Raw genomic sequence first — 57,671 nt, forward strand, 5'->3', positions numbered from 1 at the left:
CTCTTCAATATCGCAATATCAATGTTCACTTGCGCAACTATGCAAGCAAAGAAACCAAAGAGCCGCGCGCTGCTCGGGCAACTCAGCGACATGGATCTGCGGCTGCTGCGGGTCTTCAAGGGCGTCGTGCAGTGCGGCGGGATGGCGGCGGCCGAACTCGAGCTGAATATCGGCATCTCGACGATCAGCCGGCACGTGAAGGACCTGGAAACGCGCCTCGGCCTCGTACTGTGCCGGCGCGGCCGCGCCGGCTTCACGCTGACCGCCGAGGGGCAGACCGTCTACGAGGAAACGCTGCGACTGCTCGCGTCGATGGAAGCATTTAGAAGCAGAATAGACGGCATTCACGACAAGATGGGCGGAGAATTGCACGTCGCCGTATTCGACAAGACGGCCACCAACCCGAACGCGCGGCTCGGCGACGCGATCCGCCAGTTCACGGACGAAGCGCCCGACGTCGCGCTGAACCTGCATGTTGCGTCGATCAACGAGGTCGAGCGCGGGATCATCGACGGCAGCTATCAGGTCGGGATCATCCCCGCGCACCGCAGCTCGGGCAGCCTCGTGTATTCGGAACTGTTCGACGAGCGGATGCTGCTGTACTGCGGCCGCCAGCACCCGCTCTTTGACGCACCGCACGGCAAGCTCACGTGGACGACGATCCGCAACCACGCGTTCGCCGGGCTCGGCTTCCATTCGCCGAACATGGAGCTGAGCCATCGCGCGAAGCTCACGCGCAGCGCGACGGCATCGGACCAGGAATCGATCGCGACGCTGATCCTGTCCGGCCGCTATCTCGGCTTCCTGCCCGACCATTACGCGGAGAGCTTCGAAAACAAGGGGCTGATGCAGCCGATCGCGCCGCACCGCTTCAACTACCGGTGCCGGTTCGTGAGCCTGCTGCGCCGCTCGCCGCGGCCGTCGCGGGCCGCGCTGCTGTTCCAGTCGTGCCTCGAAGCCGCGCATGCGGCGGCGCGGCCGGGCGCCGACGTGTAGCCGCGGACGTGCAGCCGCGTTCAGGCTTCGCTGGCGCCGCCGTCCGACGAGGGGCTGCGGCCCGATCCGGCTCTGCGATAATGCGCACTTCCCGTTTCCGCTCCGCCTCCCGCCATGACGCAGCCGTCCGCCCCGCTCCCCAACGACCTGCCGCCGATTTCCTGCCTGCCCGGCGATGCGCTGCCGTGGCTATCGATGAGCGCCGACCTGCCGGGGCTCGCGATCAAGTATTTGCATATCAATGCGGCGGAAGACACGCTGACCGCGCTGCTGAAAATGCCGGCCGGCGGCACGCTGCCGCGCCATCGCCACGAAGGCGAGGTCTTCGTCCATACGCTGCAGGGTGCGTGGCGCTACCGCGAGTACGAATGGATCGCGCAGGCCGGCTCGACGGTGCTCGAACCGGCCGGGTCGGTGCATACGCCGGAAACGCTCGGCGCGCCCGGCGACGACGTGATCACGCTCAACGTGATGCGCGGCGATCTGGTTCTGCTCGACGACGACGGCCGCGAGACCGCGCGCGAGAATTGCCGCGTCGCGCTGCTGCGCCAGCGCAAGCATGCGCGCACCGCGCCGCACGATGCGGCGCCGTTCGTCACGCGGTAAGACCGGCGACATCGTCGCGTCAGGATCCGCACGGTGCCGGCACTCGCCAACGCGCGCATGGCTGCCGGCGCACTGCGCCAGCCAGCCTGGCCGCCCCCGGGCGGCGTTACCGGAAACGCCGGAAGAATCGCCGAATATCGTCGGCCAGCAGTTCCGGCTCTTCCATCGCGGCAAAATGGCCGCCGCTCGGCATGTCGGTCCACTGCACGACATCGAACACCCGTTCGAGCCAGCTGCGCGGCGGACGACTGATTTCCTTCGGAAAGCGTGCAAACGCGACGGGCGCCGCCACACGTTGCCCAGCTGCGAAGCGCATCGGCTGCAGCCGGTTTTCCCAATACATCTGCATTGACGAGCCGATGCAGCCGGCAAACCAGTAGAGCGAGATTCCGGTCAGCAGCGTGTCGTGCGAAAACCGTTTTGCGACGTCACCATCGCAATCGCTCCACGCGCGGAATTTCTCGGCGATCCACGCGGCCAGCCCGGCCGGCGAATCGTTGAGCGCGACGGCCAGCGTCTGCGGCTTCGTCATGTGCAGATGCGCGTATCCGCCCTCCAGCGCAGCCCACTCTCCACGCTGCGTCACAAAGGCCCGTTCGTCCTCGGTCAGCGGCGAAGCCGCGTCGACCGGAGGCTCGTAGCTGCCGGGCAGGTAGTTCAGATGGATACCGTCCACCGCATCGGGATGCCGCGCGCCGAGCGCAATCGACACGCCTGCGCCCAGATCGCCGCCTTGCGCGCCGAAGCGGCGATATCCGAGCCCGGACATCAACGTCGCCCAGCAGTCGGCGACCTGAAATGCCGACATGCCGGGTGCCGCGGGCGCTGGTGAGAACGCGAAGCCGGGAAGCGACGGCGCGACAACGTCGAACGCGTCGTGCGGATCGCCGCCGAAAGCGGCCGGATCGCACAGGCGATCGATCAGCGCGTCGAATTCGAATACGGAGCCCGGCCAGCCGTGCGTGATGACGAGCGGATACGGCTTCGGCCCCGCCCCACGCCGATGAATGAAATGCACGCGTTGCCCGCCTGCGTCCGCGACGAACTGCGGCTGCCGGTTCAGCGCCCGCTCCGCCGCACGCCAGTCGAAGCGCTCGCCCCAGTACGCAACCAGTTCGCGCAGCCACGCGCCATCCACACCCTGCTGCCACGGCGCGGCGGGTGTCAGCACCGGCGCGCGCATGTCGCGCAGGCGCCGACGCAGGTCATCAAGCGCGTGATCGGGAATCGCAACGTTGAACGGGGCGGCGTGCATGGTGTCTCCTGGCGAGGAATGCCGGAGATTCTGCGCGATTTTTCAGACCCGCGCTGGCGGCGCCCGCCCGCGAGCGTCAGCCCGTTTCGCGCGCGTCCGCCCGCGCGTCGCGCCGCACGGCCTGGGGCGGCACGCCGAAGCCGCGCACGAACGCATCGCGCAGGTGGCGCCGGTCGCGGAAACCGTTCTCCTTCGCGATCACATCGAGCGAATGCCGGCTCTGCTCGATCATCAGCCGCGCGGCCTCGAGCCGCAGCCGCTCGATCGCCTTCGCCGGCGACTGCCCGGTTTCGAGCGTGAACACCCGGCTGAACTGGCGCGGGCTCAGGTGGACGGCGTCGGCCAGTTCCTCGACGGTCAGCGCGCGCCCGAGGTTCTGCCGCGCATAGTTCAGCGCATTCTGGATCCGGTCCGATTTCGGCGCGAGGTCCAGCATTTCCGAATGCTGCGACTGCCCGCCCGCGCGACGCTGGTGCATCACGAGCTTGCGCGCGACCGAGCGCGCGACGTCCGGGCCGAGATCCTTCTCCACCATCGCGAGCGCCAGGTCGAGGCCGGCCGTCATCCCGGCGGACGTCCAGATCGGGCCGTCGACGATATAGATCCGGTCCTCCTCGACACGAATGTCCGGAAACTGCTTCTGCATGTCGCGTCCGTACGCCCAATGCGTCGTCGCGCGGCGCTGCGCGAGCAGCCCGGCCTCGGCGAGCACGAACGCGCCCGTGCAAATGCCGGCGATCCGGCGCGCGCGCGCGTTCGCGCGCCGCAGGAACGCGACGACGCCGGCCGGCGCCGGCGACGCGAGCGGATCGTTGACGCCCGCGACGATCCACGTATCGACGTCGATCCGCCCGCGCAGCGCGCGCGTCGCGACCGGCAATCCGAGCGATGAACGCACGTCGCCGCCGTCGACGGAATAGTTGTCCATCACGTAGAAAGGCTCGCCCACGCCCATGTTCGCGTACTCGAACACCGACTGCGCGGCGAGCGCCATGATCTGGAAGCCGTCGCTGATCAGAAAGCCGATGCGGTGCATGCGTATCTCCAGTGCCGGGACATGATCCTCACGACCCACCCGATGTCCTAAATCATACCCATCTAGGTCATTTGTGTCGCGGCGATTCGAGGCCAGAATGCCTTCACGCACTCACCCTTTCCTCGACATGGAGCGACATCATGACTGAAGCACATCGCGGTACCGCCGTCATTACCGGCGCATCGTCCGGCATCGGCGCGATCTATGCGGACCGCCTCGCGCGCCGCGGCTACGACCTGATCCTGGTCGCACGCAACCGCGACCGGCTGGCCACGCTTGCCGAGCGCATCACGAACGACACGCAGCGCAGCGTCGAGATCGTCGGCGCGAACCTCGACGACCGCGCGGCGCTCGCCACCGTCGAGGCGAAGCTGAAGCAGGACGCGAGCATCACACTGCTCGTCAACAACGCGGGCGTCGGCACGCACACGTCGCTGCTCGACAGCGACGTCGACGCGATGACGCGGACGATCGACCTGAACGTGACCGCGCTCACGCGCCTGACCTATGCCGCCGTACCCGGCTTCGTGGCGCGCGGGCGCGGCGCCGTGATCAACATCTCGTCGATCGTCGCGCTGTCACCGGAAACGCTCAACGGCGTCTACGGCGGCAGCAAGGCATTCGTGCTCGCGTTCAGCCAGTCGCTGCACCACGAACTCGCGGACCACGGCGTGCAGGTGCAGGCCGTGCTGCCCGGCGCGACGGCCACCGACTTCTGGCAGACCGGCGGCCTGCCGCTCGAACACCTGCCGAAGGAGATCGTGATGTCGGCCTCGGACCTGGTCGACGCAGCGCTGGTCGGCTTCGATCGCGGCGAGCTCGTGACGATTCCGTCGCTGCACGCGGCCGACGAATGGGATGCGTACGAGGCCGCGCGCCGCACGATGGCGCCGCACCTGTCGACGGATTCGCCGGCGCCGCGCTACGCGGTTGCGCGCTAGTCGGGCAGTATCCGCGTCGCGCCCGTGCTGTCCGGGCGCGACGCTCCCGAATCGACGCGCGTCGACGGCGCTTGCGCCACCGCAGCCGTCGACGCCGGGACGCATTCCGGACCCTGCGTTGCGTTCCCGCCAAAGCCGGTTGCGCCCCGCTTGCCACGCATTTCCCGCGACGATAAGCTGCGCGATTGCAACTCCCGAAGCAGCGCCAGGCGGCATTCGTCCGATCATCGGCGCAATCGACCGTCGCGGAATTCAACCATGCGGTTCCGAATGTTCACCTCCGGGGCCGGCGACACACCCGCCTCCTCTCGCGTTCCCGCCGACGATCGCCCGGCGCTCGCGCCGTTGCCCGAACTCGAGACCGTGTGCCGTCTCGCCCGCGCGCACGTCGGCACGGCTGGCGCGTTCGTCACTTACGCCGAAGCCGGCACACAGCATGTGGTCGCGTCCGACGGGACGCTGCCCGCCACGCTTTCTTCCGTGCACTTCCCGCAGCGTGTCGAGCGCACCTCGGCGCCCGACCGGCGATTCATCACGCCCGATGCGGGTGGCCTGCCGCTCGACGCACCGCATATCGTCGCGGCCTGCGAACTGATTGCGGCCGACGGCACCACGCGTGGCGCACTGTGTATCGTCGACGACGCGGGCCTGATGCTCGACGCCGCGCAACGCGCTTTCCTGCATGACCTTGCCACGCTCGCGGAACACGCGATCGCCCGCGCGAACGCGCAGGCCGCGCTGCACGAACGGCTCGGCATCGTCGCGGAACGCAGCGCGCTGACCACGCTCGCGCTGACCGAAAGCGGCACCGGCGTGTGGGATCGCAACGTGGAAACCGGCGAGATCCATTATTCGGCGGCCTGGAAGGCGCTGCTCGGCTACGCGCCCCACGAACTGACGAGCCGGATCGAGGATGCGTACGAACGGCTGCACCCGGACGATGTCGCCGACGTGAAGGCCGCGATGATCGCGCATTTCGAAAACCGCACCGACAGCTATGCGGTCGAGCACCGCATTCGCTGCAAGAACGGCACGTACAAATGGATCTGCAGCCGCGGCAAGGTCATCTCCCGCGACAGCAACGGGCGGGCGTTGCGCATGGTCGGCACGACCACGGACATCACCGCGCTGCGCGAACTCGCCGGCCGGCTGAGCGACTCCGTCACGCTCGTGACGAACCTGACCGATCAGGTTCCCGGTCTCGTGTTCCAGCTGCGGCAGACCGCCGACGGCCGCCGGTTCTTTTCGTACGCGAGCGCGGGTGTGCGCGACATCTACGAACTGACGCCCGAGCAGATTGCCCACGACGCGGATGCGGTCGAGACCCGGATTCATCCGGCCGATCTGGTCGCCTACCGCCAGTCGCTGCTGACGTCGGCCGAGCGACTGGCACCGTGGCGGCTCGAATACCGCGTGCTGCTGCCGGACCAGGGGATGCGCTGGCGCGAAGGCGACGCACGGCCGCAACGCATGCCGGACGGCGGCACGGTCTGGCACGGCTTCATCACGGATGCGACCGAGCGCAAGCACATCGAGACCGAGCTGCACCGGATGGCGACGACCGATCACCTGACCGAACTGTCGAACCGCCACGCGTTCATGCGGCTAGGCGAAGCCGCGTTGCGCCGCGTGCGCGCGACCGGCCAGGACGCCGCGGTGCTGATGCTCGACCTCGACCACTTCAAGGCGCTGAACGACCGCTGGGGACATCCGTTCGGCGATCGCGCGCTCCGGCATTTCGCGCGGCTGCTGCTCACGGAAATCGGGCCGGACGGCATCGTCGGGCGCATCGGCGGCGAAGAATTCGCGATCGTGCTGCCGCACGCCGGAATCGATGCGGCGTGCGCGCTCGCGCGGCGCGTGCAGCAGCGCGCGGCCGATTCCCGGCTCGTGCACGAGGATCAGGCGCTTGCGCTGACCGTCAGCATCGGCATCGACGCGATGCGGACGTCCGACTTGGGCGCGTACCAGGCGCTATCGCGTGCGGACAAGGCGCTGTATGTCGCGAAGGAACGCGGCCGCAACCGGATCGAGGTGTATCGACCCTAGCCGCGCACCGCGCCGGTGCACACCCGTCAACGCGACGCGAGCGCCGCGTCACGCGAGGTCGCGCGCACGCCCAGCAGCATCGCGACCGCGCATGCGGCCAGCAATCCCGCGATCATCAGCATCGCCGAGTCCATGCTGCCGGTGCGGGTGCGAATCATCCCGACGATCCACGGCGTGATCATCCCGCTCGATACGCCGATGCTGCTGATCAGCGCGATCCCGCCCGCCGCGCCGGCGCCGGAGAAATACGCGGACGGCACGGCCCAGAACACCGGATGCGCGGCGAAGATCAGCATCGCCGCGATCGACAGCAGCGCCATCATCGCGACGATGCTCGGCAGGTGCAGCGTCAGCAACGCGAGCGTCAGCGCGCCGCCGAATGCGCACGCGGCGAAGTGCCAACGACGCTCGCGCCTGCGGTCCGAGCGCCGCGCGATCACGAGCAGGCCGGCCGCGCCGATCGCGTTCGGCACGATCGACAGCAGGCTGATCTGCACGACGTCGTGAATGCCGAATTCGCGAATCATCAGCGGCATCCAGAACAGCAGCATCAGCAGCGCGGTCGTCAGCGAAAAATAGATGAACGCGAACAGGTAGGTGCGCGGCTCGGCCAGCACCTGCCGCAGCGATGCGGCCGCGTGCGCGGGTGCGGCCGCGCGATCGGCGGCCAGGTCGGCCTCGAGCCGTTGCCGGTCGTCGTCGGACAGCCAGCGCGCCTGTTCGGGGCGGTCGCACAGCCAGAACCACGCGATCACGCCGAGCAGGATCGCGGGCGCGCCCTCGATCGCGAACATCCACTGCCAGCCGTGCAGCCCGAGCACGCCGGACATCCCGCGCATCAGCCAGCCCGACAGCAGCCCGCCGACCATCCCGGCCACCGCGACGCCCGCATAGAAGATCGACAGCACCGACGCGCGCCGGCGCGCGGGATACCAGTACGTCAGGTAGAACACGACACCGGGGAAGAAGCCGGCCTCGAAAAGCCCGAGCAGGAAGCGCAGCACGTAGAAGTGCTTCGCGCTGTCGACGGTGATCATCGCGACCGACACCGCGCCCCACAGGAACATGATCCGCGCGAACGTGCGGCGCGCGCCGAAGCGGCGCAGCAGCGCGTTGCTCGGCACCTCGAACAGCACGTAGCCGACGAAGAACAGCACCGCGCCGAGGCTGTACATCGCGTCGGTCAGGCCGAGATCCTGCCGCATCTGCAACTGCGCGAAGCCGATGTTGCTGCGGTCGAGGATCGACACGATGTAGCAGATGAACAGGAACGGCACGATCCGCACGCCGATGCGGCGGTACAGCGCGTCGTTGTCCGACGGGCGCGACGCGGATGCGACGGGATGCGCGGCGTCCGCTTGAAGATGGGCTGACATCGATCGTCTCCTCGATGGATGCGAATACGGGGCCTGCAGGACACGCAACGCCGGACGCCACCGGCCCGCATGCAGCGCCCCGCCGTGGTTCAGGCCCGCCGCGCGGGTTCGCCCTTCACGCCGAGCATCAGCGCCGCGCCGCTCAGCGCGAGCAGCGCCGCCAGCAGGTACACGGCGAGATCCATGCTGCCGGTGCGCGTGCGGATCAGCCCGATCACCCACGGGCTGACGATGCCGCTCGTGATCCCGATGCTGCTGATCAGCGCTATCCCTGCCGCGGCCGCATTTCCCGACAGATAGCGGGTCGGCACGGCCCAGAAGATCGGCAGCGCGGCGAAGATCAGCGTCGCCGCGATCGACAGGCACGCAAGCATCGCCGCGAAGCTGTGCAGGTGCAGCGTCAGCGCCGCGAGTGCGAGCCCGCCGCCGATCGTGCAGCATGCGAAGTGCTTGCGGCGCTCGCCGGTGCGGTCCGAGCGGCGCGCGATGAGGATCAGCCCCACCGCGCCGACCGCGTTCGGCACGACCGTGTAGAGGCTCACGGCCACGACGTCGGTCACGCCGAAGTCGCGGATCATCAGCGGCATCCAGAAATTGAGCGTCAGCGACGCGCAGGTCAGCGAGAAGTAGACGAACGCGAACAGGTAGACGCGCGGGTTCGCGAGCGCGGCCATCAGGCTGCGTGTGTCGTGCGCGCCGTGCGCACGGCTGTCGCCGCACAGCGCGGCGACGCGCGCCTTTTCGTCGGACGTGAGCCACGCGGCGTCCTGCGGCCGGTCGACGAGATAGGCAAACGCGAAGCACGCGAGCACGATCGCCGGCGCACCTTCGATCGCGAACATCCACTGCCAGCCGTACAGCCCGAGCACGCCGCTCATGTCGCGCATGATCCAGCCCGACATCAGGCCGCCGAGCACGCCGGCCACCGCGACGCCCGCGAAGAAGACCGAGATCGCCGCCGCGCGGCGGTTCGCGGGGAACCAGTAGGTCAGGTACAGAACGATGCCGGGAAAGAAACCGGCCTCGAACACGCCGAGCAGGAAGCGCAGCACGTAGAAATGCGACGGCTGCGACACGAACATCATCCCGGTCGACGCGATGCCCCACAGCAGCATGATCCGCGTGAACGTGCGGCGCGCGCCGAAGCGCGCGAGCAGCAAGTTGCTCGGCACCTCGCAGAACACGTAGCCGACGTAGAACACCGCGGCGCCGAGGCCGTACATCGCATCGCTGAAGCCGAGGTCGTGCTTCATCTGCAACTGCGCGAAGCCGATGTTGATACGGTCGAGGAACGACACGACGTAGCAGAGGAACAGGAACGGCACGATCCGCCATGCAATCTTGCGGAACAGCAGCGCGTCGCCGGCGTCCGACGCCGGTGTGGATTCATATGTGGAAGCCGACGCCGCAACACTCGCGTGCGCGATCGTCGCTTCGGCGGGAAGCGATCGGGGCATGTCTCTCTCCAAACGGGCCGCGCGATTCGAGCGCGCAGCAGTCTCCGAGGGCGTACGTGCGCCCTGCATTCTTGTGAGACCGGAAGCCGGCGCCCTGAACCGCGGCCCAATGCCGCCGTCGTTCAGGCGCCTTCAGTAAAACGGCACGACGCCCGCCTGGACACCGCGCCGCGGTGAGCGGCTCAGTCCTGCAGCGCGTCCCACATTTCCTTGTCGCGCTGCGCGGTCCAGATGCGCGGATGCGTGATGCCGCTCGCCTCGTCGAACGCGCGCGACACGTCGAACGGCAAACAGTGCTCGTAGATGAACACGTGGCCGAACTTCGGATCCATCGCTTCGCGCGTGAGCGCCATCGACGCCTTCAGGTCGAGCTTGCGCTCGACGGCTTTGCGGCCCTGCGCGAGCAGCGTCGTCACGAAGTCCTTCGTGTAGTCGAGGCCCTTGTCGACCTCGGCCGGATTCAGCAACGCGGGGCCGCGGCCGGGCACGAGCTTTTCCGCGCCGAGCGCGCGCAGCGCCTCGAGCGTGGCCGGCCATTGTTCGAGCTGCGCGTCGCCGCAATAGCAGGCCGCGTCGTATTCGACCAGGTCGCCGGAGAACAGCACCTTCTGCGACGGCAGCCAGACGATCGTGTCGCCCTTCGTGTGGCCCGAGCCGACGTGCATGATCTTCACTTCGAGCTTGCCGAGGAACAGCGTGATCTCGCGCTCGAACACGAGCGTCGGCCAGGTCAGGCCCGGCACCGTCTCGACGCCCGCGAACAGGCGCGGAAAGCGTTCGATCTCCGACTTCATGTCGGCCTCGCCGCGCTCGACGATCATCTCGTACGTGCCGCGGCTCGCGATCACGTGCTGCGCGCCTTCGTCGAAATACGCGGACGCGCCGAGCACGCGCACCGCGTGGTAATGCGACAGCACGACGTGCTTGATCGGCTTGTCGGTCACGCTGCGGATCTTCGCGATCAGGTCTTGCGCCATCGCCGGCGTCGCGGTCGTGTCGACGATCAGCACGCTGTCGTCGCCGATGATCACGCCCGAGTTCGGATCGCCTTCGGCGGTGTACGCGTACGCGTTCTCGGACAACTGCGTCCAGGTGACTTTCTTCTCTTCCAGATCGGCTTGGGAGGCGAATGCTTTGGCCATGTTGCGTTCCGTGGCTGCGAGCCATGTGTTGAGGGGAGTGAGCGGATCATCTGCCCGCGACGATTATTTGTCAATGACAAAGTCGCTTGCTATTGTTTAATACGGGTAAACCTGTGGGCTGGCGCGTCAAATGGCGTCGGATACCATGCGGGGTTTCGTCAACGGAAGAATCATCGCGTGCAGAACCATGAAGTCAGCGCGGACGACGCGCCGCCCAAGGCGCAGCGCGGGATCCAGAGCGTCGAGGTCGGCGGCCGGCTGCTCGACGCGCTCGCGCGCCGGCGCAAGCCGCTCGGGCTGTCGGAGCTGGCGGCCGCGGCCGACCTGTCGACCGCGCAGGCGCACACCTATCTCGTCAGCCTGACGCGGCTCGCGCTCGTGAAGCGCGATGCGCTCACGGGCAACTACGAGCCAGGGCCGCTGTCGCTGCGGCTCGGGCTGATGTCGATCGAGCGCCAGCCGGCCTATCGCGCGGCGCTGCCGCACGCGGCGCGGCTCGCGGAAGCGGTCGGCCTGAGCGTCGCGCTGTCGGTGCCGGGCGTGCTCGGGCCCACGATCGTGCGCATCGAGCATGGCGGCTATCCGCTGCACGTGAACCTGCACGTCGGATCGGTGATGTCGCTTGACATGACGGCGACCGGCCGGGTGTTCCGCGCGTTCGGCGACCCCGCGCAGCTCGACGCGATGGCGGCCAGCCAGGCCGGCGCCGGCGACACGCTCGCGGGTGCGGAAGGCGTCCAGCCCACGTCCGACGCCGGCGCGTGGCAGGCCGAACTCGACGCGATCCGCGCGCGCGGGATCGAGCGCGGCGTGGACCGGCCGAGCCCCGGCGTCAGCGCGATGTGCGTGCCGGTGCTGGACGCAGACGGACGCCTGCAACTCGCGTTGACGGTGATCGGCTCGACCGGATCGATCGATGTCGGATGGGACGGCCCGATCGCGACGGCGCTGCGCGACGCGGCACGGCAAGCCACTGCGTCGCTCGGCGCGGGACGCGATGCGCCGCCGATCGCGCCGGGCATGCTCCCGGCCACGCAGCGCATGCCGCCCGCGCTCGCTGACGATACGAAAGCGCAACGCGGCATCAACGCGCTCGACAGCACGGGCGAACTGCTGCTGGCACTCGTCTCGGCGGGTCGTGCACTGCCGCTGCGCGACCTCGCGGCGGCGGCCGGCATGCCGGCCGCGAAGGCATTTCCGCATCTGGTGAGCCTGCAGAAGATCGGCCTGCTGAGCCGCGACGACGCCGGCTGCTTCGGCGGCGGGCCGCTCGCCCAGGCGCTCGGCCTGATCGCGATGCAGCGCGTGTCGCCGACGCGCGATGCGGAAGCCGAGATCGTCGCGCTGGCGGCCGCGACCGACATGAGCGTGGCTGCCGCGACGCTCGGGCCGCTCGGGCCGACCGTGATCCGCCTCGAGGAATCCGCCCGGCCGCAGCACGTGAGCCTGCAGGTCGGCACGGTGATGTCGCTCGTGAATACCGCGATAGGGCGGATCTTCGCGGCCGGCATGTCCGACGACGTGCTGGCCGGCCTGCTGACCGACGAGCCGGTGCGCCTCGCCGGCCGCGCGACGCAGATCGACGACGCATTCCGCGCGCGGCTCGCGACGATCCGCGCGGACGAGCTCGATTTCGCGTTCGATGCACCGGTGCCGGGCATCGGGACGATCGCCGCGCCCGTGTTCGATCACACCGGCAGCATCCGGCTCGTGATCGCGATCATCGGTTCGTCGCGCGGCTTCCCGCGCGGGCCAGAAAGCGAACTCGCGCATGCGCTGCTCGCCGCGACGCGCCGCCTGTCGTGGCGCTTCGGATGGATCGGCGGGTAAGCACCGCTCTGCTGCCGCCCCCTTTCTCCCCGCCTGACATCCCTTTCCGTCCGTCAATGCGCGGCCGTGCTCGCCACGGCCTCGTTACGCCTGTCCGCCATGCAGGCTCAGGCGCAATTCATGTTGCGCAGCAGCAACAGAAATTGTCAGTAATTCTCATATAACGAAATCGCATTTCACAACGCGGCGACGCTCCTCTATCATTAGGGTTATCCCTAACTCGCCACCTACATGGGGCTTCGTCATGCAAACGTCTAATGTCTCCGATCGTTCCACCCAATCCTCTGGCTGGCTCGCACGTGTTGGCGAGCTGCTTGCAGAAGCATGGGCACTGCACCTCGAGAATTGCGAAGTCATCGCTGAAGCGCACGCACGCCTGCCGCGCTGAGCGCAGCGTCACGCCGCCGGCCGGCGGGCACGCCATCCGTCCGACCCGCCTGCCGGGACGCGCACCGAAAGGCCGCCGCGCCCGGCATCGGCGTGACGGATGAAGGCCGCAAAAGCTGGCGGAAGATTCATCCGTTTTACCGCCCCGCAGGCATTTCCCGCCTGTTTCCGGCTCCGGGCCGCGCCCTCTGGACGCGACAGCCCGATTACCACTCTGCTTCGGCACAACCGCGAATCTCGTCGTCGCGACGATCCGCGGCCCATCTCGCCTGTCGTCACACTTGAATCGACGGCACGTCTTTCATGCACCGCAGCGCGAACATCGAGCGGCTATGGCGGATGCTCGAAATCCGGTACAGCTTCTCGCGCAGGAAGCGCTCATAGCCGGCCGTGCCGTCCACCGCGACCTTGATCCAGTAGTCGTATTCCCCCGACACGAGGTAGGCCTCGAGCACTTCGGGCAGCGCCGCGAGTTCAGCGCCGAAACGCGCGAGCGCGTCGTCCTCGTGGCGATCGAGCGTGACTTCGAGGATCACGATGTCCGCGTAGCCGAGCATGCGCTGGTTGACCAGCGCGACGTAGCCGTCGATGTAACCGTCGAGCTCGAGCTGCCGCGTGCGGTTCCAGCATGCGGTGGTCGACATGCCGATCTGTTCGGCCAGTTCGGCGTTCGACAGACGCGCATTCTTTTGCAGTGCACCGAGGATCTTGCGGTCCTGGTTGTCGAGGGTTTTCGGCGTGCGTTCGCGGGTAGCCATGATGTAAAGAATTTTCTACTTGAAATCGGCATTCTATCTGAACAGGATTCCGGTTTCGGGCGTGCTTTACTGGAAAACAGGAAGCCTTTTAACCGGCTCGCTTGATACATTTTCTCCATGCCTGTTGTCCGGCACGCTCCCCGCGACAACCCCTTCGCACCGGGACGCACGACCGCAATCACGAGTTGCGGCGCCGGACACGCAGGCATGCAATGTCCCGCCTCCCGCGCGCCTATCCGGCTGCACGGGCCGGCGCCTGATCCTTCGTTTTCCGCACCTCCCGTCATGTCGTTCAGGCTCTATCTGTCGTTCCTCGCTGCGTCCGCCGTCCTCATCTACGCCCCCGGCCCCGTCAACCTCCTCACGATGAACCAGGCATTGCGCACCGGCTGGCGCCGCGCGCTGCCGTGCGTATGGGGCGGCACGCTCGCCGTGCTGCTGCAGCTCGCGCTGACCGCGCTGTGCCTGAATTCGCTGGTCCATCTCGACGAGCACGCGCTGAACGTGCTGCGCTGGGCCGGCGCCGCCTACCTCGTGTGGCTCGGCGGCAAGCAATGGCTAGGCCGCGCGCAGCTCACCGCGCCCGCCGCGTCGACCCAGCCCGGCAGCGCCGCACCCGACGACACCGACAGCGGACGCGCGCTGTTCTGGCGCGGCCTCGCCACCTCCGGCCTGAATCCGAAGACGCTGCTGTTCTTTCCGTCGTTCTTTCCGCAGTTCATCGTTCCGAGCGCAGACTGGAGCCTGAACGCGCAGTTCCTGCTGCTCGCGACGTCCTTCGCGCTGCTGTTCGCCGGTGGCATTGCGTCGATGGCGCTCTTCTCGCACCGGCTGAGCCATGCGCTGCGGCGTCCGGCACGGATGCGCGCGATGAACCGAGTGACCGGCGGTCTGCTGGTCGGCATGGGCGCGATCATGGTCGGCTGGAACTGAGACCGCGCGGCCGCACGCGCAGGTGCTGGGTCACCCGCGCACCCCGCGAAAAAGCAGCCGATCGCCGAATGCTTTAGGGTAGCGCCTGGTTCGTTGGACATGCCCGGCTCGACCGGGTGATTGCATGAAGCACGTCACTACCCGCCTGCGGCGGCTGTTCGCGCCGATCGGCCTGCACTGGTATCTCGCTCTCCTCCTCGCGCTCGATGCACTGATGGTGCTGCGCCCCGTCGTCGCCCATGCGAAGCTCGGCGTGCATCGTGCGTGGCTCACCGACGCGCTGAATCTCGTCGATAACGCCGGCCTCGTCGTGCTGCCGCAGGTCGTCGTCGCGACCGGCCTCGCGACGATGGCCATCGGCATCGTGCTGCGTGCGCGCGTCGCGTGGGTGCTGTCGATCCTGCTGCTGGTCGCGGCCGCCGCGATCAGCATCCTCGGCGGCTACCGCAGCAACGCGGTGTTCGTGTACACGGCCGTGCTGGCCGTCACGCTGATCTACTACTGGCGCCATTTCGACCGCGCGAGCGTCGCCGCGAGCAGCCTGTTCGCGCTGCTCAGCATCGTGTCGCTGTTGATCTACGCGACCTTCGGCGTGCTGTATCTCGGCGACGAATTCACGCCGCCGGTCCACGACCTCGCCACGGCCGTCTACTTCTCGATCGTGTCGATGTCGACGGTCGGCTACGGCGACATCGTGCCGCACGCGCCCACCGCGCGCCTCTTCACCGCATCGGTGATCGTGCTCGGCATCACGGTGTTCGCGACGTCGATCAGCGCGGTTGTCGGGCCGGTGATCGGCGGCAACCTGAAACGGATCGTCAAGGGAGGCATTTCGAACGTGATCCGCAAGCATCATTTCCTGATCGTCGGCGCGACGCCCGTCGCGCATGCAGTGCACGAGGGGCTGCGCAAGCGCGGCTACGCCGTGACCGTCATCGTGCCGGCCGGCGTCGAGCACAACTATGCGGGCGGGACCGACCTGATCGTCGGCGACGCCACCGACCACGCGGTGCTGGAAAGCGCTGGCGCGGCAACGGCCCGCGCGGTGCTCGCGCTGCGTTCCGACGATGCCGAGAATGCGTTCATCATCCTCGCGATCCGCGAGATCGCGTCGACGGTGCGTACCGTCGCGCTCGTGAACCAGCAACGCAACCTCGAGCGGCTGCGCCTGCTGAAGCCGGACATGGTGTTCTCGCCGCAGCAGCTCGCGGGCGAACTGCTCGCCAGCACGCTCAACGACGAACCGGTCGACAAGTCGGTGATCTCGCACCTGCTGTTCGGCACCGACGCCGCCGCGTGACCGGTGCCGGCCGACGCGCGGCCGGTACAATCGCGCGATGTCCGAATTGCTCACTTACGGCGGCCTGTTCGCCGTGTCGATGGTCGCCGCGACCCTGCTGCCGCTCCAGTCCGAAGCCGTGCTCGCCGGCCTGCTGCTCGCCGGACGCGAGCCCATGTGGGCGCTGCTGCTGGTCGCGAGCGTCGGCAACGTCGCGGGCTCGGTGGTCAACTGGGCGCTCGGCCGCGGCATCGAGCATTTCCGCGACCGCCGCTGGTTCCCGGTCAAGCCGGCCGCGCTCGCGCGCGCCGAGCGCTGGTATGCGCGCTACGGCCGCTGGTCGCTGCTGTTGAGCTGGGCGCCGGTGGTCGGCGATCCGCTGACGATGGTCGCCGGCGTGCTCCGCGAACCGCTGCCGACCTTCCTCGCGATCGTCACGATCGCGAAGGTCGGGCGGTATCTGGCCGTCGCGTGGCTCGTGATGCACTGACGCTGCCCGCCTGCGTCGGGCGAGCCTGCCCGCCCCCTCCGGCTTCGCACCGCTAAAGAATTCACCGAAGCTGCCGTATTCCTTACGGTATGCGGTGGCGCGTGCGTTCCGCCTCTCTCCCTCTCGACTCAGGATTCATATGAGATTGACCCAATTGGGCCGGGCGAGCGTCGGCGCGCGCCTGGCCGCGCTGGCGTGCGTGCTCGTCGCACTGCTGTTTACCGCCTTCGCATGGGCGCTCGCCCACTTCGCCGGCCAGCAACTCGCCGACGAGGCCCATGCGCGCATCGCGGACAAGGAGCAGTCGATCCGTGCGATGGTCGAAATGTTCGACAAGGCGCTGTCCGCCGAAGCCACCCGCGCGATGGTGCTGTTCGCCAGTTTCCTGCCGGCCGATTTCGCGCTCGACCCGGCCCGCACCGTCGACATCGGCGGCGTCGCCGCGCCGACACTGTCCGCGGGCGGCCAGCCGCTCGACCTCGATTACGCGATTCCCGACCAGTTCCTGAAGAAAAGCGGCGCGATCGCGACGATCTTCGCGCGCGACGGCGACGATTTCGTCCGCATCACGACGTCGCTGAAGAAGCAGGACGGCTCGCGCGCGGTCGGCACGCGCCTCGATCGCGCGGGCCCCGCCTACGCTCCGCTCGTCGCCGGACGCAGCTATACGGGCCTCGCGAAACTGTTCGGCCGGCCGTACATCACGCAGTACAAGCCCGTCACCGACGCGACGGGTCGCGTGATCGGCGCGCTGTTCGTCGGCCTCGACGTCGGTGCCGAGCTGCAAGTCGTGCAGGACGGCATCCGGGCGTTGAAGATCGGTGAAAACGGCTATTACTTCGTGCTCGATGCGTCGCCGGGTACATCGCGCGGCACCTTCGTCGTCCATCCCGACGCGGCCGGCCAGCGCGCCGACGACGCGCGCGCGCCGTACACGCAGATGCTCGCCGCCGGCCAGGGCCGGCTCGCTTACACGTCGGCCGATCCGGCCGCGCACGACGCCGCGCCCAGCGCCAAATTCGTGTCGTTCACGACGATTCCGCAATGGCAGTGGCTGGTCGGCGGCATCGCGCTCGACGACGAACTGCTGGCGGGCATGCGCACCGTCCGCAACCGTTTCCTGATGATCGCGGCCGTGCTCGTCGCGGCGTTCGCGGCGTTGTTCCTCGTCGTCGTGCGACGCGTGGTGAGCCGACCGCTCGACGCGGCGGCGCGTGCATCGGAACGCTTCGCGGCGGGCGACCTCAGCATCCGCATCCGCGACGGCGCCGCCGCGCGCGGCGCGGCGGGCAACGACGAGATCGGCCGGCTCGTGCAGGCGGTCGACGGAATCGGCGACGGCCTCGCGCGGATCGTCGCGCAGGTGCGCAGCAGCTCGTCCGACATCGCGCGCGGCACGGTCGGCATCGCGGCCGGCAGCGGCGACATCGCGGCGCGGATCGCGACGCAGGCGAGCAGCGTCGAACAGACGGCAGCCAGCATGGAGCAGATCACGGCCGCCGTGCAGCAGAACGCCGAACACGCGGCGCAGGCGAACGCGCTGGTCGCCGACGCATCGGCCGCCGCGACAGACGGCGACACGGCCGTGCAACGCGTGGTCGCGACGATGGACGACATCGGCCGTGCGACGCGCCGGATCGCCGACATCACCGGCACGATCGAAGGCATCGCGTTCCAGACCAATATCCTGGCGCTGAACGCTGCCGTCGAGGCCGCGCGCGCGGGCGAGCACGGCAAGGGCTTCGCGGTGGTCGCGGCCGAAGTGCGCACACTCGCGCAGCGCAGCGCGGCCGCGGTCAAGGAAATCGACGCGCTGAGCGCCGAATCGTCGACGACCGTCGAACAGGGCTATCGGATCGCGGACGCCGCGCGCGGCACGATGCGCGACATCGTCCAGCGCGTCGATCAGGTCAGCACGCTGATCGGCGAGATCAGCGCCGCGTCGCGCGAGCAATCGACCGGCATCGAGCAGGTGAATCAGGCCATCACGCAGATCGGCGAGGCGACGCAGCAGAACGCGACGCTGATCTCGAATGCCGAACGCGCGGCCGTCGCATTGCGCGACCAGGCCGCGCAACTGGCGGAAGCCGTCAGCGTGTTCCGGCTGGCCCGCGACGCGTGACGCACGACGAACGGCCGGGCAACTGCCCGGTCGCGTCGATTACTTCTTGTCCCCGGCCAGGTCGATCGCCTTGTCCGACCCGACCGCGTTGCGCAGCTGGAATTTCTGGATCTTGCCGGTCGACGTCTTCGGCAACTCACCGAAGCGCACGACCTTCGGCACCTTGAAACCCGCGAGCAACTGCCGGCAGTGCGCGACGATTTCCTCCTCGGTCGCGCTCATGCCGTGGCGCAGCTCGACGAACGCGCACGGCACCTCGCCCCATTTCGGGTCAGGCATCGCGACCACCGCCGCGACCTCGACGGCCGGATGCCGGTACAGCGCGTCCTCGACCTCGATGCTCGAGATGTTCTCACCGCCGGAAATGATGATGTCCTTGCGGCGATCCTTGATGCGGATATAGCCGTCCGGCGTCAGCACGCCGAGATCGCCCGTATGGAACCAGCCACCGTGGAATGCCTCGTCCGTCGCGTGCGGGTTCTTCAGGTAACCCTTCATGCAGATGTTGCCGCGGAACATGATCTCGCCGAGCGTCTCGCCGTCGGCCGGCACCGGCGCCATCGTGTCCGGGTCGAGCACCGTCGCGCCCGCTTCCAGGTGATAGCGCACGCCCTGCCGCGCATTGAGCCGCGCGCGCTCGTCGTCGGGCAGTTCGTCCCAGTGCGCCTGCTTCGCGCACACGGTCGCCGGGCCGTAGACCTCGGTCAGTCCGTACACGTGCAGCAGGTCGAAGCCGATCTCCTTCATCTTCGCGATCACGGCCGGCGCGGGCGCGGCACCGGCGACCATCGCGTGCACCGTGTGATCGATGCCCGCGCGGAACTCGGCCGGTGCATTCGCCATCGCGCTCTGCACGATCGGCGCGCCGCAGTAATGCGTGATGCGTTCGCGGCGGATCAGGTCGAACACCGTCTTCGCGTCGAACTTGCGCAGGCAGACGTTCACGCCCGCGCGCGCCGCGACCGCCCACGGGAAGCACCAGCCGTTGCAATGGAACATCGGCAGCGTCCAGAGATACACCGCGTGCTTCGGCATGTCCCATTCGAGGATGTTGCTGATCGCCGCGAGATACGCGCCGCGATGGTGATAGACGACGCCCTTCGGGTCGCCGGTCGTGCCGGACGTGTAGTTCAGCGCGATCGCTTCCCACTCGTCGGCGGGGGGCGTCCATGCGTAGTCCGGGTCGCCGCCCGCGACGAACGCTTCGTAGTCGGTCGCGCCCGCGAAGCGCGCGGGGTCGGCCGGCATCGCGTCGGCGACGCTGACGATCTTCAGGCCCGGCACTTCGAGCGCCGCGCGATGCGCGAGCTCCGCGTATTCGGTGTCGACGATCAGCACCTTCGCTTCGCCGTGACGCAGCATGAACAGCACCGACGAAATATCGAGGCGCGTGTTGATCGTGTTGAGCACGGCGCCGGCCATCGGTACGCCGAAGTGGGCCTCGACCATCGCCGGGATGTTCGGCAGCAGCGCCGCGACCGTCTCGCCACGCGCGACGCCGGCCCGCGCGAGCGCGCTCGCGAGCTGCTTCGCGCGCTTGTAGGTCTCGCCCCACGTGCGCCGCACGTCGCCGTGCACGATCGCGAGGCGCTCGCCGTAGACTTCGGCCGCGCGGACCAGAAAGTCGATCGGCGTGAGCGGCACGTAGTTGGCCTCGCGGCGGCCGAGTCCGGCCTCGAACATCTGCGTCATGATCCTGTCTCCCGTTTTCTGCCGGCCGGCGTGCATGCACCCCGATCGGTTTTGATGTGGTTCAATTGCCGATAGCCTAACGGGCGCTATTGTGAGCCGTCTGTCATCGAAACGACAGAGTGCCCGATGAACGCTGCGCGTTATCCCTATCCTCGCAAACCCGCACCCATGCACGATCACTCCGTTGCGCCGCCCGACGCGGCCGCTCCGCCGGACCACTCGCCGGCCAACCCGCCGCTCGAACCGGGCCCGTTGCCCGCCCTGTCCGCGCTGTTCGGCCAGTGCGCGTGGTTCCGCGCGCTGGCGCCGGAACACCAGGCGCTGGTGCTCGCGCAGTCCCATGCGGAACGGCACGAAGCCGGCGACGTGATCGCGCAGCGGCTCGCGCCGTCCGAATACTGGATCGGCGTGCATCGCGGACTGCTCAAGCTGGCGATCTTCAACGCGTCGGGGCGCGGCTGCACGTTTTCCGGCGTGCCGTCGGGCGGCTGGTTCGGCGAAGGCAGCGTGATCAAGCGCGAGCTGCGCAAGTACGAAGTCGTCGCCGTCCAGCGCTCGATCGTGCTGTTCGTCCCGGTCGACACGTTCCATGCGCTGCTCGACACCAGCCTGCCGTTCACACGCTTCGTGATCCATCAATTGAACAACCGGATGGGCGAGTTCATCGCGTCGATCCAGAACAGCCGGCTGCTCGACGTCGACGCGCGCGTCGCGCAGGCGCTCGCGCAGTTGTTCAACCCCGCGCTGTACCCGGACACCGGTCCGTCCCTCGCGATCTCGCAGGAGGAACTGGGGATGCTCGTGGGTGTGTCGCGGCAGCGGATCAACCAGGCGTTGCAGCAGCTCGAGAAACTCGGGGTGCTGCGGCTCGCGTACAACCAGATCGAGGTCGTCGATCTGGCCGCGCTGGCGCGGGTCGGGATGGAACAGATCTGAGCGACGCCGGATGAGTGGAACCGTCGTCGATGCGGCATCCGCATACGGCACGGCGGCGGTTTCCGGGTGCCTGCGCCCGCGCGCCTTTCATCCGATGAATCGGCCTTTCGTCACCCCGCCCCAACCTGACAATTCCGCCAGTTTCGCGCCAGTGACCCGTTCCGCCCCGACGCCTATCATTCGGGTTCCCTTCACCGACGCCTGATCACCGCCTGTCCCGCTGCCTCCATGTGGATCGTCAATCTCGCGCTCAGGCGCCCCTACACGTTCATCGTGATGGCCATCATGATCGTGCTGGCCACCCCGCTTGCGCTGATGCGCACGCCTGTCGACGTCCTGCCGGCGGTCAACATTCCCGTCATCAGCGTGATCTGGAATTACAACGGCTTCTCCGCGAAGGAGATGACCAACCGGATCACGGCCGTCCATGAACGGATCCTGACGACGACCGTCAACAACATCCAGCACATCGAGTCGACCTCGCTGCCCGGCATCGCGGTGGTGAAAGTGTTCCTGCAGCCCGGCGCGAACGTGCAGACGGCGATCGCGCAGACGGTCTCGTCCGCGCAGGCGATCGTGCGGCAGATGCCGCAGGGCGCGACGCCGCCGCTCGTGATCACCTATTCCGCGTCGAGCATCCCGGTGATCCAGCTCGGGTTATCCAGCAAGACGCTCAGCGAACAGTCGCTCGCCGACATCGCGCTCAACTTCCTGCGCCCGCAACTGATCACGATCCCGGGCGCGCAGATCCCGTTTCCGTACGGCGGCCGCACGCGCGTGGTCGCGATCGACCTCGACCCGCAGGCGCTGCTCGCGAAGGGCCTCACGCCCGCCGACATCGTCAACGCGGTCAACGCGCAGAACCTCGTGCTGCCAACCGGCACCGCGAAGATGGGCCAGACCGAATACCGGATCGACACGAACGCGTCGGCCGACACGGTCGCCGACATCAACGGCCTGCCGGTGCAAACCGTCAACGGCGCGACGACCTACCTGCGCGAAGTCGCGTCGGTGCGCGACGGCTTCGCGCCGCAGACCAACGTCGTGCGCCAGAACGGCCAGCGCGGCGTGCTGATGTCGATCCTGAAGACCGGCGACGCGTCGACGCTGAAGGTCGTGTCGGACCTGAAGGCGTTGCTGCCGAAGGTGATCCCGACGCTGCCCGAAGGGCTCACGATCACGCCGCTGTTCGACCAGTCGGTGTTCGTCAACGCCGCCGTGCAGGGTGTGATCCGCGAGGCGCTGATCGCGGCCGTGCTGACCGCGATGATGATCCTGCTGTTCCTCGGCAACTGGCGCAGCACGCTGATCATCGCGATCTCGATTCCGCTGTCGATCTTCACGTCGCTGATCGCGCTCTCCGCGCTCGGCGAGACCATCAACATCATGACGCTCGGCGGGCTCGCGCTCGCGGTGGGGATCCTGGTCGACGACGCGACCGTCACGATCGAGAACATCGAGCGGCACCTGCATCTCGGCACGCGCCGGGCCGACCCTGGCGAGCCCGGCAGCCCCCTCGGGGGGCCGCGACCGGAGGGCGCGCTGGGGTCCTCGTCGAGCACCAACCTGCACGATGCGATTCTCGAAGGCGCGGGCGAGATCGCGGTGCCCGCGTTCGTATCGACGCTGTGCATCTGCATCGTGTTCGTGCCGATGTTCTTCCTGACGGGCGTCGCGCGCTTCCTGTTCGTGCCGCTCGCCGAAGCCGTGGTGTTCGCGATGCTCGCGTCCTACGTGCTGTCGCGCACGCTCGTGCCGACGCTCGCGATGCTGCTGTTCCGCCCGCAGCAGGCCACCACCGGCCCCGACCACTCGACGTCGCGTTTCGCGCGCCTCCATCACGCGTTCAATGCCGCGTTCGAGCGGCTGCGTGCGTGGTACATCGTGCTGCTCAGCATCCTGCTGGTGCGCCGCCGCTTCTACGCGACGTGCTTCCTCGGCTTCTGCGTGCTGTCGACCGGCCTCGTGTTCGTGCTCGGCCGCGACTTCTTCCCGAACGCCGATTCCGGCAACATCCGGCTGCACATGCGCGCTCCGACCGGCTACCGGATCGAGGAAACCGCGCGCCTCGCCGACCAGGTCGAGCGCGTGATCCGCGAAGCCGTGCCGCCCGACGAACTCGGCGCGATCGTCGACAACCTCGGGCTGCCGGTGAGCGGCATCAACCTGTCGTACAGCAACAGCGGCACGATCGGCACGCTCGACGGCGAACTGATGATCGCGCTGAAGCCCGGCCATCGCTCGACCCAGCACTACGTGCAGACGCTGCGCACGCTGCTGCCGCAGCGCTTCCCCGGCGTCGAGTTCTTCTTCCAGCCGTCGGACATCATCACGCAGATCCTCAACTTCGGTCAGCCGGCCGCGATCGACGTGCAGGTGCTCGGCAACGATCTCGCGAGTAACATGGCTATCGCGAGCAGCCTGATGAAAAAGATCAGGCAAATCCCCGGCACCGTCGACGTGCACGTGCTGCAGCGCAACGACGAACCGACCCTGGTGGCCGACATGGACCGTACGCGCATGCAGCAGCTCAGCCTCTCCGCGCAAAACGTCGCGCAGAACATGCTGATCTCGCTGTCCGGCAGTTCCCAGACGACCCCGTCGTTCTGGATCAACCCGCGCACCGGCGTCCAGTACCCGCTGCAGATCCAGACCCCGCAATACAACATCGCGTCGATCGACGACCTGCTCGGCACGCCGATTTCCGCGAGCGGGCGCACGGGCATGCCGCTGCAGTTGCTCGGCAACCTCGTGCAGATCCACCCCGTCTCGAACCCGGCCGTGATCACGCATTACAACATCCGCCCGGCGATCGACCTGTACGTGAGCGTCGAGGGCCGCGACCTCGGCTCGGTCGCGGGCGCGATCGACCGGATCGTGTCCGACGCGCGCGCGACGCTGCCGCGCGGCACCGACCTCACGGTGCGCGGCCAGGTCGAGACGATGCGCACGTCGTACATCGGTCTCGGCGCGGGCGTCGCGATGGCGATCGTACTCGTCTACCTGCTGATCGTCGTGAATTTCCAGTCGTGGCTCGATCCGCTGATCATCATCAGCGCGATGCCTGCCGCGCTCGCCGGCATCGCGTGGATGCTGTTCATCACCGGCACGCACCTGAGCGTGCCCGCGCTGACGGGCGCGATCATGACGGTGGGCGTCGCGACCGCGAACAGCATCCTGGTCGTGTCGTTCGCGCGCCAACGCCTCGCCGCCGGCGCGCCACCGCTCACGGCCGCGCTCGAGGCCGGCGCGACGCGGATCCGCCCGGTGCTGATGACGGCGCTCGCGATGATCATCGGGATGGTGCCGATGGCGCTCGGTCTCGGCGAAGGCGCCGAGCAGAACGCGCCGCTCGGCCGCGCGGTGATCGGCGGCCTGCTGTTCGCCACCGTTTCGACGCTGCTGTTCGTGCCGCTCGTGTTCGGCGGCGTGCATTCGCGACTGGCCCGCCGGCGCGCGCGCCAGGCCGGACGCTGACATTCGCCCCTAGCCTCTAGACCCGGTCAATTCATGGAAGAGAAACATCACAGCTCCGTCGGCATCCAGGTGGACGAACACGGCATGCACCTGCCGACGCGCACGTCGGTGTCGCGGCGCGGGCGGATCGTGCTGATCGTGGTCGGCGTGCTGCTGGCCGCGGGCGCCGCGCGCACGATCGTCGTCAACGTGCTGAACCGCAACCGGCTCGACGCAGTGGCCGAGCAGAACACGCGCCAGTACGTGAACGTCGTGCATCCGGTCGATGCCGCCACCGGCGGCAAGCTCACGCTGCCCGGCACGTTGCGCGGCTTCGTCGAGGCGCCGATCTATGCGCGCGCGAGCGGCTACGTGCTGCGCTGGCAGGCCGACATCGGCGCGCACGTGAAGCAGGGGCAACTGCTCGCCGAGCTCGACACGCCCGAGCTCAACCAGGAACTCGCGCAGGCCACCGCGCAGCGTCAGCAGGCGCAGGCCGCGCTCGCGCTCGCGAAGACGTCGTTCGACCGCGCGCAGCAACTGCGCCAGCGCGATGCGGTGTCGCAGCAGGAACTCGACGACCGGCAAGGCGCGTTCAACCAGGGCAGCGCGAACCTCGCGGCGGCCGATGCGAACATGCGCCGGCTCACCGAACTGAAGGGCTTCCAGCGCATCGTCGCGCCGATCGACGGGATCGTCACGCAGCGCAACGTCGACGTCGGCGACCTCGTCAGTTCCGGCAACGCGGGCCGCTCGCTGTTCACGGTCGTGCAGGCCGACCGGCTGCGCCTGTATGTGCAGGTGCCGCAGGCGTATGCGCAGCAAATCAAGGTCGGCCAGCACGTAAGCGTCGCGCAGGCCGAGCTGCCTGGCCAGACCTTCGACGGCACGATCACGCGCACATCCCAGGCAATCGACGTCGCGACGCGCTCGCTGCAGATCGAGATCACGCTGCCGAACCCGGACGGACGGCTGCTGCCCGGCGCATACGTGCAGGCGACGCTGCCGATGACGCCGGTCGGCCGCCTGCAGATTCCGGCCAACACGCTGCTGTTCCGCGCCGAAGGGCCGACCGTCGCGACCGTCGACGCGAACGGCCAGGTGCGCCTGAAGGCGGTGACGATCGCGCGCACGATCGGGCAGACGCTCGAAGTGGACGGCCCGCTCACGCCGAATGACCGCCTCGTCGCGAACCCGAGCGATGCGCTCGCGAACGGCGACGCCGTCATCGTGCAAGCGCCGCCGGTCGTGAAGCCGGCGTCCGCCGCCGCGGGAGCGAAGTCGTGAGCGCGATGCGCGCCCGCCTGCGCCCCGCCGCGCTCCTGGCCGCCGTCGCGGTCGCGGCCCTTGCCGGCTGCACGGTCGGCCCCGACTACCGGCGCCCCGCCGTCGAGACGCCGGCCGCCTGGCGGCTCGACCCGGCAGACGCGTACTGGCACCCGGCCGCGCCTGCCCGTGCGCCGCTCGATCCGGCCTGGTGGACCGCCTTCGGCGACGCGCAGCTGGACGCGCTCGAAGCCGACGCATTGCGCAACAACCAGAACCTGAAGGCCGTCGCCGCACGCTACGACCAGGCAAAGGCGACGCTCGCGTCGGTCGCGTCCGCGCAGTATCCGGCCGTCGGCCTGAACGCGAGCGGCCAGCGCTTCAAGATCTCCGCCGACCGGCCGCAGACCAACTACGCGACGCGGAGCACGTCGACCGTCCAGAACGACATCCAGGTCGGTGCGAGCGCCAGCTATGAACTCGACCTGTTCGGCCGCGTGCGGCGCAGCGTCGAATCCGCGCAGGCCAGCTCCGAGCAGGCGCGCGACGATTTCGCGAACGCGCGCCTCGTGCTGACCGCCGATCTCGCGTCGAGCTACTTCGCGCTGCGCGAGCTCGACACCGAGATCGACGTCGTCAAGCGCTCGATCGACCTGCAGCAGAAGGCGCTCGACTACGTGAGCGCGCGCCACGACCTCGGTGCGGTGTCCGGCCTCGATCTGCTGCAGCAACGCGCGCAGCTCGACGCGACGCGCACGCAGGCACAGCTGCTGATCCAGCAGCGCGCGCAGGTCGAAACCGCGATCGCGACGCTGGTCGGTACGCCGGCCCCCGAATTCTCGCTGCCGCCGCGCGTGGTGGCGATCAACGCGCCCGCGCTGCCGACCGGGATGCCAAGCGACCTGCTGCAGCGGCGCCCCGACGTCGCGTCGGCCGAACGCGCGATGGCGACCGCGAACGCGCAGATCGGCGTCGCGCGCGCCGCGTATTTCCCGCGCATCACGCTGTCGCCGGACATCGGCTGGGATGCAACGCGCTTCGCCGGCCTGTTCACGGTGCCGGCGCTGCTGTGGTCGGTCGGCGCGTCGGTCAGCCAGCCGCTGTTCGAAGGCGGCAAGCTGAAGGCCGGCGTCGATTTCGCGCAGGCCGGCTACGTGGCCGCGCAGGCCAGCTACCGGCAGACCGTGCTCACCGCGTTCCAGGAAGTGCAAAATGCGGTGACGGGCCTGGCGGTGCTGGCCGAAGCCGCGCAGCAGGCGTCAGCGGCCGTCGACGACGCGCGCAAGCTCGTGTCGCTCGCACAGGACCGCTATGCGGGCGGCCTCACGCCGTTCATCGACGTGCTGACCGCCCAGCAGCAGTTGCTGACGAGCGAGCGCCAGGCCGTGCAGATCCAGGGCCAGCGCGCGGCGCTCGTCGTGTTTCTCGCGAAGGCACTCGGCGGCGGCTGGGACGGCGGCGCGACCGGCGGCGCCACGCCGACCGACGTCGCGACGGCAAACCTCCCGCGCGCCGCGAGCGTCGGCCCCTAACCCGGTTACAAGGACAAACCCATGAAAGTCCTGATCGTCGAAGACGAACCGAAAGTCGTCGAATACCTGAAGAGCGGCCTCACCGAGGAGGGCTGGGTCGTCGACACCGCGCTCGACGGCGAGGACGGCGCGTGGAAGGCCGTCGAATTCGAATACGACGTGGTCGTGCTCGACGTGATGCTGCCGAAGCTCGACGGCTTCGGCGTGCTGCGCGCGTTGCGCGCGCAGAAGCAGACGCCCGTGATCATGCTGACCGCGCGCGACCGCGTCGACGATCGCGTGCGCGGGCTGCGCGGCGGCGCCGACGACTACCTGACCAAGCCCTTCTCGTTCCTCGAGCTGATCGAGCGGCTGCGCGCGCTGACGCGCCGCGCGCGCGTGCAGGAATCGACGCTGATCTCGATCGGCGACCTGCGCGTCGACCTGATCGGCCGGCGCGCGTCCCGCGACGGCACGCGCCTCGACCTGACCGCGCAGGAATTCCAGCTGCTCGGCGTGCTCGCGCGGCGTAGCGGCGAGGTGCTGTCGAAGACGACGATCGCCGAACTCGTATGGGACGTGAACTTCGACAGCAACGCGAACGTCGTCGAGACTGCGATCAAGCGCCTGCGCGCGAAGCTCGACGGCCCGTTCGCGGAGAAGCTGCTGCACACGATCCGCGGCATGGGCTACGTGCTCGAGGCGCGCGAGGACGCCGACAACGAGAGGCACGCATGAAACGCTCGATCACCCTGCGTCTGTCGGCGATGTTCGGCATCGTGTCGCTGCTCGTGTTCACGCTGGTCGGCTGCGGGCTGTTCGTGATGATGGAGCGCCAGCTGTTTGCCGAACTGCGCGCGACGATCGACACGCGCGCGAAGGTCGCGCAGATGATCGTGTCGCACGCGACCACGGCCGCGCGCGGCCGCCTGATGCAGGAAAAGCTCGCCGACCTCGAACCGCCCGACGGGTCGACGCGTTACCAGATCGACAGCCCCGACGCCAACTTCCGCTTCGGTCATCCGGTCGACGGCATGCCGGTCGGCAAGCCGTTCGGTGCGTTCCAGCAGTACGCGCTCAACCACAGCAGCTACGACGTGATGACGAAGACCGTCCCGATCGCGGGCAGCGGCGAGCGCCCCGATCTGAAGCTGATCGTCGCGTCGTCGTGCGAGCGTACGCAGCGGATGCTGCGCCGTTTCGTGTGGACGCTCGCGGCGCTGATCGCGATCGCTACCGCCGTGACGCTGCTGCTGGGCCGCGCGGTCGCGCGCTTCGGGCTCGCGCCGCTCGAACGGCTGTCGCAGGACGCGGCGGCGATCAACGCCACCAACCGCCGCCAGCGGTTGCACACCGACGCGCTGCCGACCGAGCTGCGCGATCTGGCCGCGTCGTTCAACGGCGCGCTCGAGCGCATCCAGCAAACCTACGCGCGGCTCGAGGCGTTCAACGCGGACGTCGCGCACGAGTTGCGCACGCCGATCAGCATCCTGATCGGCCAGACCCAGGTCGCGCTGACGAGCCGTGACCGCTCGGTCGACCGGATGCGCCAGACGCTGCAGTCGAACCTCGAAGAATTCGAACGGCTGCGCGTCATCATCAACGACATGCTGTTCCTGTCGCGCAGCGATCGCGGCGAGCGCGCGACCGACCTGAAGCACGTGTCGCTCGCCGACGAAGTGCGGCGCATGCTCGACTTCCTCGAGATTCCGCTGGACGAAGCGCAGTTGCGCGCCGAACTGCACGGCGATGCGCACGCAGCCGTCGACCCGTCGCTGTTCCGCCGCGCGATGACCAACCTGCTGATCAACGCGATCCAGCATTCGGCGCCCGGCGCGACGCTGAACGTGACGATCACGCCGCGCGACACGCTCGTCGACGTGTCGGTTGCCAACCCCGGCGAACCGATCGACCCCGTGCAGCGCTCGCACGTGTTCGAGCGCTTCTACCGGCTCGAGGAAGCGCGCGCGAACAGCAAGGAGAACCACGGGCTCGGGCTGTCGATCGTCAAGGCCGTCGCGGAGATGCACGGCGGCAGCGTGTTCGTCGCGTGCTCCGGCGGCGTCAATACGTTCGGCTTCTCGGTGTCGACGCAGCTGTGCAGCGTCGGCCCGCTGCGCGCGGCCGACGCGGGCGACCCGCACGCGCTGCGGCCGGCGCACGCGCCGCGCGCGGTGCACTGACGGCGCCCGCGCCTGTCGGATGCCCCGAACGCGCCTGAGCCTGCCGCGAACGCGGCCCGGAACGCGTCACGCGCGTGGCTTGCTGCCCTGCTCGCGCCACGCCCGCGGCGACATCGCAAACCGCTCGCGGAACACGCGGCTGAAATGCGACATGTCGTTGAATCCCCAGCGCAACGCGATGTCGGACACGCGCAGCATCGCGCATTGCGGATTCACGAGATCCTGCGCGCACCGCTCGAGCCGCAGGTTCCATACGTAACGCATCAGCGACGTGTTCTCCGCCTCGAACAGCTTGTTGATGTAGCGCGACGAAATGCCGATCGACCGCTCGATCATCATCGGGTTCAGCTCCGGGTCGCGCAGGTGCTCGAGCAGATGCCGCTTCACCCGCGTCAGCGTCAACGCCTTCATCCTTGATTGCGCGAGATCGTTGCGCTGCAAGCCCCCGACCGTCATCGCGATCAGCGAGATCGCGGTATCCGACAACTGCCGCATCTCGTCCTCGGACACGTTACGGATCTGCGACGACATCTGCTCGAGAAACGCGCGCATGACGCTGCCGACACCCTCCCCGGTTTGCGTCGGGCACGCCGTACGGTGCTCCATTCCGACGACGAGCTGGTTCAGGGTCGTGCGGGGAATGCTGACGACGATCTCGCGCCACGACTGGCCGAACGTCAGGTGGTGAGGCCGTGTCGCGTCGTAGATCGCAAAATCCCCGGGGTGCAGCGTGACGATCTTGCCGTCCTGCTCGACCGATTGGCTGCCCTCGAGCATCAATACTCCGAAATACTTGTCCTCGTACTCGCTCCGCGCCTGGCGATAACGCCGGATCACGGCCTGCTCGCTTGCGTAGATCTCGGAGATGCGCATCTTTTCGCATCTACGCTGCCGAACCTGGCCGAAGAAATCGGCTTTCTGCACGGCCGCGATCTGCACGTCCGCGAACAAGCGCAGAATCGTCTCGCGCCAGAATTCGATACGCTGGCTGATCGAGCCGTTGGTCGCCACCTCGATTGCCGAATTCGTTCGTTCGCCCGGCGGGCTGTCGGAGTCCAAGCCGGGCGCGTCGCCGCTTGCGGCGCGCGGGAAAGGACGCATCGTCATGGTCGTGCCCCACATGGGTTGGCAAATACGCAGCCGGTAGCGTGCCCGTTCAAAAGCACATTGTCCAATCGATTCCACCGCGCCCGCCGCGTTGCCGGCCGGACCGACACGCAGCGCGGCGGCGAGGCTCCGGGCACGTTATGCGAATGTCGCCTGACGCCAGTCGGAAGATTGTTCATACGCATACGCACAGCGATAGATCGTCGCCTCGTCGAAGCGGCGCCCGACCAGTTGCAGCCCGATCGGCAGATCATCGGCGACGCCGCACGGGAGCGACATGGCCGGATGCCCGGACACGTCGAACGGCGCGGTATTCGCAATCATCTCGAACGCCCGCGTCAGCGACTCGGACATCGCACAACCCGGCTCCGGCAGTTTCGACGCACGCATCGGCACGGTCGGCATCAACAACACGTCGCAAGACTGCAGCGCCGCGTCGTAATCCGCCCGCAAACGCCGCGCGATGTTCTGGCACTTCGCGTAGTAGCGGCCGCGATACCGGCTCGTGAAATACTCGCCGAGCAACATCGTCACCTTCACGGTATCCGGCAGCTCATCAGCGCGCTCGCGCCAGCCCGCATGGTGATCGATCATGCCGGTCACGTAGAGGCCACTCCAGTTGAAACCGTGGCTGTTGCCCTTCATCATCTGCTGCGTCGCGCCCTCGGCCGCGATCGGCAACCAGATCGCGGTGCCGGCCGCATGCAGCGGTACCGACACTTCGGCGACGCTCGCACCCAGCTTGCGCAACCGGTGCGCGGCAACCAGCACGGCCTCGTCGACGACTTTCTCCGAATTCGCGAGCCCGAACGCTTCGCGCAGAATGCCGATCCGCAGGCCGGCGATGCCGTCGCGGATCGCGCCGAGATAATCGACGCGCGGCGGCAGCGCCCGCTGGCGCGGATCGAGTCCGTCGTCGCCCGCGATGACATCGAGCAGCAGCGCATTGTCGAGCACGCTGCCCGTCATCGGCCCGAGATGATCGACCGTCGCCTCGATCGGCATCGCGCCGGTGTACGGCACGAGCCCGTGCGTCGGCTTCATCCCGTAGATGCCGCAGTAGGCGGACGGGATCCGCACCGAGCCGCCCTGATCGCCGCCGAGCGCCATGTCGACCTCGCCGCTCGCGACCAGCGCACCGCTGCCGGACGACGAGCCGCCGGACGAGTGCCCGGCCTTGCGCGGATTGTGCACCGGCCCCGACGCGCTCGTGTGCGAGCCGCCGGAAAAGCAGTAGTACTCGCAGGTCGACTTGCCGGCGATCGTTCCGCCGGCGTCGAGCACCCGCGTGACGACGGTCGCATCGACGTCGGGCACGTAGCCCTCGAACGTGCTCGAGCCATTGCGCATCGGCACGCCGGCGACGCAGATGTTGTCTTTCACGACCACCGTCTTGCCGCGCAGCTTGCCGTCGGCGGCGCCGTGGATCGTGCTCTTGCGCGCCCATGCGCCGTAACGGTTCTCGTCGCCTTCCGGGCGGTAGCCCGGCGTGCGCGGATACGCGACGACGGGCAGATAGTCGGGCAGCGCGTCGATCGCATCGTAGGCGTCGAAATTCGCCTGCAGTACGTCGTCGTATTCGGCGAGTTGGCGGGAATCGAGATGAAAGCCGAAGCCGGCTGCAATATCGGACAGTTGTTCGCGGGTCGGGCGTTTGATGGCCATCGACGTTCTCCAGTTCGGTAAGCGGCACCGCCGGCCCCGGCGGTGCCGGCGGGATTCAGCGGGCGACGGCGTCGCGCATCATCCCGGTGCGCGGATGGCAGTTCACGTATTCGTAGACCTGATGCTTTGCGTCGAAGACGGAAACCTCGTGATACAGCCGCAGTTTCGACAGCCCGGTGACGACGCGGAAGAAGGTGACGAAGATCCGCAGGTGCGTCGGATGGGATTCGGCCCACCGTTCGAGGCGGTCGAGCGAGCGCCAGTGGCCGATGTTGTAGCTCTCGTCGAGCACGTTGCCGTCGAGATCGATCGAGCGCACGTAGCGATTGCTGTAGCAGCCGACGTCCGTGCCGTTGTCGCGCAGGAAGTCCATCCCGCTGCGCAGCGTCGGCTCGATCTCCTCGAGATACAGTCGGCGCTCGTCGCGCTCGGCCGCGCGCCAGTCCTGACCGGAGCGAATCAGCGCGATGTTGTCGTGCGCCAGCACGACCACGCGGCCGCCGCGGGCCGGATCGCCCTCGACGACGCGCAACTCGCCGTCCGCGCTCATCCAGTCCGTCTGCGAAATCGGGAACCGGTCGCGCATCGATCCCCAGTAGCCGTGCTCCTCGATCTCGCCGCTGACGCCGTCCATGATCGCGCCGACGCCGGGGAAATCGCTCGTAAATGCGTAAAGCGTCTCGAACTGCTCGGCGCGCGGCGCGACGATTTCCCGGAAGTAGCCGATGCCGTCCGCGAGGCGTGCGTCGGAGGTCCACCATTCGACGAGCGCCGGCGACGTAATCCAGCGCGCATACGCGGCCGGATCGCGCCAATAGCCGACGGCAATCAGGTTCTCGTAACCCTGGTCGTCGGTGTGTTGCGTCAGATCGTAGGTTTTCGGCCCGTCCTGCGCACCGAAATCGGCGACGATCCGGCGCAACGCGGCCAGTGCCGCCGCGCGCTTGTCGGCGCCGCTGTATTGCACGCCGAAATAGCCCATCACGACCTGGCTCAGGTCTTCGGCGGCCCGGGCGACGTACATCGGGAACGGCGGCTGGTAGTCATCCGCGACGCGGCGCGACAGCGTCCGCGGGCAGACCAGGTGTTTGTCGATGGCGGATTCCATGCATGACCTCTCTGGAAAGGGAATCGGATGTCGAGGTATCGACGTTGGGAACACGGAGCCACATGCACCGGACGTATCCCGGCGCATGCGGGTGGTCAGAAGATGTGCGCGTAACGCAGGCCCGCGAGCACGCTGTTCTTCGGCCCGTTGCGCACGCTCAGGTCGGTGCCGAGCTGGATTTGCACCTGATCGGCCTTCGTCACGAATTTCGCCGCGCTGATCCGCATGCGCGTCGTGCGAAGCGCGTCGTTGTTGTCCGCGCCGTCGACGCTCGTTTCACCGCCCCAGAGCTGGGTGATGCCGATCGCGAGCGACGTGCCCGGATCGGGCATGTAACGCACCATCGCCTGTGCGCTGTAGCTCATCCGCTGATGCAGCGTCGTGCCGCTCGCGCCGTACGACCTGTTGTTGCCGTACCAGATCGCGTCGCCGACGAGATCGAGTGCCCACTGTGGCGAAAAGTGCTTGATGTAAGCCGCCTGGAAATCGAGCGACCAGCGATTGGCACCGAGATTGAGACCGCGGTTCTGGTCGTAACTCCCTGTCGGCGCGTATACGTAGATGGTCGCGGCGGCGACGTCCTTCGCGTCGTTGAGGCGAAATTTCAATGGAGCCGTCAGGATCACGTCTCCGACACCATTCGTACTGCCAAGCGAATTTGCGTTGCCGAAGCTGCTGACGTGACCGAACGGCAGCAACACCTGCGGATCGATCGTGAGCCTGTCGGTGAGCTGGAACACATGCAGCAGGCGGGCGATGCCGACATTGGACTGCAGATCGAAATCCGACGTCCGGTGGCCGTTCGCGTAGTACGCGTTCGTCGCTGAATAGTTGTAGTACAGCACGCCGATCGTCGCGCCGATCGGATACTGCTCATAGTCGCCGGGATCGACCTCGACCGCGCCCGCGTAATGCGATGCGACGGCGATCAGCGACAAGCCGATCCAGCGCGCGATTCGCTTCAGTTTCATTCTGTTGACGTTATCCATCATGCTCCTCACCTGGTTGCGCAGACACCGCCACGCCCGCCGCATGACGAACGGGAACCGTCGCCGGACGGTGGAATCGCGGGGTGCTGGCTGACTGTTGTTCCGCCGGTACATCGGGGATGCCGGCGATTCGCGACATCGAACGGCCATCGCTTGAGGATGAGAATAGAAAGGCAAAATCCGCAGTTCTGTTTTCCGGCGGAACAAGAAATTGGCTGTGACGGATCTGCGCTTGCGATGCCATAAAGCGGTCGCAAAAAGTGCGCCGGTCGCCACGGTTTTCGCGCCGGGAGCCCCGTCGATTGCCGCCAATCGCCGTGCATGCGTTGCGTGTCGGCCCCATGCCGCGCAACGGGGCCGTCTCAGCATAGTTTCCGATCCGTGCCGGCAAAGAACCGCGCTTTTTCTCTTCTTACCCTGCTCGTCGAGCGTGGCCGACACCACGCGGCCGCACCCTGCCAGGGCAGTCCCGACCCCGTGGCGGCGGTCAATCCGAACCACCACAAGGAGCCCCAACAATGAGTACGACCCCTTCCGCGGAAACGGTCTCGACGCCCGGCGAACGTGCCTGGGCGCTGTTTCGCGTGATGAAAGAGAAGAACCTGATCCCCGACGGCTATATCGCAGGCCTGACCGAGCTGATGTCCACGACCTGGGATCCGGCCAACGGCGCGCGCATCGTCGCGCGTGCGTGGGTCGACCCGGCGTTTCGCGAACTGCTGCTCAAGGACGGCACGACCGCGTGCGCGCAGTTCGGCTACACCGGCCCGCAGGGCGAATACATCGTCGCGCTCGAAGACACGCCCACGCTGAAGAACGTGATCGTCTGCAGCCTGTGCTCATGCACGAACTGGCCTGTGCTCGGGCTGCCTCCCGAGTGGTACAAGGGCTTCGAATATCGTGCCCGGCTCGTCCGCGAGGGGCGCACGGTGCTGCGGGAGCTCGGCACCGACCTGCCCGACGACGTCGTCGTGAAGGTCTGGGATACGACCGCCGAAAGCCGCTATCTCGTGCTGCCCGTGCGGCCGGCCGGCAGCGAGCACATGACCGAAGAACAACTGCGCACGCTCGTCACGAAGGACGTGCTGATCGGCGTTGCGCTGCCGCGCGCGCGCTGACGCCCACCACGTTTCGCTCTCGACCTTCATCTCGGAGATCACATATGGACGGCATTCACGACCTCGGCGGATTCCAGGGTTTCGGCCCGGTGCCGCATACGATCAACAGTCTCGGCTACAAGCCGGTCTTCAAGGAAGACTGGGAACATCTCGCGTACAGTCTGATGTTCGTCGGCGTGGACCAACTGAAAAAATTCAGCGTCGACGAGGTACGTCACGCGGTCGAACGCATCGACGTGCGCCAGCACGTCGGCACGCGCTACTACGAGCGCTACGTGATCGCGACGGCGACATTGCTCGTCGAAACCGGCGTGCTCACGCAGGATGAACTCGACCGCGCGCTCGGTTCGCATTTCCGGCTCGCGAACCCGCCGAAATCCGGGGGCCGGGCGGCACCGCCCGAATCAACGCGGTTCGAGGTCGGCGATCGCGTCGTCGTTCGCGACGAATACGTCAGCGGACACATCCGCGCGCCGGGCTACGTTCGCGGCAAGGAAGGTGTCGTGCTGCACCGGACGACCGAATCGTGGCCATTCCCGGACGCGATCGGCCACGGCGACACCGGCGCCGCGCATCAGCCGACCTACCATGTCGAATTCCGCGTGAAGGATCTGTGGGGCGACGCCGCCGACGACGGCTACGTCGTGGTCGACCTGTTCGAAGGCTACCTGGATCGCGCGTCCGGGCAGAGCGCATGACGACACCGGGGAATCAGGGAACGCCGGCCGCCCCTGGCACGAGGATTCCGGTCACCGTGCTGTCCGGCTTCCTCGGCGCCGGGAAGACGACGTTGCTGAACCACATCCTGCGCAATCGCGCAGGATTGAAGGTCGCCGTGATCGTCAACGACATGAGCGAAGTGAACGTCGACGCCGACGACGTGCGGCGCAACGTCGAGCTGCATCGAGGCGAGGACGAACTGGTCGAGATGAGCAACGGCTGCATCTGCTGCACGCTGCGCGCCGATCTGCTCGAGCAGATCAGCACGCTGGCGCGGCAGCGCCGCTTCGATTATCTGCTGATCGAATCGACCGGCATCTCGGAGCCGATGCCGGTCGCGGAGACGTTTGCGTTTCTCGATCGAGACGGTTTCAGCCTGAGCGAACTGGCGCGGCTGGACACGCTCGTCACGGTGGTCGACGGCGAGACGTTCGAGGACATGATCACGTCGGCTGAACCGGTCGCGCACGACGCGACGCTCGCGCACGACGGCAATTCCGGTCCGCCACGCAAGCTGTCGGACCTGCTGCTCGAGCAAGTCGAATACGCGAACGTGATCCTCGTGAGCCGTCTCGACCGGATCGGCCACGCGGGTTTCGACCGGCTGCGCGCAATTCTTGCATCGCTGAATCCATCTGCGCGAATCCTGCCGATGCAGCACGGCAAGGTCGATCCGTCAGACGTGCTGGATACCCGGCGCTTCGATCTGCCGGCGCTCGTCGAATCGCCGGGATGGATGCAGCGCATGCAGATCGACGAACGCCCCTCGGAGTCGGATGCGTACGGGATCGCGTCGTGGACCTATCGCGAACGTACACCGTTTCATCCGGCGCGCCTGCTCGCATGGCTGCGTCGTCCGTGGGACAACGGCCGACTGCTTCGCTGCAAGGGTTATGTCTGGGCCGCGCACCGCTATGCCGAGATCGCCATGCTCGTGCAGACGGGCGGAGCATTCCAGTGGGGTTACGTTGGGCGATGGTGGCGATTTATCCCGCAGTCGGACTGGCCGCACGACGACTATCGTCGCGATGGCGTGCTGAAAAAATGGGAGGAGCCGGCCGGGGATTGTCGGCAGGAAATCGTGTTCATCGGGCAGTCGATCGATCACGCCACGTTGCGTCGCGAACTCGATGCGTGCCTGCTGACGGTCGACGAAATCGACGCAGGCCCGGAGTCGTGGCTGCAGCTTCCGGAAGCCGACGCGTTCGACGCGCTCGCGACGGCCGCTCATCCGTGATGTAAGACTCGATGCCTTCGGCTGCAACGCCTGCGTCCAACGACTTTCGAGCGCCGGTGAGCGCTGTGCCCGGTTCGGCGTTACGTGAATCCCGGCAGCGCCGCCGAGGGCAGTTTTCTTCAATACGGACATGCGCGGCTTCTTTAGTCTCGATGCGACTTTCACATTCGCATGGAGACACATGATGAGCATGCTGGTTTCGATGGCCGCGTTCGCGCTGGCGTCGTCGATCACGCCCGGTCCCGTCAACCTCGTCGCGCTCGGCGCGGGCGCGCGCCACGGTCTCGGCGCGAGCCTGCGCTATGCGGCCGGCGCGACGCTCGGCTTCGTCGCGCTGTTCCTGCTGATCGGCCTCGGGCTGCACGCGGCGCTCGCGCGCTGGCCGATGCTGACCACGGCCACCCAATGGTCCGGGATCGCGTTCCTGCTTTACCTCGCGCTGCGGCTGGCGCTCGACGACGGCCGGCTGTCGGCCGATCCGGCCGATCCGGACGCGCGAAACGTCGCCGGCCCGTCGGCGGCGGCCGGCGCGGCGATGCAATGGCTGAATCCGAAGGCGTGGCTTGCGTGCGTGGCCGCGATGGGCGCGTATGCGGCCGATGGCGATCGCGCGCAGGTGTGGCAATTCGCGGCGCTGTATCTGGTGATCTGCTTCGCGTCGATCGCCTGCTGGGGGTATGCGGGTGCGTCGCTGCGGCACTGGCTCGCGAATGCGCGGCGGATGCGGCTGTTCAACCGCGCGATGGCGCTGCTGCTCGCGGGCAGCGCGCTTTATCTGCTCGATGTTTAGTGCCGGTGCCGCCGGCGACCGATGACACGGGCCCTCGCCGGTGTGCGGTGTGCGGTGTGCGGTGTGCGGTGTGCGGTGTGCGGTGTGCGGTGTGCGGTGTGCGGTGTGCGGTGTGCGGTCTGCGGTCTGCGGTCTGCGGTCTGCGGTCTGCGGTCTGCGGTCTGCGGTCTGCGGTCTGCGGTCTGCGACGCCGGCACCGCCCCACGGTTCGCCGGTCAACTCGCGGCGCTTCGATACTGCCCCGGCGTGGCGGCCGCGATGCGCCGGAATGCGCGCTGGAAATGCGCCTGGTCCGCAAAGCCCGCATCGAGGGCGACCTCGGCGATCGGCCGGCCGCGGCGCAGTTCCGCGCGGCCGTACTGCACGCGACGGTCGACCAGGAACGCATGCGGCGTCATCCCGTAGCGGGCATTGAACGCGCGGATCAGGTAGGACGGCGACAGGTCGGCGGCCGCGCAGATCGCATCAAGCGTGACGGCCTGACGGCAATGCGCAGCGATGTAGTCGGCCGCGCGGGCGAGCTTCGCGTTGTCGGCCCCGCGCCGCGTATCGACGGGCAACTCGCGATCGAGCGCGCCGTGCAGCCGCGTGAAGAATTCGACCGCCGCGCTTTCCTTGCCAAGCGGATCGATGCCGGGTGCCACGAGCGTGCGGTAAAAGCCGCCGAACTGCGCGAACAGGTCGCGCCGTGCCGTCAACTTTGGCGAAAAACCGTGAAAATCGCTGTTCGGGTCACGCCCGAGCGCATGCTGCAGCCGTGCGAGCCACGGCACGTCGACATAGACCATCCGGTACGCCCATGCGTCGGGGCCATACGGATTGCACGCATGCACCTGCTCCGGATCGATGATCACGAGCACGCCGCGCCCGACGCGTTCCTTCGTCGCACCGTTCAGGTAGGTGCTCGTCCCGCCGACGATCGCGCCGAGCGAAAACGTGTCGTGCGTGTGCTTCGCGTAGCAGAACGTCCGGCCGTCGTCGACGGTGCGCGCCTCGATGAACGGCAGCGCGGCGTCGCGCCAGAACGGCGACGGCACAGCGAGGGGGTTGGCGGAACGGCTCACGCGACGGGCTCCCGGATCGGACGGCGAACGCACACCGTACAAGACTGCGCTGCGCGATGCAACCGCGACACGACACTTCGCAGCCGGATCGCCTAAGCTATGAATTCGGCCGCCGCGGCCTCCCCCGGCGGTTCCCGTTCCCTCTTCCAACCGGTACATTCATGCACATCGATCTGACAGGCAAGACCGCGGTCGTCACCGCTTCCACCGCCGGCATCGGGCTGGCGATCGCCAAAGGGCTCGCGCAGGCCGGCGCACGTGTCGTCGTCAACGGACGCAGCGAAAAGTCGGTCGATGCTGGGCTCGCACTGCTGCGCAGCGCGGTACCCGGCGCGGACATCGACGGCGTCGCCGCCGACCTGGCCGACGCCTCCGGCGTCGCGCGCGTCACGCAGCACACCCCGGAGGCCGACATCCTCGTCAACAACGCGGGCATCTACGGGCTGAAGGCGTTCTTCGACATCGACGACGACGAATGGGCGCATTACTTCCAGATGAACGTGATGTCCGGCGTGCGTCTCGCGCGGCACTATCTGAAGGGGATGCTCGCGCGCAACACGGGCCGCGTCGTGTTCATTTCGTCGGAATCCGGCCTGAACATCCCGGTCGACATGATTCACTACGGGTTCACGAAAACCGCGCAGCTCGCGATCGCGCGCGGCCTCGCGAAACTCGCGGCCGGAACCAACGTGACCGTCAATTCCGTGCTGCCAGGGCCGACGATGTCGGAAGGCGTGCGCGCGCTGCTGAAGGAAACGGCCGACGCAACGGGCCGCAGCATCGACGACGTCGCGGTGGATTTCGTGCGCAGCGAGCGCGCAAGCTCGATCATCCAGCGCCCGGCTACGACGGAGGAAGTCGCGAATATGGTCGTGTATGTCTGCTCGCCGCAGGCCTCGGCCACGACGGGCGCGGCGTTGCGCGTAGACGGCGGCGTGGTCGACACGATAGCGTGACGACTGCGTGACACGCTCGCACGGCGCATGGCGGCCGCGCTACCGCGAAGCCGCCTTGTCCGACTGAAGCGTGCCCTTGCGGTCGGCGTCCATGCAGGTATCGAAGCCGTGTTGCGTGACGGCGCCGGCCTTGTCGAACACGACGAAGTACGCCCGGTGATCGTTGCCGTGCTCGATGAAGTAGTTGTAACAGACGCCGCTGCCGTTACGGACCATCCACACGCTGCGCGGGTTGCCGCCCGCGCGGACGACGTCGGCGCGCGTCGCGCCGTGCCGCGACGCGGCCCGCGCCAGCGGCGTGCGCGAATACGAGAACGGCAGCCACGAGTCGAACCACGCGCAACCGTGCAGCATCAGGCAACTGGCGGCCAGCGACAATGTCGCGGCGCGACGGGACATCGGAATCAATCGCATGCTTGGAAAATCTGCTGCGCCGTGCCGGCGTGATCGAAAGCCCCATGCTACTAGACCTTTGGGTCCGGATCGAAAAGAAATGTAGAGACTTGTGTCCGACGTCGCGCCCGGCGCGGCCCGGCGCACGCCCGATCGTCGCGAAACATGAGGCGCCGCGCGGACCCGCACGGGCGTCAATGCCGTTGCGCCGATGGCCCGGAACTGCGCAACGAGCCTTGTCGTCAGGCGACCCACTCGGCCCACAGCATCGTCAGCACCGTCATCAGCGCCGGGCCGACGAACAGTCCGATCAGGCCGAACGACTCGGCGCCGCCGAGGATGCCGAACAGCACGAGCAGGAACGGCAGGCGGGTCGAGCTGCCGATCAGCACCGGCCGCACGAAATGCTCGGCGACGAACACGACCACGAAACCGAGCACCAGCACCACCACGGCCCACGCGGTCGCACCCTGCACGAACAGCCAGAGCGCCGCGCCGCAGAATACGATCGGCGCGCAGAACGGCAGCATCGCGGCGACGGCCGTGACGAGGCCGAGCAGCGCCGCGTGCGGAACGCCCGCGAGCGCATACGCGACGCCGAGAATGGCGCCCTCACCCAGCCCGACGACGACCAGCCCCGTCACCGTGCCGTACACGGCCGCGACCATCCGTTCGATCAGGTCCGCCCCGCCGCGGCCGAACGCACGCCGCGCGCCCTGCAGCAACGCGCCCGACAACTTGTGGCCGGCCCTGATGATCACGAACAGCGTGACCAGCATGAAGCCGAACTCGAAAAGCGCATGCGCGAGCTTCGTGCCGAACTGCCGGCCGAACGCGATGAACCGCTCGCCGCTCGCGCCATGCATCGCGGTGCCCGCGTGCAGCGGATGACCGAGATTGGCCTGCCACCACTCGGTGATCTGTGCGGCGCCGTACGGCAACCGGCCGACGACGTCCGGCAGTGGAATGCCGTTGTCCTGGATCGAATGCAGCCAGATGCGCAGGTCGTGCGCCTGCGAGATCGCCTGGCCGAGCGCAATGGCGATCGGCAGCACGACCAGCAGCGACACGCCCGCGGTGATCGCGGTCGCGATCAGGGTCGGCCGGTCGCGAAACCAGCTGCCCGATTCGAAGCGTTCCAGCAACGGCCACAACGCGATCGCGATCACGCATGCCCACGCGATAGCGGGAAGAAAATCGCGGATCACCCACAGCGCGAGCACCAACAACGCCGCATACAGCACGGCGCGGGCGATCTGCTGGGCACGCGGCCGCCCGGCGGAATCGGGGGAAGGCGAGACATGTGCGCGCATGGCACCTCTGTCGAAATGAAAAAATGGCGGTTCGCATGGGCCAAAGGCCGGTGCGAACCGCCATTCTATCCATCGATACCGCCACGGCACGCGGACGCGATGCCAAGCATTGTCAAATGCGTGCCGCGCACGTCGCGCGCGCCGCGCGGTGCGATGCGCGCTCAGGCCACCTTGTCGGCGACGCGATAGCGTTCGAGCCAGTGCGCGTACGGCGCAGGCAGCGTCCACGACGGACGCTCGACGCCGAGCTGTTTGGCCGCGTAGTACGGCCAGTGCGGATCGGCCAGATGCGCGCGGCCGACCATCACGAGGTCGAGCTGCCGTTCGGCGACGACGCGCTCGGCCAGTTGAGGCGTGTCGATCCCCCATGCGGACGACACCGGCATGCCGGCCTCGCGGCGCACGCGTTCCGCGATCGGCGCGAGGAACGCCGGGCCCCATGGAATGCGCGCGTCGGGCACCGAAAAGCCGACCGACACGCTCAGCATGTCGAGGCCTTCCTGCTTCATCCGCTGCGTGAGCGCGATGGATTCGGCGAGCGTCTCTTCATCGCGGCCGTCATATTCGATCACGCCGAGACGCGCGGTCAGCGGCAGGTGCTCCGGCCAGACCTTGCGGACGGCCTTCAGCGTGTCGACGAGGAAACGGCCGCGGTTTTCGGCCGAGCCGCCGTACTCGTCGTCGCGCTGGTTCGAATGCACGGAGAAGAAGCTCTGGCCGAGATAGCCGTGCGCGAAGTGCAGTTCGAGCCATTCGAAGCCGAGGTCGCGGGCGCGCTTGGCCGACGCGACGAAGTCGGCCTGCACGCGTGCGATGTCGTCGTGCGTCATCGCGCGCGGCATCTTCGGCAAATGCGCGCCGAACGGTACGGCCGACGGTGCGATGGTCTGCCAGCCGCGCGGATCGCCGTCGGCGATGTGGTCGTCGCCTTCCCATGGACGGTTCGCGCTCGCCTTGCGACCCGCATGCGCGATCTGGATGCCCGGCACCGCGCCGGCCGCCTTGATCGCCGCGACGGACGGCGCGAACGCCTCGGCCTGCGCATCGTTCCACAGCCCGGCGCAGCCCGGCGTGATACGGCCTTCCGGCGACACGGCCGTCGCCTCCGCGATCACGAGGCCCGCGCCGCCGCGCGCGATGCCGGCCAGATGCACGTGATGCCAGTCGTTGACGACGCCGTCTTCGGCGACGTACTGGCACATCGGCGGCACCGCAATGCGGTTGCGCAGCGTGACATCCTTGAGTTTGAACGGTTCGAACAAGGCAGACATCCACCACTCCTTTGCTTGGTTCTACGAAACGACTGGATGAGCCGTCGTGCGGTGCGCACGACGGAACGGTTCGGGTCGTCGCCGGGCCGGATGCGCCCGACGACGGCACGGCCAGGTGCCGGTCATGCCGGCACCGCGCCGGCTTACTGACGGCCAAGCTTCGCGAGCAGCGCCTCGGCAGCGGGCTCCGACGACGCGGGGTTCTGCCCCGTGATCAGCAGCCCGTCGGTGACGACATGCGGCGCCCAGTCGGCGCTGCGCTCGAACTGGGCGCCGTTGGTCTTCAGCATGTCCTCGACGAGGAACGGCACCACTTCCGTCAGCTCGACGGCCGCTTCCTCGCTGTTGGTGAAGCCCGTCGCACGCTTGCCGCGCACGACGGACTCGCCGGTCTTCGGATCCTTCACGTGGCGCAACACACCCGGTGCGTGGCACACGGCCGCGACCGGCTTGCCCGCCGCCAGCGCGCGCTCGATCAGGCCGATCGAGTGCAGGTCCTCGGCGAGATCCCACAGCGGGCCGTGCCCGCCCGGATAGAACACCGCGTCGTAATCGTCGACCGACACGTCGGCCAGCTTGCGCGTGGCCGCGAGCGCGGCCTTGGCCGCCGGATCGGCGTCGAAGCGGCGCGTGGCGTCGGTCTGCGCGGCCGGATCGCTGCTTTTCGGGTCGAGCGGCGGCTGGCCGCCCTTCGGCGACGCGAGCGTCAGCTCGACGCCCGCATCCTTGAACACGTAGTACGGCGCGGCCAGCTCCTCGAGCCAGAAGCCGGTCTTCTTGCCGGTGTCGCCGAGCGTGTCGTGCGAGGTCAGGACAACCAGAATCTTCATGATCGACACTCCTTCGAAATGGGGGAACGGGGCCGCGTCACGGCGGCGGCCAACGCGGCGCACGCCACGTGCCGGCAACGACGGCACGCCTGCCGGTTAGGCCGCTGGCACACGTCAACGTGCCAGCTCCGTACAAAAAATATTGCCCGACTCTATTAGACCAGTCGTCTATAACTGGCTCGAAAAAAATCGACGACCACGCCTGCACGACAAGCATCGCAGCGCGATATGGCATTTTCGCGTCCGTTGGCAGGCACGACGTCGCATTCATGAGGCCGGATGATAGCCCTCCATTAGACCGGTCGTCTAGAGATCTGGCATTCAGCCCTGCCGCCGTCATGGCTTTTGCGACGGAGCGCGTCCCGCAACGCTCGTTGCCGATCGCCCCGCCGCTACGTGCCGCCGTCGTGGCTAACCGTGCAACGGCCCGTCCGTATCGCCTGCCTCGATCATCGGCATTTCGAGCCGATGCTCGCGAACGCCGTCGGCGAGCAAGCCCAGCATCAGGTCCGCCAGCGCACGCCCCGTCGCATGTCCGGTCGGCTGCACCACCGCCGTCACCCGATGCGGATACGCGACCTCCGGGGGCACCCCGTCATAGACGATGAGCGACATGTCCCGCCCCAGCCGCAAGCCGCTGTCGACCAGCGCCCGGAACGCGCCGCCGCCCGAGATGTTGTTGTCGACGAGCAGCGCAGTCGGTCGTTCGGCCTGCGCGAGTAGCGCCTGTGCGCCCTGCTGCCCGCCGTCGCGCGTAAACGGACCCTCGACGAGCAGCGCCGGATCGGGTTCGATCCCGGCTTCGCGCAGCGCCGCGAGGTAGCCGGCGCGGCGCTGCATCGCGAAATTCAGCGACAGCGGCGCACTGATCATTGCAATGCGGCGATGGCCGAAGCCGATCAGGCGCCGCACCGCATCGCGCGCGCCCGCTTCGTTGTCGAAATCGAACCATGCGTAAGGCTCCGCGGTTTGCGTACGGCCGTACGCGACATACGGAAACGCATTCGAGCGCAGGTACGCGAGGCGCGGATCGTCAACCAGCGTGCGCGCGACGATCAGCCCGTCCACGAGCCTGCCGTCGACGAGCCGGCGATACGTGTCGAGTTCGGCGTTCGGCCGCGCGGCCGCGATGATGAAGTCGAGATTGCGCTCGCCGAGCCGCTCGGTAATGCCCGAGACGACTTCACCGAAGCGCGGGTCCCCCAGATCGCCGGCTCCGAACGGATACACGATGCCGATCGTATCGGCACGCCCCGTCGCCAGCCGCCGTGCGGTCGGATCCGCGACATAACCGAGTTCGCGCGCAGCCTTCATCACGCGCTCGCGGGTCGCCTCGCTCACATCGTCGTAGCCGTTCAGCGCCCGACTGACCGTCGTGCGCGACAGTCCGAGCGCATCCGACAGCGCCTTCAGATTCACCTTCACGTCGCTCCTCGCGTTGTGCGTGCCATTCGTTCAACCCGCTCGCGGCGGCAATTATTTCCGAATGGTAGTTATTACCGTCAAATATTTATCTTTTGACGTCCAAACCGGTTTGAAATAGCATCCAAACCGGTTTGGATATCGATACCACCTCAGCAGTTCCTTTTCACCGCAAACGGAAACAACGCCGACATGACTTACTTTCCTTTTTGCCGCGCGACCGCGGCCAAACGTTTGCTGTTCGCTGGCGCAGCACTGGCCGCCTTCGCGTCCGCGTCGTCCGTCGCGCACGCGCAGAGCACCGGCGCCCCCGCCCCCACGCCGCATACGCAGCAGGCCTACGATCCCGAAGGCAACTTCACGATGCGCTGGACCCGCGCGGACATCCGCCAGATCGTCGCGCAGTCGCACACGGCCGGCGCCGACAAGAACTCGCTGCCGCAGTCGCTGACGATGCCGGACATCCCGCAGGATTTCCCGCTGATCAACTCGAACGTATGGGTCTGGGATACCTGGCCGCTGGCCGACCTGCGCGCGAACCAGCTCAGCTACAAGGGCTGGGAGGTGATCTTCTCGCTCACGGCCGATCCGCACGCCGGTTACACGTTCGATGACCGCCACGTCCATGCGCGCATCGGCTTCTTCTATCGCCGTGCCGGCATTCCCGCGTCGCAGCGTCCCGCGAACGGCGGCTGGACCTGGGGCGGCCATCTGTTCCCGGACGGCGCGAGCGCCAAGGTGTTCGGCACGTCGCCGATGACCAACAACGCCGAGTGGTCGGGTTCCGCGCGCCTCACGCATGGCGACAACGTCAGCCTCTACTACACCGCGACCTCGTTCAACCGCTCGGCCCCCGGCGGCGCCGACATCACGCCGCCGCAGGCGATCATCACGCGCGCCGACGGCCACATCCATGCCGATGACAAGCACGTGTGGTTCAGCGGCTTCGACGATCACAAGGCGCTGCTGCAACCGGACGGCAATTACTACCAGACCGGCCAGCAGAACACCTATTTCTCGTTCCGCGATCCGTTCGTGTTCACCGACCCCGCGCATCCGGGCAAGACCTACATGGTGTTCGAAGGCAACACCGGCGGCCAGCGCGGCGCCCGGACCTGCACCGAGGCCGACCTCGGCTACGCGCCGAACGATCCGCAGCGGGAAGACCTCAACGCCGTCATGAACTCGGGCGCAGTGTATCAAAAGGCCAACGTCGGCCTGGCGGTCGCGACGAATCCGCAACTGACCGAGTGGAAGTTCCTGCCGCCGATCCTGTCTGCGAACTGCGTCGACGACCAGACCGAGCGCCCGCAGATCTATCTGAAGGATGGCAAGTACTACCTGTTCACGATCAGCCACCGCACGACGATGGCCGCGGGCGTCGACGGGCCGGATGGTGTCTACGGCTTCGTCGGCAACGGCATCCGCAGCGACTTCCTGCCGTTGAACGGCGGCAGCGGCCTCGTGCTCGGCAACCCGACCGACTTCTCCGCACCGGCCGGCGCGCCGTATTCGCAGGACCCGAACCAGAATCCGCGCGAATTCCAGTCGTACTCGCACTACGTGATGCCGGGCGGGCTCGTCGAGTCGTTCATCGATGCGATCGGCCCGCGTCGCGGCGGCACGCTCGCGCCGACGGTGAAGGTGAATATCAACGGCACGTCGACGGCGGTCGACCGCACGTACGGACGTAGCGGCCTCGGCGGCTACGGCGACATCCCGGCAAACCTGCCGGCGACGGGCGCCGACCACAACGGCGGCCCCGGCACCCGTCCGTAACGGGTCCGCTACGGACGCGGCGGGCACCGCCCGCCAGCGTCGAGGCGGCGCACATCGCGCGTGTCGCGTGTGTGCCGCCTCCCTCCTTCGCAGAATCGCGCATGCTGCCGTCGCAAGCGGCATGCACCCTCCTTTCCCGCTTCGCGCGCCGAAGCACGGAACCCCGCATGAGATCGACGTTTTTTCGCTTTTCCCTCCGGATTGCCCGGCTGCTGCTCGCGTGTACGGCAAGCGCGGCCTGCACGCACGCCAGCGCCGCGCCCTGCGACGCACCGCCCGAACCCGGCACGCAGCAATGGCGGCCGGCCGTGCACTACACGCCGCAACGCAACTGGATGAACGATCCGAACGGCCTCGTCTACGAGAACGGCCGCTATCACCTGTTCTATCAGTACAACCCGCTCGGCCATGACTGGGGCAACATGTCGTGGGGCCATGCGACCAGCACCGACCTCGTCCATTGGCGCGAGCAGCCGGTCGCGATGCGCGCGAGCGCGACGGAGGAAATTTTCTCCGGCTCGATCGTCGCCGACACGCGCAACACGTCCGGCCTCGGCGCGCCGGGCGACACGCCGCTGGTTGCGCTTTACACGAGCGTCTATAAAGACGGCTCCGGCCACGCACCGGGCACGCAGGCACAATCGCTCGCGTACAGCCTCGATCACGGCGCGACGTGGCGGCCCTACGCGCACAACCCCGTGCTCACGCTCGATCCCGAGTCGAAGCAGTTCCGCGACCCGAAAGTGTCGTGGTACGCGCCGGGACGCTACTGGCTGATGACGACCGTCGTCGCGGACGCGCAGGTCGTGAAGCTCTATCGGTCTGATGACCTGATCCACTGGTCGTTCCTGAGCGACTTCACGCTGCCGGACGTGCCGCATGCTGGCGTGCTGTGGGAAATGCCCGATCTCGTGCCGCTGCCCGTCGACGACGATCCGCGACACATCAAGTGGGTGATGATCGTCAACGTCAACCCGTGGTCGATCGCCGGCGGCTCCGGCGCGATGTATTTCGTCGGCGACTTCGACGGTCGCACGTTCACGCCTGACCACGTCGCGCCGGCCGGCTCCGATCCCGCGCGATTCCGCTGGGTCGATCACGGCGCCGATTTTTATGCCGCCGGCACGTTCTCCGGCACGCCGGGCGCGCGGCCTGTCGCGATCGCATGGATGAGCAACTGGGATTACGCGGCGAAAGCGCCGACGGCGCCCTGGCGCGGCGCGGCGACGTTGCCGCGCGAGTTCGCGCTGAAGACGATCGGCGGCGAACCGACGCTCGTCGTGACGCCGGCCGCCGCGTTCGATGCGTGGGCCGACGGGCGGCCCGCCGTGCATGAAGGCAACCTGAACGTCGAGTCCGTCACCCGCCCGCTGTCGGACGCCACGCGCGGCATCGTCCAGCGCATCACGGTAACGATCGCACCGCAGCGCGCGGCCCGCGCGGGTCTGATCGTCCGGGGATCGGCGGATGGCTCGATCGGCACCCGGATCGTGTACGACACGGCGAAGCGCACGCTGACGCTCGACCGCTCGCGCTCCGGCACGACGGATTTCGCCAGCACCTTCAGCCGCGAGCACATCGTCGATCTGCCGCTCGAGCACGGGCAACTGCGGCTCGAAATCGTCGTCGATCGCGGGTCGGTCGAGGTATTCGCGAACGGCGGCCGCGTCGCGCTGACGGACCTGATCTTTCCGCCGCTCGATGCGGACCGCGTGGCCGTGTTCGCCGAACACGGCAGCGCGGCGTTCTCGGGGCTGACGGTGACGCAGCTCCACGGACGCGATCGGACCGACGAAGTCCGTGACGCCTGTGCATCGCACTAGCGATGCGATCGAACGGCGGGGCTGCACCGCCCGACATCGCGTCGGGTCGCGCAACCCCGCCGGTGACGCGCTCAGAGCAAACCCATCCCGCCCGACGCGATGATTTCCGCGCCGACGATGAACGCGGACTCCGGCGCGCTCAGGTGCAGCACCGTCGACGCGATTTCGTCCGGCGTGCCGAACCGGCCGATCGGGACGAGCCCCTTGATCTTCTCGGCCGTCTCGTCGAGCGTCGCCGCGTCGAGCCCGAGCTTGCCGTACAGCGGCGTCTGGACCGGGCCGGGGCTCACCACGTTCACCCGCACGCCGTGCGGCAGCAGCTCCGTCGACAACGTCTTCGCGAACGAATTGACGGCCGCCTTGCTCGCCGCGTACACCGACGAGCCGGGCATCCCGATATGCGCGTTGATCGAGCCGTTGATCACGATCGACGCGCCGCGGTTCAGCAGCGGCACCAGCGACTGGATCTGGAAATACGCACCCTTCACGTTGGTGTTGAACACGAGGTCCCACATGGCCTCGTCGCTGTCGGCGAACGGCGCGAGTTTCGCGACGCCCGCGTTGATGAACACGGCGTCGAGCCGCGCGCCTGCGGCCGAGATCGCGTCCGCCAGGGCGCGGGCCGACGCGACGCTGCCGGCCTCGTTGCGGATCGCGAGCGCGCCGTCGCCGAGCGACTCGCGCGCGGCGGCGAGCGTCTGCTCGTCGCGACCGGTGATGATGACCCGCGCGCCTTCGGCCGCGAATGCCCGTGCGGCCGCCAGGCCGATGCCGCTGTTGCCGCCCGTGACGAGTACCGTTTTTCCTTCGAAGCGTTGCATGATGTTCTCCTTTGAACCGGTGAGTTGACCGTGAACACAGGATGCGCGCGGCGGGCCGCCTTGCCGTACGACCGGCGCGGCAGACATGTTCGAAATCTTCGAACGTGTTTGTCGGGACCTTTCCGTGCGTTGCGCGGCTGACGCACTCAGCCGACCACGTCGATCCCGTCGAGCAGGCGCTGCGCGAGCCGCGGCTCGCGCAGTTGCTCCAGCCACCATTGCAGCGCCCGGCCCTCGCGGTCGCCGCGCCACGCGACGTACAGCACGTTCGGTTCGCGCGGATCGGCCGTTTCCTTCTCGACGAGCTCGCCGCGCGCGAGCAGCGACGCAACCCGCCGGCGCGGCACCCAGCCGACGCCGAGCCCGTCGCGCTGCGCGAGGATCTTCGCGCGCATCGACGGCACCGCGAGCACCGCCTGCCCGCCGAGCAGCCCGTATGCGCGGCCGACGGCCCGCCGCGACGAATCGGCGACGACGACCGCACGATGCGCGCAGATCGCGTCGCGGGTCAGTCGCTCGCTTGCCGCGGCCAGCGGATGGCGCGGCGATACGGCGAACACCCATTCCATCGCGCCGAGTTCGAACCATTTGAAACCCGGAATCGCCGGCGGCTCGTTGGTCGCGCCGACGACCAGATCCGCGCGACCGTCGCGCAGCGCTTCCCAGGTGCCGCCGAGCACTTCGTACGTGAAGCGCAGCGACACGCCCGAATCGAGCGCATCGAACGCGCGGACGACCGGCAGCAGCGTATCGAACTCCAGCACCTCGTCGCTGACGATCCACAGCCGGTCCTCCCAGCCGCTCGCGACCTGCCGCACGCGCTGCGTGAGCCGCGCGACGTCCAGCGCGAGGCGCGACGCCTCGTCGGTCAGCAACTGGCCGGCCGGCGTGAGCTGCAACCGGTAGCCGCGACGGTCGAACAGCAGCGCGTCGAAACGCGTTTCGAGCTGTCGCGCGGCGTGCGACACCGTCGACGGCGCCTTGCCGAGCCGCGCGGCCGCCCGCGACAGGCTGCCGGTGGCGCGGATCGCATCGAGCAGCGCGAGTTCGTCTTCGGACAGCATGGGGGCACTCCGGTCGTGGATTGTGATGGATCGTAAGGCACCGGCGGGCGGCGGTCCAATCGAATGGCGCCGCGCCCCTGTGTTCGGCGGATGCCGGGCCGGCCACGAACTTCCGGTATGCTCATCGGCATCAAATTGCCTTATTCGGAGTAACCACTGCGATGGACATCGCGATCCGCATCGAAGGCCGTCACGACCTGACCGGGCAAATCTTTCGGCAACTGCGCACCGCGATCGTCGACGGGCGGCTCGAAGGCGGCGCCCGGCTGCCGTCGACGCGCGATCTCGCGAAGCAGCTCGGCGTGTCGCGCAAGACGACGCTCGACGCGTTCGAGCGTCTCGTCGCCGAGGGCTTCCTGAACACGCGCGCGGGCGACGGCACGTTCGTCGCCGACGGCCTCGCGCGGGTTCCGCATGCGGCGGCCTCGACGCCGTCGCTCGTCGAGGCCACACCGCCCGTCCATGCCGTCGACGCACGCGCGCTGTGGAACGACCTGCCCGATGCGCTCGCGATGCCCGCGCCGCAGGACACGCCCGCGTTCAACTTCCGCGGCGGCGTGACCGACAAGACGCTGTTCCCGTTCGACGCGTGGCGCCGCTGCCTGCATCACGCGTTGCGCCAGCAGGCGCGCGGCCCCGGCCAGTACCACGACCCGGCCGGCGATCCGCAGTTGCGCGGCGCGATCGCGCGCTACGTCGCGTTCAGCCGCGCGGTCGCGTGCGGCTGGGACGACGTGCTCGTCACGCACGGCGCGCAACAGGCGCTCGACCTGATCGCGCGCGTGGTCGTGCGGCCGGGCGACGTCGTCGCGGTCGAGAATCCCGGCTATCCGCCGGCGCGCGCGGCGTTCGCGTCGCTCGGCGCGACGGTGATCGGCGTGCCGGTCGATGCGCACGGCCTGATCGTCGAGCGGCTGCCCGACGACGCACGCCTCGTCTACGTGACGCCGTCGCACCAGTTCCCGCTCGGGATGCCGATGACGCTGGACCGGCGCGTCGCGCTGCTCGAATGGGCGCAGCGCCGCCGCGCGGTGATCATCGAGGACGACTACGACGGCGAATTCCGCTTCGAAGGCCGGCCGGTGGAGTCGCTCAAGAGCCTCGACCGCACGGGCCTCGTCGCGTACGTCGGCACGTTCTCGAAGACGATCTTTCCCGAACTGCGCATCGGCTACGCGATTCCGCCGCGCGCGCTGCGCGGCGCGCTCGCCAAGGCGAAGCAGATCGTCGACTGGCATACCTGCACACTCACGCAGGCGGCGCTCGCGCGCTTCATGCACGAAGGCGATTTCGCGCGGCATCTGCGGCGCGTGCAGAAGCACTACGACGCGCGCCGCAAGATGCTGCTCGCGCATTTGCGCGGCAGCCTCGCGCCGTGGTTCGACCCGATCGTGCCGACCGCCGGCATCCACCTCGCCGCGCACTTGAAACCGGGGCTCGATGAAGCCGCGCTGGTCCGTGCCGCCCGCGAGCACGACATCGGCCTGTACGGAATCGCGGCGTTCCACGTCGGCTCGGCGGCGCGCGCCGGGCTGCTGTTCGGCTATGGCGGGATCGACGCGCTGCGCATCGACACCGCGCTCGCGAAACTGGCCGCGCTGCTGGACTCGGGCAGCGTCGGCGGCGCCGCACTGGTTACCTGAATTTTCCAGGAATTGGCCATTCAAGCAGGCCAGTGGCACGCTTAAAGTGGGTCCTGTCGCGCCACCGTGCGCATCAACCGAAAAAGGACCTGCCATGCAACCGCGCCTGAACTTCTATACCGCCAGCCCGAACGCAATCAAGGTGATGCGCAACGCCGAGGAATTCATCGCGAAAAGCTCGATCGAGAAGCCGCTCGCCGAACTGGTCCGGCTGCGCGCGTCGCAGATCAACGGCTGTGCGTTCTGCGTCGACATGCACACCACCGATGCGCGCAAAGGAGGCGAGACCGATCGCCGCCTCGCGACGGTCGTCGTGTGGCGCGAAACGCCGTTCTTCACCGAGCGCGAACGCGCGGCGCTGGAGTGGACCGAAGCGCTGACGCTGGTCGCCGACAACCATGTGCCGGATGCCGTCTGGGAAGCCGTGAAGCCGCACTTCAGCGACGCCGAGCTGTTCGAGCTGTCGATGCTGATTGCGACGATCAACACGTGGAACCGCTTCGCGATCGCGTTTCGCAAGATGCCCGAGTAAGGAGACGACGATCATGCGCTCCAGCTCCACGCTCCGCCGCGCGATGCTGTGCACGTCGCTCGCGCTCGTCGCCGCGCTGCCGGCCGCCGCCCGTGCGCACGATGCCGGCGACAACGTGCACGCGATCATGCAGCAGGCCGTGCCCGAAGCGCCCGGCAAGCTCGCCGTCGTCGCGACCGTCGACTATGCGCCTGGTCAGGCGTCCGAAGCACACAGGCACCTCGGCTCGGTGTTCGCGGTCGTGTCGAAAGGCGAAGTGCTGTCGCAGGTGAACGGCGGCCCGGTGCGCCGCTATCGCGCCGGCGAAGGCTGGTATGAGCCGCCCGGTTCGCGCCACCAGGTGTCGCGCAATGCGAGCGCGACCGAGCCTGCGCAACTCGTCGTGTTCGGGTTGACAGGCGAGCACCAGCCGTTGAAGTCGCCGATTGATCAGTAACGACGTTTCCGGGGTGCGTGCCGTGTCGGGCGCGCACCCCTGCCGTGCTGCCGGCTTCCCTGCCCGCGACGCGCGGCTTCCTCGCCAGCCTTTGGCGCGGCCGCTCCACCCATTCCTCCACCGGTTCCCCGCGCTTCCCCAGTAGCCGCTCCCTACACTCCGCCGCCGGCACACGGCGTGCCGCCGCGCCGCGTCCCCGCTCGTCCGCACCGCCATTCGGCGCACGCCTGATCTCGATCAACGCGGGCAAAAACCCTTCCTTGAAATTAACTAACTCATCAATTAGCGTCGTCTGCATGAACGCGAAATCCACCGTCGCCAGGCCGCGCGGGCGCCGCCCGTCGGCGGACGACTTCGACCTGCGCGACCACATGCTCGACGTCGCGATGCAGTTGTTCGCCGAGCGTGGCATCGCGGCGACGACGGTCGCGCAGATCGCCGCGGCCGCAGGCGTCACGTCGGCGATGGTCCATTACTACTTCACGAATCGCGAGCAGTTGCTCGATGCGATCGTCGAGGAGCGGCTCGCGCAGGTCATCGCGTTCGTGTGGCGGCCGACCGAGCCGCAGATCGAAAACGATCCGTTCGCGCTCGTCGCCGAACTCGTCGACCGCTTCTTCGACGTCACGCATCGCATGCCGTGGCTGCCGTCGATCTGGCTGCGCGAGATCGTCCATGAAGGCGGGCTGCTGCGCGAGCGGATGCTGCGGCGCATTCCGCTCGAGCACGTCGGGCGCTTTGCCGAGCGCATCCGCGCCGCGCAGCAGGCCGGCACGCTGAACCCCGCGCTCGAACCCGCGTTCCTGTTCCATTCGATCATCGCGCTCGTGATGCTGCCGCTCGCCACCGCGAAGCTGTGGCAAAGCGCGCGCGGCCTGCCGCCGGTCGATCGCGACGTGCTGCATCGCCACGTCCGCGCGCTGCTCGGTTCCGGCCTGCAGCCACCGCCCGCCGCCACACCGGATGCCGGCGCGCATTCGCCGCGGAGGCCGTCGTGAACGTGTCCCGCCCGCTGCCGCTCGCCCTGGCCGCCGCCGTCGCGCTGCTCGCCGGTTGCGGACGGCCGGCGAACGACGTCGCGACCTACCAGGGCTATGTCGAAGGCGAATTCGTGTACCTGTCGTCGTCGCAAGCGGGCACGCTGACGCAGTTGTCGGTCGAACGCGGCCAGGCCATCGCGGCCGGCATGCCGGTGTTCTCGCTCGAAGCCGTCAACGAAACGGCCGCATTGCTGCAGGCGCAGCATCAGCTCGCTGCCGCACGCGCGCAACTTGCCGACCTGCAGACCGGCAAGCGGCCGCCGGAAGTCGCGGTCACGCGTGCCCAGCTCGCGCAGGCCATCGCACAGGCCGCGCGGGCCGCCGCGCAACGCGCGCGCGACGAACGCCAGTACGCGGCCGGCGGCCTGTCGAAGCAGCAGCTCGACGATTCGCGCACGTCCGCGCAGACCACCGCCGCGCAGGTCCGCGAGTTGCAGAACCAGGTCGACGTCGCGCGCCTGCCGGGACGCGCGCAGCAGCTGGCCGCCCAGGCCGCGCAAGTCGATGCTGCGCAGGCGGCGGTTGCCGAAGCGCAATGGAAGCTCGACCAGAAGCGCGTCGCCGCGCCCGCCGCCGGGCGCGTGTACGACACGCTGTACCGCGTCGGCGAATGGGTGCAGGCCGGCAATCCGGTCGTGCAGATGCTGCCGCCGCAGAACCTGAAGGTGCGCTTCTTCGTGCCGGAAGCCGTCATCGCATCGATCGCGCCGGGGCGCACCGTCGCGATCCGCTGCGACGGCTGCGCGGCCGACGTGCCCGCGCGCGTCACCTATGTGTCGCGCGAGGCCGAATACACGCCGCCCGTGATCTACAGCAACGAGAGCCGGACCAAGCTCGTGTTCATGATCGAAGCGCGTCCCGCCGTCGCCGACGCGTCGAAGCTGCACCCGGGCCAGCCCGTCGCCGTGAGGATGCGTTGAACGCGCCGGCCGCTCCGTACGCGATCGACGTCGATCGCCTGAACAAGCGCTTCGGCGACAAGCACGTCGTGAAGGACGTCTCGCTGCGCGTCGCGCGCGGCGAGATTTTCGGCTTTCTCGGGCCGAACGGCAGCGGCAAGACGACGTCGATCCGCATGATGTGCGGCCTGCTCACGCCCGACTCGGGCAGCGGCACCTGCCTCGGCTACGACATCGTGCGCGACAGCGCGCAGATCAAGCGGCGTGTCGGCTACATGACGCAGCGCTTCTCGTACTGGGAAGACCTGTCGATCCGCGAGAATCTCGATTTCGTCGCACGCGTGTACGGGATGCCCAACCGCCGGGCGGCGGTCGCCCGCGCGCTCGACGGGCTCGGCCTCGCGAGCCGTGCGGACCAGCTCACGGGCGCGCTGTCCGGCGGCTGGAAGCAGCGCCTCGCGCTCGCCGCGTGCATGCTGCACGAGCCGGAATTGCTGCTGCTCGACGAGCCGACCGCCGGCGTCGATCCGGCCGCGCGCCGCGACTTCTGGGAAGAACTGCACCGGCTGGCCGCACAAGGCATCTCGGTACTCGTCAGCACGCACTACATGGACGAAGCCGAACGCTGCCACAAGCTCGCGTACATCGCGTCCGGCGAACTGCTCGCGCAGGGCACGTCGGCGGAGATCGTCGCATCGCAGCACCTGTCGACGCGTACGATCACCGGCGGGCACCTGACCGAACTGTCCGCGCGGTTGCGCGCGATGCCGGGCGTCGATCAAACCGTCGTGTTCGGTTCCGCGCTGCACGTGAGCGGCCGCGATCGCGCGCTGCTCGACGCGACGCTCGCGCAGGTCGCGGCGCAGGCCGACGGGCGCGCACCGCTGCAGGTCGCGCCGATCGACACCGGGCTCGAAGACGTCTTCATCTACATGATGGGCCGCGCATCCGCGCCGCCCGGCGGAGCATCGCCATGAACGCGTGGGCGGGCCTGCGCGAATCGTTCTCGGTCGCGCGCTGGTGGAGCATCGTGCTGAAGGAATTCCTGCAGCTGCGCCGCGACCGCGTGACGTTCGCGATGATCGTCGGCGTGCCGATCATTCAGCTCGCGCTGTTCGGCTTCGCGATCAACACCGACCCGAAGCACCTGCCGACCGCGGTGATCGTCGCCGACTCGAGCCCGTTCGCACGCAGCTTCATCGCCGCGATGCGCAATTCCGCGTACTTCGACATCGTCGCGACGCTGCCCGACGAGACGGCCGGCCGGCATGCGCTCGCCCGCGGCGACGTGCAGTTCGTGCTGAGCGTGCCGGCCGATTTCTCGAAGCGGCTGCTGCGCGGCGAGCGCCCGACGCTGCTCGTCGAGGCGGACGCGACCGACCCCGTCGCGACCGCGTCGGCGATCGGCGCGCTGCCGGGCCTCGTGCAGCCCGTCGCGGACAAGGATCTCACGGGGCCGCTCGCGCACCTGAACGGCCGCCCGGCCGCGTTCGACGTCGTGCTGCACCGGCTGTACAACCCCGAAGGCATCACGCAGTACAACGTCGTGCCGGGCCTGATGGGCGTGATCCTGACGATGACGATGGTGATGATGACGGGCCTCGCGATCACGCGCGAACGCGAGCGCGGCACGATGGAGAATCTGCTGGCGACACCCGTGCGGCCGCTGGAGGTGATGACCGGCAAGATCGTCCCGTACGTGTTCATCGGGTTGATCCAGGTGTCGATCATCCTCGCGGCCGCGCGCTACGTTTTCGACGTGCCGTTCGTCGGCGGCCTGTTCGCGATCTACCTGTCCGCGCTGCTGTTCATCGCGGCGAACCTCACGGTCGGCATCACGCTGTCGTCGCTCGCGCAGAACCAGCTGCAGGCGATGCAGCTCGCGGTGTTCTACTTCCTGCCGAACATCCTGCTGTCGGGCTTCATGTTCCCGTTCGCCGGGATGCCGAA

48 protein-coding genes (1 of these 48 running past the window's edge) are annotated in these 57,671 nt (G+C 68.0%); 29 read left to right on the forward strand and 19 right to left on the reverse strand.

From position 1 onward, the window contains the following. Positions 1-39 precede the first annotated feature (39 nt). Together BTE28158_RS09380 and BTE28158_RS09385 are read left to right on the forward strand one after the other, a co-directional pair. The gene (locus BTE28158_RS09380) at positions 40-996 is read left to right on the forward strand and encodes a LysR family transcriptional regulator (protein ID WP_059599399.1); all 957 of its coding nucleotides are present in this window, start codon (positions 40-42) and stop codon (positions 994-996) included. Between the two features lie 114 nt (positions 997-1,110). Beyond that, a complete protein-coding gene (locus BTE28158_RS09385) occupies positions 1,111-1,602 on the forward strand; it encodes a 2,4'-dihydroxyacetophenone dioxygenase family protein (protein WP_151049927.1) in 492 nt (163 codons plus the stop codon). Between the two features lie 106 nt (positions 1,603-1,708). Here BTE28158_RS09385 and BTE28158_RS09390 read toward each other — a convergent pair whose 3' ends face one another. Then, positions 1,709-2,857, reverse strand: a complete 1,149-nt coding sequence (locus tag BTE28158_RS09390; protein WP_151049925.1) for an epoxide hydrolase family protein — start codon at positions 2,855-2,857, stop codon at positions 1,709-1,711. A gap of 76 nt (positions 2,858-2,933) precedes the next feature. Next, positions 2,934-3,893: a GlxA family transcriptional regulator gene (locus tag BTE28158_RS09395; RefSeq protein ID WP_151050177.1), complete on the reverse strand. Its 960-nt coding sequence runs from the start codon at positions 3,891-3,893 to the stop codon at positions 2,934-2,936. Between the two features lie 140 nt (positions 3,894-4,033). Between BTE28158_RS09395 and BTE28158_RS09400 the strand changes: the two genes are divergently transcribed. Together BTE28158_RS09400 and BTE28158_RS09405 are read left to right on the forward strand one after the other, a co-directional pair. Next, positions 4,034-4,834: an SDR family NAD(P)-dependent oxidoreductase gene (locus BTE28158_RS09400; RefSeq protein WP_151050178.1), complete on the forward strand. Its 801-nt coding sequence runs from the start codon at positions 4,034-4,036 to the stop codon at positions 4,832-4,834. Between the two features lie 270 nt (positions 4,835-5,104). After that, positions 5,105-6,883: a sensor domain-containing diguanylate cyclase gene (locus BTE28158_RS09405; RefSeq protein WP_239007217.1), complete on the forward strand. Its 1,779-nt coding sequence runs from the start codon at positions 5,105-5,107 to the stop codon at positions 6,881-6,883. Positions 6,884-6,909: 26 nt separating this feature from the next. Here BTE28158_RS09405 and BTE28158_RS09410 read toward each other — a convergent pair whose 3' ends face one another. The 3 genes from BTE28158_RS09410 to BTE28158_RS09420 form a co-directional block, all read right to left on the reverse strand. After that, positions 6,910-8,259 (reverse strand): MFS transporter, encoded by a 1,350-nt coding sequence (locus BTE28158_RS09410; protein WP_151050182.1) that lies wholly within the window; start codon positions 8,257-8,259, stop codon positions 6,910-6,912. An 89-nt stretch (positions 8,260-8,348) separates the two neighbouring features. After that, complete coding sequence (locus BTE28158_RS09415; RefSeq protein WP_151050183.1) at positions 8,349-9,716, reverse strand: MFS transporter; 1,368 nt, start codon at positions 9,714-9,716, stop codon at positions 8,349-8,351. A gap of 182 nt (positions 9,717-9,898) precedes the next feature. Further along, positions 9,899-10,858: an MBL fold metallo-hydrolase gene (locus tag BTE28158_RS09420; RefSeq protein WP_059599391.1), complete on the reverse strand. Its 960-nt coding sequence runs from the start codon at positions 10,856-10,858 to the stop codon at positions 9,899-9,901. 177 nt (positions 10,859-11,035) lie between these two features. Between BTE28158_RS09420 and BTE28158_RS09425 the strand changes: the two genes are divergently transcribed. Continuing rightward, entirely contained in the window at positions 11,036-12,688 is a 1,653-nt protein-coding gene (locus BTE28158_RS09425) for an IclR family transcriptional regulator (protein WP_151050185.1), read from the forward strand. Positions 12,689-13,350: 662 nt separating this feature from the next. On the opposite strand, the gene BTE28158_RS09430 is transcribed toward BTE28158_RS09425, so the two are convergent. Continuing rightward, the gene (locus tag BTE28158_RS09430) at positions 13,351-13,833 is read right to left on the reverse strand and encodes an Lrp/AsnC family transcriptional regulator (RefSeq protein ID WP_006755380.1); all 483 of its coding nucleotides are present in this window, start codon (positions 13,831-13,833) and stop codon (positions 13,351-13,353) included. Positions 13,834-14,118: 285 nt separating this feature from the next. Here BTE28158_RS09430 and BTE28158_RS09435 point away from each other — a divergent pair, with 285 nt between their 5' ends. The 4 genes from BTE28158_RS09435 (at position 14,119) to BTE28158_RS09450 (ending at position 18,657) form a co-directional block, all read left to right on the forward strand. Continuing rightward, complete coding sequence (locus BTE28158_RS09435) at positions 14,119-14,766, forward strand: LysE family translocator (RefSeq protein ID WP_151050187.1); 648 nt, start codon at positions 14,119-14,121, stop codon at positions 14,764-14,766. 124 nt (positions 14,767-14,890) lie between these two features. Further along, a complete protein-coding gene (kch, locus tag BTE28158_RS09440) occupies positions 14,891-16,066 on the forward strand; it encodes a voltage-gated potassium channel protein (protein WP_124900755.1) in 1,176 nt (391 codons plus the stop codon). A 37-nt stretch (positions 16,067-16,103) separates the two neighbouring features. Beyond that, positions 16,104-16,535: a YqaA family protein gene (locus tag BTE28158_RS09445; RefSeq protein WP_124623851.1), complete on the forward strand. Its 432-nt coding sequence runs from the start codon at positions 16,104-16,106 to the stop codon at positions 16,533-16,535. Between the two features lie 139 nt (positions 16,536-16,674). Next, a complete protein-coding gene (locus BTE28158_RS09450) occupies positions 16,675-18,657 on the forward strand; it encodes a methyl-accepting chemotaxis protein (protein WP_151050189.1) in 1,983 nt (660 codons plus the stop codon). Positions 18,658-18,696: 39 nt separating this feature from the next. Here BTE28158_RS09450 and BTE28158_RS09455 read toward each other — a convergent pair whose 3' ends face one another. Then, on the reverse strand, positions 18,697-20,349 hold the full coding sequence (locus BTE28158_RS09455; protein WP_124623845.1) for an acyl-CoA synthetase: 1,653 nt from the start codon (positions 20,347-20,349) through the stop codon (positions 18,697-18,699). Positions 20,350-20,517: 168 nt separating this feature from the next. Here BTE28158_RS09455 and BTE28158_RS09460 point away from each other — a divergent pair, with 168 nt between their 5' ends. From BTE28158_RS09460 to BTE28158_RS09485, 6 genes are all read left to right on the forward strand, one after another. After that, the gene (locus BTE28158_RS09460) at positions 20,518-21,285 is read left to right on the forward strand and encodes a Crp/Fnr family transcriptional regulator (RefSeq protein WP_170296448.1); all 768 of its coding nucleotides are present in this window, start codon (positions 20,518-20,520) and stop codon (positions 21,283-21,285) included. A gap of 228 nt (positions 21,286-21,513) precedes the next feature. Beyond that, positions 21,514-24,762 carry an efflux RND transporter permease subunit gene (locus BTE28158_RS09465; RefSeq protein ID WP_151050193.1) on the forward strand — a complete coding sequence of 1,083 codons (3,249 nt, stop codon included), beginning with the start codon at positions 21,514-21,516 and terminating at the stop codon, positions 24,760-24,762. 33 nt (positions 24,763-24,795) lie between these two features. Then, the gene (locus BTE28158_RS09470) at positions 24,796-26,028 is read left to right on the forward strand and encodes an efflux RND transporter periplasmic adaptor subunit (RefSeq protein WP_151050195.1); all 1,233 of its coding nucleotides are present in this window, start codon (positions 24,796-24,798) and stop codon (positions 26,026-26,028) included. A 5-nt stretch (positions 26,029-26,033) separates the two neighbouring features. After that, positions 26,034-27,539 carry an efflux transporter outer membrane subunit gene (locus tag BTE28158_RS09475; protein ID WP_174919831.1) on the forward strand — a complete coding sequence of 502 codons (1,506 nt, stop codon included), beginning with the start codon at positions 26,034-26,036 and terminating at the stop codon, positions 27,537-27,539. 21 nt (positions 27,540-27,560) lie between these two features. Beyond that, a complete protein-coding gene (locus BTE28158_RS09480; protein ID WP_059599382.1) occupies positions 27,561-28,256 on the forward strand; it encodes a heavy metal response regulator transcription factor in 696 nt (231 codons plus the stop codon). Beyond that, a complete protein-coding gene (locus BTE28158_RS09485; RefSeq protein WP_174919825.1) occupies positions 28,253-29,701 on the forward strand; it encodes a heavy metal sensor histidine kinase in 1,449 nt (482 codons plus the stop codon). Before BTE28158_RS09480 ends, BTE28158_RS09485 begins: the two co-directional genes overlap by 4 nt. A gap of 66 nt (positions 29,702-29,767) precedes the next feature. Here the strand turns inward: BTE28158_RS09485 and BTE28158_RS09490 are convergent, their stop codons facing one another. From BTE28158_RS09490 to BTE28158_RS09505, 4 genes are all read right to left on the reverse strand, one after another. Beyond that, positions 29,768-30,808 carry an AraC-like ligand-binding domain-containing protein gene (locus tag BTE28158_RS09490; protein ID WP_124900749.1) on the reverse strand — a complete coding sequence of 347 codons (1,041 nt, stop codon included), beginning with the start codon at positions 30,806-30,808 and terminating at the stop codon, positions 29,768-29,770. 138 nt (positions 30,809-30,946) lie between these two features. Then, entirely contained in the window at positions 30,947-32,473 is a 1,527-nt protein-coding gene (locus BTE28158_RS09495; RefSeq protein ID WP_151049502.1) for an amidase, read from the reverse strand. Between the two features lie 55 nt (positions 32,474-32,528). After that, entirely contained in the window at positions 32,529-33,581 is a 1,053-nt protein-coding gene (oxdA, locus tag BTE28158_RS09500; protein ID WP_151049504.1) for an aliphatic aldoxime dehydratase, read from the reverse strand. Positions 33,582-33,676: 95 nt separating this feature from the next. Then, a complete protein-coding gene (locus BTE28158_RS09505; RefSeq protein WP_151049506.1) occupies positions 33,677-34,573 on the reverse strand; it encodes a transporter in 897 nt (298 codons plus the stop codon). 515 nt (positions 34,574-35,088) lie between these two features. On the opposite strand from BTE28158_RS09505, the gene nthA reads away from it, so the two are divergent. From nthA to BTE28158_RS09525, 4 genes are all read left to right on the forward strand, one after another. Then, the gene (nthA, locus tag BTE28158_RS09510; protein WP_124623817.1) at positions 35,089-35,688 is read left to right on the forward strand and encodes a nitrile hydratase subunit alpha; all 600 of its coding nucleotides are present in this window, start codon (positions 35,089-35,091) and stop codon (positions 35,686-35,688) included. A 44-nt stretch (positions 35,689-35,732) separates the two neighbouring features. Beyond that, positions 35,733-36,386 (forward strand): nitrile hydratase subunit beta, encoded by a 654-nt coding sequence (gene nthB / locus BTE28158_RS09515; protein WP_151049508.1) that lies wholly within the window; start codon positions 35,733-35,735, stop codon positions 36,384-36,386. Next, a complete protein-coding gene (locus BTE28158_RS09520) occupies positions 36,383-37,645 on the forward strand; it encodes a GTP-binding protein (protein ID WP_151049510.1) in 1,263 nt (420 codons plus the stop codon). The genes nthB and BTE28158_RS09520 overlap by 4 nt, the downstream gene beginning before the upstream one ends. Positions 37,646-37,829: 184 nt before the next feature. Further along, positions 37,830-38,435 (forward strand): LysE family translocator, encoded by a 606-nt coding sequence (locus BTE28158_RS09525; protein ID WP_151049512.1) that lies wholly within the window; start codon positions 37,830-37,832, stop codon positions 38,433-38,435. Positions 38,436-38,650: 215 nt separating this feature from the next. On the opposite strand, the gene BTE28158_RS09530 is transcribed toward BTE28158_RS09525, so the two are convergent. After that, positions 38,651-39,499, reverse strand: coding sequence for an AraC family transcriptional regulator (locus BTE28158_RS09530; RefSeq protein ID WP_151049514.1), 849 nt, complete (start codon positions 39,497-39,499; stop codon positions 38,651-38,653). A gap of 161 nt (positions 39,500-39,660) precedes the next feature. On the opposite strand from BTE28158_RS09530, the gene BTE28158_RS09535 reads away from it, so the two are divergent. Next, a complete protein-coding gene (locus BTE28158_RS09535; RefSeq protein WP_151049516.1) occupies positions 39,661-40,455 on the forward strand; it encodes an SDR family NAD(P)-dependent oxidoreductase in 795 nt (264 codons plus the stop codon). Between the two features lie 39 nt (positions 40,456-40,494). On the opposite strand, the gene BTE28158_RS09540 is transcribed toward BTE28158_RS09535, so the two are convergent. The 5 genes from BTE28158_RS09540 to BTE28158_RS09560 all read right to left on the reverse strand — a co-directional run bounded on the left by BTE28158_RS09540 (position 40,495) and on the right by BTE28158_RS09560 (position 45,687). Continuing rightward, on the reverse strand, positions 40,495-40,869 hold the full coding sequence (locus tag BTE28158_RS09540) for a hypothetical protein (RefSeq protein WP_059599321.1): 375 nt from the start codon (positions 40,867-40,869) through the stop codon (positions 40,495-40,497). Between the two features lie 221 nt (positions 40,870-41,090). After that, on the reverse strand, positions 41,091-42,161 hold the full coding sequence (locus tag BTE28158_RS09545) for an AI-2E family transporter (protein WP_151049518.1): 1,071 nt from the start codon (positions 42,159-42,161) through the stop codon (positions 41,091-41,093). 161 nt (positions 42,162-42,322) lie between these two features. Beyond that, positions 42,323-43,432 (reverse strand): NADH:flavin oxidoreductase/NADH oxidase, encoded by a 1,110-nt coding sequence (locus BTE28158_RS09550; protein WP_151049521.1) that lies wholly within the window; start codon positions 43,430-43,432, stop codon positions 42,323-42,325. A gap of 143 nt (positions 43,433-43,575) precedes the next feature. Then, a complete protein-coding gene (locus tag BTE28158_RS09555) occupies positions 43,576-44,262 on the reverse strand; it encodes a type 1 glutamine amidotransferase domain-containing protein (RefSeq protein WP_151049523.1) in 687 nt (228 codons plus the stop codon). A 411-nt stretch (positions 44,263-44,673) separates the two neighbouring features. Continuing rightward, positions 44,674-45,687: a substrate-binding domain-containing protein gene (locus BTE28158_RS09560; RefSeq protein WP_124623796.1), complete on the reverse strand. Its 1,014-nt coding sequence runs from the start codon at positions 45,685-45,687 to the stop codon at positions 44,674-44,676. Between the two features lie 189 nt (positions 45,688-45,876). On the opposite strand from BTE28158_RS09560, the gene BTE28158_RS09565 reads away from it, so the two are divergent. Then, positions 45,877-47,463 (forward strand): glycoside hydrolase family 68 protein, encoded by a 1,587-nt coding sequence (locus BTE28158_RS09565; RefSeq protein ID WP_151049525.1) that lies wholly within the window; start codon positions 45,877-45,879, stop codon positions 47,461-47,463. A 167-nt stretch (positions 47,464-47,630) separates the two neighbouring features. Next, entirely contained in the window at positions 47,631-49,286 is a 1,656-nt protein-coding gene (locus BTE28158_RS09570) for a glycoside hydrolase family 32 protein (RefSeq protein WP_151049526.1), read from the forward strand. Positions 49,287-49,357: 71 nt separating this feature from the next. Here BTE28158_RS09570 and BTE28158_RS09575 read toward each other — a convergent pair whose 3' ends face one another. Both BTE28158_RS09575 and BTE28158_RS09580 read right to left on the reverse strand, forming a co-directional pair. Beyond that, positions 49,358-50,107 carry an SDR family oxidoreductase gene (locus BTE28158_RS09575; RefSeq protein WP_059599315.1) on the reverse strand — a complete coding sequence of 250 codons (750 nt, stop codon included), beginning with the start codon at positions 50,105-50,107 and terminating at the stop codon, positions 49,358-49,360. A 146-nt stretch (positions 50,108-50,253) separates the two neighbouring features. Further along, positions 50,254-51,171 carry a LysR family transcriptional regulator gene (locus tag BTE28158_RS09580; protein ID WP_151049528.1) on the reverse strand — a complete coding sequence of 306 codons (918 nt, stop codon included), beginning with the start codon at positions 51,169-51,171 and terminating at the stop codon, positions 50,254-50,256. Between the two features lie 161 nt (positions 51,172-51,332). Here BTE28158_RS09580 and pdxR point away from each other — a divergent pair, with 161 nt between their 5' ends. The 7 genes from pdxR to BTE28158_RS09615 form a co-directional block, all read left to right on the forward strand. Further along, positions 51,333-52,814, forward strand: coding sequence for a MocR-like pyridoxine biosynthesis transcription factor PdxR (gene pdxR / locus BTE28158_RS09585; RefSeq protein WP_151049530.1), 1,482 nt, complete (start codon positions 51,333-51,335; stop codon positions 52,812-52,814). A 94-nt stretch (positions 52,815-52,908) separates the two neighbouring features. Then, positions 52,909-53,346, forward strand: coding sequence for a carboxymuconolactone decarboxylase family protein (locus BTE28158_RS09590; protein ID WP_151049532.1), 438 nt, complete (start codon positions 52,909-52,911; stop codon positions 53,344-53,346). A 13-nt stretch (positions 53,347-53,359) separates the two neighbouring features. Then, positions 53,360-53,782 (forward strand): cupin domain-containing protein, encoded by a 423-nt coding sequence (locus tag BTE28158_RS09595; protein ID WP_059599311.1) that lies wholly within the window; start codon positions 53,360-53,362, stop codon positions 53,780-53,782. A 296-nt stretch (positions 53,783-54,078) separates the two neighbouring features. Next, the gene (locus tag BTE28158_RS09600; RefSeq protein WP_151049534.1) at positions 54,079-54,780 is read left to right on the forward strand and encodes a TetR/AcrR family transcriptional regulator; all 702 of its coding nucleotides are present in this window, start codon (positions 54,079-54,081) and stop codon (positions 54,778-54,780) included. After that, positions 54,777-55,742: an HlyD family secretion protein gene (locus BTE28158_RS09605; protein ID WP_151049535.1), complete on the forward strand. Its 966-nt coding sequence runs from the start codon at positions 54,777-54,779 to the stop codon at positions 55,740-55,742. Before BTE28158_RS09600 ends, BTE28158_RS09605 begins: the two co-directional genes overlap by 4 nt. Next, positions 55,739-56,698: an ABC transporter ATP-binding protein gene (locus BTE28158_RS09610; RefSeq protein ID WP_151049537.1), complete on the forward strand. Its 960-nt coding sequence runs from the start codon at positions 55,739-55,741 to the stop codon at positions 56,696-56,698. Before BTE28158_RS09605 ends, BTE28158_RS09610 begins: the two co-directional genes overlap by 4 nt. After that, positions 56,695-57,671 carry the 5' portion of an ABC transporter permease gene (locus BTE28158_RS09615; RefSeq protein WP_124623772.1) on the forward strand. The gene runs 178 nt beyond the window's last position, so only the first 977 of its 1,155 coding nucleotides appear in the window; the start codon lies at positions 56,695-56,697; the stop codon falls past the right edge of the window. Before BTE28158_RS09610 ends, BTE28158_RS09615 begins: the two co-directional genes overlap by 4 nt.

The organism is Burkholderia diffusa, assembly GCF_902499115.1.
Lineage (GTDB): Bacteria > Pseudomonadota > Gammaproteobacteria > Burkholderiales > Burkholderiaceae > Burkholderia > Burkholderia diffusa.

Excerpts from the sequence above, each read along its gene's own strand:
- BTE28158_RS09380 (WP_059599399.1), top strand. The coding sequence starts at position 40 with ATGCAAGCAAAGAAACCAAAGAGCCGCGCGCTGCTCGGGCAACTCAGC.
- BTE28158_RS09385 (WP_151049927.1), top strand. The coding sequence starts at position 1,111 with ATGACGCAGCCGTCCGCCCCGCTCCCCAACGACCTGCCGCCGATTTCC.
- BTE28158_RS09390 (WP_151049925.1), bottom strand. The coding sequence starts at position 2,857 with ATGCACGCCGCCCCGTTCAACGTTGCGATTCCCGATCACGCGCTTGAT.
- BTE28158_RS09395 (WP_151050177.1), bottom strand. The coding sequence starts at position 3,893 with ATGCACCGCATCGGCTTTCTGATCAGCGACGGCTTCCAGATCATGGCG.
- BTE28158_RS09400 (WP_151050178.1), top strand. The coding sequence starts at position 4,034 with ATGACTGAAGCACATCGCGGTACCGCCGTCATTACCGGCGCATCGTCC.
- BTE28158_RS09405 (WP_239007217.1), top strand. The coding sequence starts at position 5,105 with ATGTTCACCTCCGGGGCCGGCGACACACCCGCCTCCTCTCGCGTTCCC.
- BTE28158_RS09410 (WP_151050182.1), bottom strand. The coding sequence starts at position 8,259 with ATGTCAGCCCATCTTCAAGCGGACGCCGCGCATCCCGTCGCATCCGCG.
- BTE28158_RS09415 (WP_151050183.1), bottom strand. The coding sequence starts at position 9,716 with ATGCCCCGATCGCTTCCCGCCGAAGCGACGATCGCGCACGCGAGTGTT.
- BTE28158_RS09420 (WP_059599391.1), bottom strand. The coding sequence starts at position 10,858 with ATGGCCAAAGCATTCGCCTCCCAAGCCGATCTGGAAGAGAAGAAAGTC.
- BTE28158_RS09430 (WP_006755380.1), bottom strand. The coding sequence starts at position 13,833 with ATGGCTACCCGCGAACGCACGCCGAAAACCCTCGACAACCAGGACCGC.
- BTE28158_RS09435 (WP_151050187.1), top strand. The coding sequence starts at position 14,119 with ATGTCGTTCAGGCTCTATCTGTCGTTCCTCGCTGCGTCCGCCGTCCTC.
- kch (WP_124900755.1), top strand. The coding sequence starts at position 14,891 with ATGAAGCACGTCACTACCCGCCTGCGGCGGCTGTTCGCGCCGATCGGC.
- BTE28158_RS09445 (WP_124623851.1), top strand. The coding sequence starts at position 16,104 with ATGTCCGAATTGCTCACTTACGGCGGCCTGTTCGCCGTGTCGATGGTC.
- BTE28158_RS09450 (WP_151050189.1), top strand. The coding sequence starts at position 16,675 with ATGAGATTGACCCAATTGGGCCGGGCGAGCGTCGGCGCGCGCCTGGCC.
- BTE28158_RS09455 (WP_124623845.1), bottom strand. The coding sequence starts at position 20,349 with ATGACGCAGATGTTCGAGGCCGGACTCGGCCGCCGCGAGGCCAACTAC.
- BTE28158_RS09460 (WP_170296448.1), top strand. The coding sequence starts at position 20,518 with ATGCACGATCACTCCGTTGCGCCGCCCGACGCGGCCGCTCCGCCGGAC.
- BTE28158_RS09465 (WP_151050193.1), top strand. The coding sequence starts at position 21,514 with ATGTGGATCGTCAATCTCGCGCTCAGGCGCCCCTACACGTTCATCGTG.
- BTE28158_RS09470 (WP_151050195.1), top strand. The coding sequence starts at position 24,796 with ATGGAAGAGAAACATCACAGCTCCGTCGGCATCCAGGTGGACGAACAC.
- BTE28158_RS09475 (WP_174919831.1), top strand. The coding sequence starts at position 26,034 with ATGCGCGCCCGCCTGCGCCCCGCCGCGCTCCTGGCCGCCGTCGCGGTC.
- BTE28158_RS09480 (WP_059599382.1), top strand. The coding sequence starts at position 27,561 with ATGAAAGTCCTGATCGTCGAAGACGAACCGAAAGTCGTCGAATACCTG.
- BTE28158_RS09485 (WP_174919825.1), top strand. The coding sequence starts at position 28,253 with ATGAAACGCTCGATCACCCTGCGTCTGTCGGCGATGTTCGGCATCGTG.
- BTE28158_RS09490 (WP_124900749.1), bottom strand. The coding sequence starts at position 30,808 with ATGACGATGCGTCCTTTCCCGCGCGCCGCAAGCGGCGACGCGCCCGGC.
- BTE28158_RS09495 (WP_151049502.1), bottom strand. The coding sequence starts at position 32,473 with ATGGCCATCAAACGCCCGACCCGCGAACAACTGTCCGATATTGCAGCC.
- oxdA (WP_151049504.1), bottom strand. The coding sequence starts at position 33,581 with ATGGAATCCGCCATCGACAAACACCTGGTCTGCCCGCGGACGCTGTCG.
- BTE28158_RS09505 (WP_151049506.1), bottom strand. The coding sequence starts at position 34,573 with ATGATGGATAACGTCAACAGAATGAAACTGAAGCGAATCGCGCGCTGG.
- nthA (WP_124623817.1), top strand. The coding sequence starts at position 35,089 with ATGAGTACGACCCCTTCCGCGGAAACGGTCTCGACGCCCGGCGAACGT.
- nthB (WP_151049508.1), top strand. The coding sequence starts at position 35,733 with ATGGACGGCATTCACGACCTCGGCGGATTCCAGGGTTTCGGCCCGGTG.
- BTE28158_RS09520 (WP_151049510.1), top strand. The coding sequence starts at position 36,383 with ATGACGACACCGGGGAATCAGGGAACGCCGGCCGCCCCTGGCACGAGG.
- BTE28158_RS09525 (WP_151049512.1), top strand. The coding sequence starts at position 37,830 with ATGAGCATGCTGGTTTCGATGGCCGCGTTCGCGCTGGCGTCGTCGATC.
- BTE28158_RS09535 (WP_151049516.1), top strand. The coding sequence starts at position 39,661 with ATGCACATCGATCTGACAGGCAAGACCGCGGTCGTCACCGCTTCCACC.
- BTE28158_RS09540 (WP_059599321.1), bottom strand. The coding sequence starts at position 40,869 with ATGCGATTGATTCCGATGTCCCGTCGCGCCGCGACATTGTCGCTGGCC.
- BTE28158_RS09545 (WP_151049518.1), bottom strand. The coding sequence starts at position 42,161 with ATGCGCGCACATGTCTCGCCTTCCCCCGATTCCGCCGGGCGGCCGCGT.
- BTE28158_RS09550 (WP_151049521.1), bottom strand. The coding sequence starts at position 43,432 with ATGTCTGCCTTGTTCGAACCGTTCAAACTCAAGGATGTCACGCTGCGC.
- BTE28158_RS09555 (WP_151049523.1), bottom strand. The coding sequence starts at position 44,262 with ATGAAGATTCTGGTTGTCCTGACCTCGCACGACACGCTCGGCGACACC.
- BTE28158_RS09565 (WP_151049525.1), top strand. The coding sequence starts at position 45,877 with ATGACTTACTTTCCTTTTTGCCGCGCGACCGCGGCCAAACGTTTGCTG.
- BTE28158_RS09570 (WP_151049526.1), top strand. The coding sequence starts at position 47,631 with ATGAGATCGACGTTTTTTCGCTTTTCCCTCCGGATTGCCCGGCTGCTG.
- BTE28158_RS09575 (WP_059599315.1), bottom strand. The coding sequence starts at position 50,107 with ATGCAACGCTTCGAAGGAAAAACGGTACTCGTCACGGGCGGCAACAGC.
- BTE28158_RS09580 (WP_151049528.1), bottom strand. The coding sequence starts at position 51,171 with ATGCTGTCCGAAGACGAACTCGCGCTGCTCGATGCGATCCGCGCCACC.
- pdxR (WP_151049530.1), top strand. The coding sequence starts at position 51,333 with ATGGACATCGCGATCCGCATCGAAGGCCGTCACGACCTGACCGGGCAA.
- BTE28158_RS09590 (WP_151049532.1), top strand. The coding sequence starts at position 52,909 with ATGCAACCGCGCCTGAACTTCTATACCGCCAGCCCGAACGCAATCAAG.
- BTE28158_RS09595 (WP_059599311.1), top strand. The coding sequence starts at position 53,360 with ATGCGCTCCAGCTCCACGCTCCGCCGCGCGATGCTGTGCACGTCGCTC.
- BTE28158_RS09600 (WP_151049534.1), top strand. The coding sequence starts at position 54,079 with ATGAACGCGAAATCCACCGTCGCCAGGCCGCGCGGGCGCCGCCCGTCG.